This is a genomic window from Stenotrophomonas sp., assembly GCF_050737075.1.
Taxonomy (GTDB): Bacteria; Pseudomonadota; Gammaproteobacteria; order Xanthomonadales; family Xanthomonadaceae; genus Stenotrophomonas.
The window spans coordinates 57,672-103,302 of record NZ_JBOHXV010000002.1 but is presented as its reverse complement, the minus strand read 5'-3'; the positions used below and the strand labels follow the sequence as shown (position 1 = coordinate 103,302).

The following is a 45,631-nucleotide window of genomic DNA, read 5'->3' as shown; positions in this document are numbered from 1 at the left end:
GCCCCGTAGGGACGCTAGAAAACATGGATGTTTTCTAGCAGCCTACAAGGACGTACTTGCGGCGTGTCCCGGAGCGGGCATGCCCGTCGCCCGGCCCCAGCACGTATCAATGAAAACGCTGCAGTTGTTGTTGCCCTTGCCGATCAAGCCGCGAAAATATTCCCAGGCCCATTCGACGGCGGTACCGGCGGCGGCGTGGTGCGGCCGCGGTGGGCGAACATCTGTTCCCAGGCCGCGTAGACCGCGCCTACGTACAGTGGCATCACCACGGCCGTGTTGGTCAGCTGCATCACGAACGCGGCCGCACCTGGGCCACCAGCCATCATCGCCAGCTGCATCACGATGATCATCACGAAGTAGATGCACAGCGTGGCGATCAGGCCCAACACCATGAACACCGCCATCGCGCCGAAATTGTGCATGCAGCCCTGCAGGCTCATGCGCAGCGCATGCATGCCGCTCTGGTGATCGAACACCACCAGCGCCGGCTGCGTGAACATCGCCATGCTCATCGCCACGAACGTCGCAAACGAAAGCGCGATCCACAGCAGGATGCGTTTGACCGGCACGTTGTCCAGCACCGCCAGCATCTGCTCGCTGTTGGGCGGCGCGCCCGACTGCTGCAGGTCCTGCACCTTCAATGCCGCCTGGGCCATCGCCGTGAAGCCTTCGGTGCCGATCAGCACCACCAGCAGCGCACCCAGCCCGATGATCACCACCAGCTGGATGGCCAGCGGCACCAGCAGATGGCTCACCCGGCGGTCGCGGATCGGCTGCAGCAGGTGCACCGGCTGCGCGCGGTGGCCCTGGTTGATCTCGCCCACCGCCCACAGCATGCCGCCGAACACCACCGGGCCCACCGCCAGCGAGATCAGCTGCGCCAGCAGGCCCAGCCAGCTCGGCAACGCCTGTGCGATGACCAGGATCAGCGAACTGACCAGCATGCCGATCACGCCCAGCACCGCCAGCTGCATCGGCGCACGGCGATACAGGGAAAACGCGTCCAACAGCCATTGGGCGCCCGCCGAGGCGGGCAGCTTGCGAATGTCGCTCATACCATTCCGGAACAGGGGAGGAGGCGCATGCGCCCCGAATCGGATCGATTATCCCTGTTTTCCGTGCGCACCACCTGAAGGACAGGCCTCTTCGCGCCGTGCCTCAGTTGTTGCGCGCCTGGCGCACGAAGCGGCGCAGCAGCTGGCGGGCCAGCGGGGCGGCACTGACGTCGCGGGCCACCGTGCGGGCGCAGCCGCCGTGGCGGCCGATGCAGTCGGCGCGGGCACGCACGTAGCCGCGCATGTGGTGGGTGGCGAACTCCGGGTGGAACTGCACGCCCCAGGCCTGGCGGCCCCAGCGGAAGGCGTGGCAGTTGTCCTGCGCCGAGCGGGCCAGGATCGCGGCGCCGTCCGGCGCGCGCAGCACCGTCTGCAGGTGCGTGGCATGGGCGGCGAAGCGGGCCGGCAGGCCGGCGAACAGCGGGTCGTCGACCGCCGAGGGCTCCAGCGCCAGCTCGATCGTGCCCGATTCGCGACCGGCCGGGTTGTAGGCCACTTCACCGCCCAGCGCATGCGCCAGCAGCTGGTGGCCGTAGCAGATGCCGAACACCGGGCGGTCGTCGTGTGCGGCATCACGCAGCCACTGCGCGCTGCGCTCGCTCCAGTCGGCGCGGTCGGTCACGTAGGCGGCCGAGCCGCTGATGATCACCCCGGCAAACTGGCGGGGGTCGGGCAGCTGCCCGCCGTGTTCGACGTCAACTACCACCGTCTCGTCCGCATCCAGCCCCGCCGCCACCCGGATCCAGTGCGGAAAACGGCCGTAGCGGCGCAGCGAGGCGACCGGTTGGCCGGTTTCAAGAATCAGGAAGGGCGAGCGGTTCATCAGCAGGAGGCAGTACGGTCAGGACTTCCTCGATTGTAGTCAGCCCTGCGGCTACCTTTTCAAGTCCCGCGCGACGCAGGGTTCGCAACCCTTCAGCACGCGCGGCACGGCTGAAACCGGCCAGATCCATGTCCGCGCGGATCAGCCCGCGCAGCCGCGAACCCAATGGCAGCAACTCATACAGGCCTACCCGGCCCAGGTAACCGGTGCGCCGGCAGTCCAGGCAACCGGCCGGCGCATATGGCGTGGGCGCCTGAGGTAATGCTTCATCGGCATCAGCCAACACCGCCCATTGCGCCGCGCTGAGCGCCTTGGGCACCTTGCAGTGCGGGCAGAGCGTGCGCACCAGGCGCTGGGCCAGGATGCCGTTGAGCGTGGAGGCCAGCAGGTAGTGCGGCACGCCCAGGTCGAGCAGGCGGGTGATCGCCGAGGGGGCGTCGTTGGTATGCAGCGTGGACAGCACCAGGTGGCCGGTCAGCGAGGCCTGCACCGCCATCTGCGCGGTTTCCAGGTCGCGGATCTCGCCGATCATGATGATGTCCGGGTCCTGCCGCAGCAGGGTGCGCACGCCGGCGGCGAAGTCCAGGTCGATGTTGGTCTGCACCTGCATCTGGTTGAATTCCGGCGCGATCATTTCGATCGGGTCTTCCACCGTGCAGACGTTCACGTCCGGCGTGGCCAACCGCTTCAGCGTTGAATACAGGGTGGTGGTCTTGCCCGAGCCGGTGGGCCCGGTGACCAGCACGATGCCGTGCGGGCGCTCCACCAGCGCGGTCCAGCCGGCGGCCTCCTCCGGGCTGAAACCGAGCTGGTCGATGCTCTTGAACGCCGCGTCCGGGTCGAAGATGCGCATCACGCACTTCTCGCCGAAGGCGGTGGGCATGGTCGACAGGCGCATTTCCACCTCCCGCCCGCCCGGCGAACGGGTCTTGATGCGGCCGTCCTGCGGGCGCCGGCGCTCGGCCAGGTCCATGCGGCCCAGCACCTTGATCCGGCTGACCATGGCGGTCATCACCGGCGGCGGCACCTCGAACACCTTGTGCAGCACCCCGTCGATGCGGAAGCGCATGCGGCCCATGTCGCGGCGCGGCTCCAGGTGGATGTCCGAGGCGCGCTGCTCGAAGGCGTACTGCAGCAGCCAGTCCACGATGTGCACCACGTGCTGGTCGTCGGCGTTCACATCGCCGGCGCGGCCCAGTTCGACCAGCTGCTCGAAGCTGGGCAGGGTGCCGCTGGGCTCGCCGCGCACGTCGCCGCGCGCGCCGCGCACCGAGCGGGTCACCCCGTAGAACTCCATCGTGTAGCGGTGCAGGTCCAGCGGGTTGACCATGGCCAGCTCGATCCGGCGCCGGGTCAGGTGCTGCAGGTCGAGCAGCCATTCCTGGGCCAGTGGCTCGCTGGTGGCCACCAGCAGGCGTTCGCTGTCCACCGCCAGCGGCAGGAACCGGTGGCGGCGCGCATAGGCATGCGAGACCAGCGCGGTCACCGCCGCCACGTCCACGCGGGTGGGGTCGATGCGCAGGTAGCGGGTGCCGGTGCGGGTGGCCAGCCATTCGGTCAGCCGCTCCAGCCCCAGTTCACCGCCCGAGGTGGCGGCCAGCTTCAGGTTGGCCAGCAGCACCAGCGGGTGCACTTCGCTGGCGTTGCGCGCGCCGTGGCCGGAAAAACGGATGCGTTCCAGGTCGCTGGCGGCGACCAGGCCGTCGGCAACCATGGCGGCGGCGACCTGCTCGAAGACCAGCCGGCCCGGCGGCAGAGGCCCCGGAGCTGGAGCGGGGGCGAGCGTTGCCGGAGAGCGGTGTTCCATGGCGCCAGAATCCTCGGAGCGGGGGCTGCACGGCGTGATGGCGGCTTGCCTGGAATGCCGGCGGGCGGTCCGTCGCTATACTAGCGCACCCCCTGAGCAGGCAAGACTCCGCCGCATGTCCGCGACCCAGAACGTTCCGATCACTTTCCAGGGCCTGATCCAGACCCTCAACCAGTATTGGGCGCAGCAGGGCTGCGTGCTGATCCAGCCGCTGGACCTGGAGGTCGGTGCCGGCACCTTCCACCCGGCCACCTTCCTGCGCTCGATCGGCCCGGAAAGCTGGAATGCCGCGTACGTGCAGCCCTCGCGCCGCCCCACCGACGGCCGCTACGGCGAGAACCCCAACCGCCTGCAGCGCTACTACCAGTATCAGGTGGCGATGAAGCCCAGCCCGGACAACATCCAGCAGCTGTACCTGGATTCGCTCAAGGCGCTGGGCATCGACCCGCTGGTGCACGACCTGCGCTTTGTCGAGGACAACTGGGAATCGCCCACGCTGGGCGCCTGGGGCCTGGGCTGGGAAGTGTGGCTCAACGGCATGGAAGTGACCCAGTTCACCTACTTCCAGCAGGCCGGTGGCCTGGAGTGCAAGCCGGTGCTGGGCGAGATCACCTACGGTCTCGAGCGCCTGTGCATGTACCTGCAGAACTGCGACAACGTCTATGACCTGGTCTGGACCTACGGTCCGGACGGCACGCCGGTGACCTACGGCGATGTGTACCTGCAGAACGAAGTCGAGCAGAGCACCTACAACTTCGAGTACGCCGACGTGGAAGAACTCTTCCACCGCTTCGACGCGTGCGAAAAGGAAGCGCAGAAGCTGGTCGAGGTCGGGCTGCCGCTGCCGGCCTACGAGCAGGTGTGCAAGGCCAGCCACTCCTTCAACCTGCTGGACGCGCGCCGCGCGATCAGCGTCACCGAGCGCCAGCGCTACATCCTGCGCGTGCGCGCGCTGGCCCAGGCCGTGGCAAAACTGTATGAGGCCAAGCGCATCGAAGCGGTGGCTGCCAAGGAGGTGCAGGCATGAGCACGATGCTGCCGCTGCTGATCGAACTGGGTACCGAAGAACTGCCCGTCAAGGCGCTGCCGGGCCTGGCCCAGGCCTTCTTCGATGGCGTCATCGACGGCCTGACCAAGCGTGGCGTGGCCGTGGAACGCGGCGATGCCAAGCCGCTGTCCACCCCGCGCCGGCTGGCGGTGCTGCTGCCCGGCGTGGCCGTGGAGCAGCCCGAGCAGCACGGTGAAGTGCTGGGCCCGTACCTGAACATCGCACTGGACGCCGACGGCCAGCCGACCAAGGCGCTGCAGGGCTTCGCCGCCAAGGCCGGGATCGACTGGACCGCGCTGGAACGCACCAGCGACGCCAAGGGCGAGCGCTTCGTGCACCGTTCGGTGACCCCGGGCGCGCGCACTGCCGCGCTGTTGCCGGAGATCCTGCGCGAGGCGATCGCCGCCATGCCCATTCCCAAGCCGATGCGCTGGGGCAGCCACAGCTATGGCTTCGCGCGCCCGGTGCATTGGCTGGTGCTGCTGCATGGCAAGGACGTGATCGAGGCCGAGCTGCTGGGCCTGAGCTCCGACCGCATGAGCCGCGGCCATCGCTTCATGCACGACAAGACCGTGTGGCTGTCCTCGCCGGACGACTACGTCAGCTCGCTGCAGGCCGCCTACGTGCTGGTCGACGCCGACGCGCGCCGTACCCGCATCGTCGAGGCGGTCAACGCCGAAGCGGCCAAGGCCGGTGGCCAGGCGCGCATCACCGCCGACAACCTGGACCAGGTGGTGAACCTGGTCGAATGGCCGGCGCCGGTGCTGTGCAGTTTCGAACGCGAATTCCTGGCCGTGCCGCAGGAAGCGCTGATCGAGACCATGGAGGTCAACCAGAAGTTCTTCCCGGTGCTGGATGCCGGCGGCAAGCTGACCGAGAAGTTCATCGGCATTGCCAACATCGAATCGAAGAACGTGGCCGAAGTGTCCAAGGGCTACGAGCGGGTCATCCGCCCGCGCTTCGCCGATGCCAAGTTCTTCTTCGACGAAGACCTCAAGCAGGGCCTGGAGTCGATGGGCGATGGCCTGAAGACCGTGACCTACCAGGCCAAGCTGGGTTCGGTGGCCGACAAGGTGCAGCGCGTGGTCGCGCTGGCCGGCGCCATCGCCGCACAGGTCGACGTGGACCCGGTGCTGGCCAAGCGCGCCGCGCTGCTGGCCAAGAACGACCTGCAGTCGCGCATGGTCAACGAGTTCCCGGAACTACAGGGCATCGCAGGCCGCCACTACGCGGTGACCGGTGGCGAATCGCCCGAGGTGGCGCTGGCCATCGACGAGGCCTACCAGCCGCGCTTCGCCGGCGATGACATCGCGCTGTCGGCGCTGGGCAAGGTGCTGGCCATCGCCGAGCGGCTGGACACCCTGGCCGGCGGTTTCGCCGCAGGCCTGAAGCCGACCGGCAACAAGGACCCGTTCGCCCTGCGCCGCAACGCGCTGGGCCTGGCACGCACGATCATCGAGTCGGGCTTCGACCTGGACCTCCGCGCGCTGTTGGCCACGGCTCTGTCCGGTCTTCCGGCCGCCGTGCAGCCCAGCGCCGAGCGCAACACCGACGCACTGCCGCAGGAGCTGTACGACTTCATCCTCGACCGCCTGCGCGGCTACTACACCGACAAGGGCGTGCCGGCCACGCACTTCAATGCGGTGGCGGAACTGAAGCCGGCGTCGCTGTACGACTTCGACCGCCGCGTGGATGCCATCGGCATCTTCGCCGCGCTGCCGGAAGCCGAGGCGCTGGCTGCGGCCAACAAGCGCATCCGCAACATCCTGCGCAAGGCCGAGGGCGAGATCCCGGGCATGGTGGATCCGGCGCTGTTGGCAGAACCGGCCGAAAGCGAACTGGCCGAAGCCGTGGAAGCGGCCATCGATGACAGCAACGCCAGCCTGCACCAGAAGGATTACGTCAGCGTTCTGGCGCGTCTGGCACGTCTGCGCGCCCAGGTCGATGCGTTCTTCGACGGCGTGATGGTCAATGCCGACGACCCGGCCCTGCGCGGCAACCGCCTGGCACTGCTGAAGCGGCTGGGCGACCGGTTGGGCAGCGTGGCGGCGATCGAGCATCTGTCGAGCTGACGCAAGCGCACTCATCTGCGGTGCAACCCTTGAAGCGCCCGGCCTGTCCGGGCGCTTTTCATTTGCGCGCGCGCTGGCGTGACCATGCAACACATCCGAGTTCTGATTGAGCAATCGATACGTATCGAATGAAACGATAGGTTTTTGAAATCCCCAGGCATGGACAAGTCGTAAAGATGTCGGCGCGCCGCAGAACCGTGCGGTCCTCCTCCATCTGCACTCCCTGGAAGCACTCCCGACATGCCTCTCTCACGCCCTGCTGATGCGGCTCGCATGCCTGCGAGCCTCCGAATCGTTGCGCAACCATCCTGCAGCACACATCACGCCGAGCTGAACAGCGACCCGCTGGTGCTCGATCAGATCGCCAACAACTCGCTTGCAGTGCCACCGTGCGCGGAAAACGCGTTCGCCCCGATCCCGCTCAATGCGGAAGAAAACACGGTCATGCGTGCGATTCTGCGCAGTGGCGATCCCCGCGCAGGTGAGGTCGCCGCGTTGATGCAGCGCGAGCTGGACGCGGCGTCAGGCCCTGCCGATGACGATGCGCGCGCGCAGATCGCGGAGTTCTACAGAACGCTGCTTGCGCAACGCTCGGCCGATCCGGCGGCGTTGACGGCGTTCCTCTCCAGCGCCGCCAGCAGGGTGCTCAACCGCTTGCAGCTGATGTTGGTGACTACGGCGATGCCCAGCGTGGCGCCGCTGGCGACGGTGGGGCAGATGGTCCACTCGCTCTACCAGCGCAACTGGACCAGCGTGGCGGCGGCACTGCCGTCGCTGGCGGCGTTGCTGCCCTCGCTGCGGCACTGGGATGAGGTTGAGCAGCTGATCCAATCACTGCCGGCCGACATTCGTAGCGGCCTCGAGGCGCTGCACGGCTGGATCGAGTCCACCGACGAGGCGCTGCTGCCGCAGCTGGATATCCGCCAGGCCGGGCCCGCACTCGCGGTCGCCGTGCTGCTCTGGCAGATGCAGAAGGCACTGCCGCCGCCGTCGCAGGCGCTGCAGGGCGTGGGCCGGTTCGTTGCGGGCCTGCCTGGGTACTGGCAGACGCTGGTGGGGATGAACAGCCTGGGCGGTTCGCTGCTGGCACACGTGGTGAAGCCGGACGGACCCGATCTGTCGGCGGACAAGGTGCGGCCCACGCCGGAGCAGAAGAAGGCGTTGGTCGAGCACCAGAAGGCGGTCGACCGCCGCGACGCCATCGTGCCGGCGTGGCAGGACACGGACGTTGAACCCGCCGACTGGACGGTGCCCGGGCAACCGCAACGCGGTGGCGCGATTGCCGCCCCGCCCGCAGCGGGCGAGACGCAGCAACACCACGATGCGGCGACGTCGCCGGCGTCGCGCGCGGGGTTTGCCGCTTCGCTCATTGCCTGGGTGCCGTTGCTGAACCGAGCCGCGAACTTTGTGCAGGTACCGCAGGCGCCGCCATCGGTGGAGATGCGGCTCATGGGTGAGTCGGCGCTTCGTGAAGTGCTGCCCACCGACCCGCTGATCAAGCCGCCGCCGATGCTTGCCACCGCAGCTGGCGCGGGGGCCACCCGCGGCTTCGCCAGCCGTTATCCGCGAACGGTGACGGCTGCCATCGCTACCAGCGTTGCCGCCGCCGCAGGTGGCGTAGCCGCGCTTGCGTGGTACCTGTGGGGCAGAAACACCGATGCGCCCACCCTGGAAGCGCTGGTGGACCTGGCCGCGATGCGCATCGAAAAAGCACCGGACGGCGCATGGCGCTCCGAGCTGGATCGCCTGGAGCAGACGCTGGACGCGGACTCGGCGGAGGAGTCGGCGCTGGACGATGGTCTCCACGCTGGCCGTGTGCGCCGCGATGCATCGCAGTCGACCAGCACCGCCGCCCCGCCAGTCGCGCTGGCCCTGCACGAGCAGATCCACGTCATGCGGCTGTGGTCGCTGGCCGTGGCGCAGGACATTGCCCAACAGCCCGGTTGGGAATGGGTCGCCCAGGCGCCCGCGTCGGAGCAGGAACTGCTGGTCACCCATTGGCACGCGCTGCGCCGGGAGCAGGCCAAACTGGTGGCACTGGAGAGCGTACCGGGAACACTGCTGGCCACCGGCTTGGCGGCGCATGGCTGGGCGCGCGACTGGCAGGACATCGAGGTGCGCCTGCCGTCCACGCAGCGTGCCGGGGTCAATGTCGATGACCGCCTGCCGCTGCAGGAGTACTGCATGGCCCGCAGCGACTACGACGGTCCGGCGCCCACCTTCCTGCGCAACGGCCTGCCGGTAAGCGCGGCGGAGATGACGCAGCTGCGCCGTTTCGTGGCCAGCCGCGAGTGCCGCGACCTGCGCGCGCGGGTCAACGCCGAGGTGGAGACCCTGCGACCCGCACTCGAAGCAGCGGTGAAGGCCAAACTGGTGATCCACGCGCTGCGCGCCAAGGCGCACGGCAACCTCGGCAGCGGCGCCGCGCAGCCGTTGCGCGGGGCCGACATCGTGCTGGGGTTCCTGCAGGGCGCGCAGGACGTGGAATCCTCGCCACTCACCTATGTTGATCGATTGGCCGACGGCACCGACGTCTCCATCCCCGTATCCAACTACCTGATACTGCGAAGCGTCAGCACCGACCATGCACTCGAGGGCCAGGTGGTGCTGTACCGCTCGGACCTGTCCACGTTCCAGGCGTTCCGCGACGAATCCCGGTTCCGCCAGTTCCTGGACGAGAACCGGGCCAGGGCCGGACTGTTCGTCGACAACCACAGCGCCGACCAGACCCTGGCCGACGACATCGTGCGTGCCGCGCCGCCGGCCCGGCAGGCGGCCGTACGCGACCGGGTGCAGGCCTGGGAATCGCGCCTGGCAGTGTTCCAGACGCGGCCATCGTCGCCGGATGCCTGGAACCCGCAGAAGAGCTTCGTGCTGCGCTTTGCAGCCTCGCCGACCGCGCTGCAGGACTGGGCCTCGCGACTGGTGCACTACCAGCAGGCCCTGGAGCAGCAGCGCCTGGACCAGGGCGTGCTGCGCTGGTCCGCGCTGGGCATCGCCAACGTCGCCGCCGAAGCGGAATTCCAGCGGCGACTCAACAACGACCTGCAGTCGCTCAACACCCACGCCGCGCCTGCCGTGGCCGAGGCCATCCGCGGCGCCCTGCGCATGGCTGGGCTCCGCGGCTCACTGGAGGGCGTGGACCCCGACCGGATCCTGCTCGGCCACGAAGGCCAGCAGATGTCACTGACCGCCTGGGCCAGCAACGGCTGGCAGCGCGGCGGAACGCACCGCCCAACGCTGGTGGCCGACCCCGATACCGCCGCGCGCATGCCCAACGTCCGCGTGGCTTCCGAACCGTGGCCCAGCGCCGAGGTGCTGGCGGCGATGACCTTCACGGTCACGCCGTCGCCCGAGGATGGCGCGGCCCGCTCCGCTGCAACGCTGACCGACCTGCTGCAGGACGAGGACCTGCGACGCGCGATCTGTGGCGTGCTGGAAGACTTCGCCGACAGCAACCGCCTGGCCGACGCCTACAGCGATCACCTGCAGGCGCTGCTCGGCAGCAGCCGCCGCGATGACAGCGCGGCCGGCGCGCGCGTGGTCACGGCGATGGGCGACCAGATCCGCGTCCGCACCGCGTGGATGATCGAGAAGGCACACCTGGACGGCACGCTCAACGCCGCCCAGCATGCGGCACTGCGCCGTGCGCACACGCAGATCGAGGCCGGTGCCGGCGCGCGCGCGTCCTCGCTGATGGGGGTCACCCTGGCGGGCAAGCCGATTACCGGCCTGTGGGCGATGCAGGCCGGCAACGCAACCTGGGTGTTCCTGTCTGACACGCCGCGGGGCGACCTGCTGCTGGACGCGGGCGCGTTCAAGTCCTGGGTCGAACAGGGCGACGATGCGGAACGCTACATCCGCATGCGCACGCTCTACCGGCACCACCCGGCGCTGGCGCTGGCCTTCAGCAAGAAGGAGGCCGGCACGGGCATCGGCGTGGGCTTCAGCACCACACGCGGGCCGGAAGACGCGGCGCGGCGGCTGATCGAAGGCCGCATCTCCGATGTCGACGAGTTGACGGTCACCCAGTTGGAGCGCTTTGGCGAGACCCTGAAACTCATCGGCGCCGGCGCCGTGGCCGCCCTCTGTTCCGTGGCCACCGCCGGTACCTCCTTGGCCCTGTGCGTGGCGGGCACGTTGGCACTGGTGGCCGAGGGCATCTTCGAGGGCGCTGACCTGCTTGATAGGGGCGATGTCGATGGCGCCATCCAATCGATTGGCGGCAGTGTGCTCGACGGCGTAGATGTCCTTCAGATCAGCACTATTCCCGCACTGTTGTTCCAGTTGGGCCGGCGCACGCTGCACAACATGGAGGATGCGGTGGGTGCGCTCGCGCAGTGGCGGGCGCAAGGGCGTGCATTCGCTCCCAACGGCGTGGTCAATCACGGTTTCGCGCTGTCCCGCGAAGGACTCTCCGACCTGCCGATGCTGACCCGGCCGCTGTCAGGCGGCGGCACGCTGCACGAACAGGGGGGTAGGCACTTCCTCATGCAGGAGGGTGCCATGGTGGAGGTCTACACAGACAGCGAAGGCATCCGACGTCTGCGTGATCCGAACGCACCGGGCACCGTCGGCGCGCCGGTGGAATTCCGCGATGGCCAATGGCGGCAGAGGAAGGAGCGCTCCGCCGGGCGCGGCGCCACCACCCCGCACAACCGTCCGCCGTCGCCCGACTGGGCGGTCAATGACCTGAAGAAAGCAGAAGGCCTGCCACCCGAACGCCATGACGAACTGGAGGCGATGTTCGGCAGGCTTACGCTGGAAACCTCGGTCACGGCAGACGTGCGTGCGGTGGTGGACAGCGACCTGATGCGGTTGCGCATCCAGCAGATTCTCGCCGACCCCGGCGCGTTGGGCATGGCGGGCGATGAAGCCATGATGCTGCGTGCCTGGGCAGACAGCGCGGTGCTGGGCAATGGCAGGAGCGTGGAAACGTACACCGTTGAGGTGGGTGACTGGACCCGGGTCGCACGCTTCGGCCTTGGCCCGATCGGTCTGCACGTACAGGTGAAGGACGCCCGTTCATTGCCCACACTGGACGATCTGGTGGCAGCCGCCGATGTGGACGCGCTGCTGCTGCGGCTGGGTCTGTCGGCGAATACGGACGACGCGACGCTGCTCCAGGCAGTGCGCGCCGAACTGGTGGAAACCATCAAGCTCCGCCCGGATCAGAGTCTGCTCACCTGGCAGCGCTGGATCGCCACGCAGCATCGCCTGCCCACCGCGGCGGACAACCTGCTCAAGCACTTCCCCGCACTGACCAAGGCCGAAGCGGAGGAACTCGTCGGGCGCGCGGGCGTGCAGCTGAGGCAGGAGCTGGAATCGTGGGTGTTCCCGAGGGAGATCCAGGCGGCGGTGGCCGATGTGCTGGCCAGCCGTACGCAGCGCCAGCAGCGCGAGGCCGTGCTGCGCGGAAGCGTGCACACGATCGCGGAGGTGAACGAGCTGGGTATCCACCTGCAGCAGGTGTTGCCGAGCCGCAGGATCTCGGTGCAGGACGCTGGCAACGGCGGAGTCGCGCTGGTGCTCGGCGCATTGTCGCCGACGCAGGGCGAGACGCGGCTGGTGTTCGCCAACGGAGAGGGGAGTTGGCAGCAGCGCGTTTTCTATTACCTCACCGATTCGGAGAAGGCATCGCTGCGGGTACCCGGCGGTTCGCCCGCGGAACCTGCCGACCTGCGCAGGGCGGTCGTCGAGCGGATGAAGCACGCGCCGATTGCCACGACCTGCAGGTTGCCACGCCCCGTAGGAGGAAAGGCCAAACGTGCCGATGACTGTGCGCCACCCCCGGGCATTTCGCTGTCGCCCGACGAGATCGCCGCACGCGACGCCGTCAGTGCCAGCCTCGACCTCAGCCACCAGAAGGCGGAGCAGGCCTACCGGCGCATCCACGCGCTGCTGCTGGAGTCCGAGGCGCTGAAACTGCGCAAGCGTGAGCTGGCCGGGCAGGGGCTTACCCTCTCGCCGGCGGAGAGCGCCCGCCTGGCCGAGCTGGCCGGCATGGATCTCATGCACGAAAAGAACTTCCGTATGAAGAACTTCGTCGCCTACCGCATGGACGAGATCGTGCTCGACGGCACGCCGCTGGACCTGGGCCCGATGCTTCCTTCGCAAGGTGCCGCCTACAGCGGCCCACCGCTGAGCTGGTTCGGCAAGGGGGATTACATTGGCGACGTACCGATCCGCCGCGTCTTCATCTCCGACGAGCAGGTCGAGAAAAGCTACAAGGGCAAGGGCAAGCAGCGCACGGAAACGCCGATCGCACCCAACGACCGGTTCCGGACGGACTATGACATGGGTGCCGACCTGCTGATCACCAGCAGCGCCCGCGCCCGCACATCGGGCGCCGTCGCACTGGCCGACGAAGATCTGAAGGTGAAGGTGCCCGCTGCGGGCGAAGGGGCTGACCACTGGGTGCCGCTCAGCAGCCTTGACGACGCCGCGTTCGAGGCGCTGGACGCCGACCATCTCAGCGCAACGTTGAAGAGCCTGCTGGGTGATGCCAAGCTGCTTCCGTCCAATGCACGCGCGCTGACGCCGGGCACGTACCGGGTGTTCGAGATCCGTTCCTGCAGCGAAGGCAAGGTGCTCGATACCTGGTTCGATGCGATGGTGGGCGCCAACCCGGGCCTGGCCGGTGCGTTGCGCGCACCGGCAAACACACCGGTGCCGGGCCTGACCGGCGGGATCACGCTGGTCTCGGACATGCATCCCTGTGCCACCAGTTGCGACCGTCGTCTGACGGCGCTGATGAAGGTGCTGCCGAACGTGAACATCCGCGTGTACTACCACTTCCTTGACAACGCCGAACGCACCGACTGGCGCGTGGCGCTGATGGTGAAGCGCGAAATGGAGCGTACGCACGCGCAGTGGGACGCTGCGGGGCGCAGTGCCGACGAGGTCAGGGACGCCATCCGTGCAACGCTGCTGGACAAAACCAACCCCGCCAAACGCGAGGCAGCCGAGGAGCAGCTGCGCCGCCATCCCCCGCGCGCCGACGACCTGCCCGCCGCCAAGCTCTGGCAGCCGGAGCTGGACGACGAGCCGGGTTTGTAGGAGGCCTTCACGGAAACCTTCGCCTCCAACCACGACAATGCTGGGGCAAGCAGCTGCGCTTCAAGGACGTGGGATACAAACATGCACATCATGCCGGGCGTCGCCCCCGTCCCTGTCAGCCTGCACAACGCCGCAGCCCCGGTTCGCCCGGCTGCGGCAGACCCGGCAAGGCGGGAACTGCCGGGCGAGCAGGAGGCCGCGCTGAGCCAGCTTCGCGATGGGGACCTGAGCTTCGATGCCTCGCAGCGTGCCGGCTTTCTCGCTGACCTGACCGGCCCCCTGGGCTACCTGACCCATGGCTGGTTGCCTTCGGACAGTTTCCAGGGCGGTCCGGTGGTGATGTTGCGCGAGCAGGCCTGTTCGCGCGATGGCGTGGTGTTCGGCGAAGACAACCTTGGCCTGGAAGCGGGCGCACTGGTGCTGGGCATGCGCGATACCCAGGGCGGCGCGGACAGCTACTTTCTGTGCCAATGGCCCGAGGGAGCACCGTTCGAGGCGGCCCGCATCTTCACCGTGTGCATCGAATCGGGCCGCAGCACGGGCCGGTACGAAATCCATGTATCCGAACCCCTGGGATGGGAGGCTTTCCTCGACCGGTTGAGCTGAGCACGCGCGTGCTACACCTGCCTGAACGCCATCGTCCTACGCGGACCAAGGCACTCCTGCGGTTTCGCCGCCCTGACGTATCCCGCTATCCTGTGCCCATGCTGCCCAAGAAATACGCCCTGCCGCTGATGTTCCTCGCCCTTGTCGCCGCCTCGGCGGCGCATGCGCGCGGGACCATCGAAAAAGTAGACATCAACGGCCTGGACCGGGACGACGATGCCGAGATGATCGAGAACATCGAGGTCTCGCTGTCGCTGTACGACACCATCGGCAAGCCGCAGGGCGAGTCGCGCCTGGAATACCTGCTGTCCCAGGCCGAGCGCCAGACCCGTCAGGCCCTGGAGCCGTTCGGGTATTACAACCCCGTCATCACCGTGGAGAGTCCGCGCGACGGCGAGAACGTGCACGTGGTCATCCATGTCGACCGCGGTCCGCCGACCCTGGTGCGGCGGGAGAACATCGACATCACCGGCCCTGCGGAGCTGGACCAGTACCTGCAGCAGGACCTGGAGAATTTCAGGCCGCGCAAGGGCCAGCGCTTCGAGCACACCGTGTACGACGCCAGCCGGATCACCATCACCCGGCGCCTGGCCGAGCGTGGCTACTTCGATGCGGACTTCACCCAGCGCAGGGTGGAGATCACCCGCGCCGACAACGCCGCCGACATCAACCTCAGCTGGGACAGTGGCCGCCGCTACAACATGGGCGACATCCGCTTCCACGAAGACTACTTCGATCCCAAGCTGTTCGACCCGCTGGTGTACTGGGAAACCGGCAGCTACTTCCACGAAGGCAAGCTGGACCGCCTGCGTGAATCGCTGACCAAGCTCGATTACTTCAGCGTCATCGACATCCAGCCGCAGCCGGACCAGGCCGACGAGAACGGCAACGTGCCCGTGGACGTCACCCTGACCCGCGCCAAGCGCACCATCTACACCGCCGGTGTGAGCTACGGCAGCGAGAGTGGCGCCGGTGTGCGCGGCGGCCTGGAGCGGCGCTTCGTCAACAGCCGCGGCCACAAGATGAACACCCAGCTGGACTACGCGCAGAACCGCAAGAGCCTGGTCACCAGCTACCGCGTGCCCGCGTTCAAGTGGCTCGACGGCTGGTACGCGCTGACCGCCAGCGCCTATGACGAGCAGACCGACTACATCGACCTGCGCAACTTCAAGCTGATCGGCAGCCGCAGCGGCGAGATCAACGAAAACTGGACCGCCATCGCCTCGATCAACGCCCTGCGCGAGCGCTGGCGCTATGCGTCGGGCACCGAGTACACCAACGCGATCTACAACACCTCCACGCTGGTGTACCCGCAGCTGACGGCCGATTACGTCAATGTCGACGACCGGCTGGCCCCGCGCAGCGGCATCAGCGGCAGTGCCACCGTGCGCGGCGGCATCGAAGGCGCCGGCTCCGACACCAGCTTCGTACAGGCCAACGTGATGCTGCGCTGGTTCATTCCGGTCGGTGAGGCCGACCGCCTGATCCTGCGCGGCGAAGGCGGCACCACCTGGACCAGCGACCTGGTGGCGATGCCGCCCAGCCTGCGCTTCTTCGCCGGTGGTGACCGCAGCATCCGCGGCTACGCGTTCCGTGAAGTCGGCCCGCGCACGCCGGAGCCGGACAAGTTCGCGCTGGGTGCGAAGAATGTGGTGACTGCCTCGGCCGAGTACGAGCACTACTTCAAGGGTGGCCCGTGGGGCGGGGCGGTGTTTGTCGACACCGGCAGCGCCTTCGACAACACCATCGACCTGCACACTGGCGTGGGCTTCGGCGTGCGCTGGAAATCGCCGGTGGGCCCGGTGCGCGTGGATATCGCGCACGGCCTGAACAACCCCGACTCCAAGTTCCAGCTGTACCTGAGCATCGGAGCGGACCTGTGAGCACGCCCAGCCCGACCCCGACCCCCGCACCGCCGCCGCGCGTGCGCTTCTACCGCAAGCGCCGCTTCTGGGCGTGGTCGGGCTTCACCGTGCTTGGGCTGGTGCTGCTCGCGCTGCTGCTGGTGTACTGGCTGCTGCAGACCGTGGCCGGGCGCGATGTGCTGCTGGCCCAGGTGGTGGCACGCCTGCCTGCCGGCGCCACGCTGACCTGGAGCAAGGTGGATGGCCCGGTGGCCGGGCCGCTGGTGCTGCACGACCTGGACTTCCGCTTCAACGATATCCACTTCACCGCCGAGCGCGCCTACCTCGACCCCGACATCCGCCCGCTGCTCGGGCGCAAGCTGCAGCTCGATGCGCTGCAGATCAAGAACGCCACGCTGAACCTCGCCAAGAGCGACGAACCGTTCGAAATGCCGTCGTGGCCCGGTTCGCTGCCGCAGATCGAAATGCCGCTGGCGATCCAGGCCGACACCATCATCATCGACGGGTTCCGCATCACCCAGGCGCAGGAACCGGTGATCGACATCGCCAAGCTGCGCGGCGGGCTGGAGATCGCCAACGGCGAATTCCGCGCGCAGCAGCTCAAGATCGACAGCGACCGCGGCGACTTCCGCGTGGACGGCCGCTACGTACCGCGCAGCAACTACTCCACCGACCTCACCATCGGCGCCGTACTGCCGGCCCCGCGCGGGCGTACCCCGGCGCGGCTGGGCCTGGTGGCGCGTGGTGACCTGGACCGCATGGAAATTGCGCTGGCCGGGCATGCACCCGCGCCGCTGCAGGCCAGCCTGGTCTTTGAAGGCCGCGACGCGCCGGTGTGGAAGGCCAGTGCACGCAGCAAGGAACTGGACCTGGCGCTGCTGGTGCCGGGCATGGACGCCGGCACACCGCTGTCGCTGGACTTCACCGCCGATGGCAAGGGCGGGCAGGCCAACCTGCAGGGCCGCATCCAGCAGGGTGATCTGGCCGTGGAGCTGGCGCCGTCGCGGGTGGGCCTGGCCGACCAGGTACTCACCGTCTCGCCGTTGGTGGTGAAGGGCTTCGGGGGCCAGGCGCGCCTGCAGGGCACGGCCGACTTCCGTGACCGTGAAAACGCGAGCCTGCGCTTCGCGATCGTCGCCAACGACCTGACCTTCGTTCCCGAAGCCGACCCGACCACGACCAGCACGGCCAAGCCGGTACCGGTAACGCTCAAAGAAGCACGCCTGGGCCTGGCCGGTACGCTCAAGACCTGGGCCGCCGTGGGCACCGCAGCCGTCGAGCGCGAGCAGCAGACGGCCGACCTGCAGTTCGACATCCGCGGCAGCGACACCGCCGCGCAGATCAAGCAGCTGCAGGCAAAAACGCCGGGTGGCGCGCTGGATATGACCGGCCAGGTGGCCTGGGCACCGCAGCTGGACTGGGACGTGGCCGCCAAGTTGGCCGCGTTCGACCCGGGTTACTTCGTGCCCGGTTGGGACGGCCGCCTGTCCGGGTCGCTGGCGTCCAAGGGCCGGCAGCTGCCGCCGCCCGCGGGCAGCCCGGCCGGCACCGCCGGCTCTTACGAGGCCACGGTGGACGTGCCCGGCATCAACGGCACGCTGCGCAACCGCCGCGTGGACGCGCAGGGCCGCTTCGCGCTGCGCGGGCAACAGGGCGAGGGCAACGTGCGCCTGGCCGTGGGCAACAGCCGCCTGACCGCACGCGGCAGCGTGGGCGACCGGCTCGACGTACAGGCGCAGCTCGATCCGGTGCAGCTGGATGATCTGATGCCCGGCAGCACCGGCACCCTGCGTGGCCAGGTGCAGGTGCGTGGACCGCGCACCGCGCCGGACATCACCGCCGACCTGGTGGGCAGTGGCCTGCGCTACGCGGACTACAGCGCCGAAACGCTGAGCATTCGCGGCAACCTGCCGTGGCAGGGCACCAACGGCACGCTGGCACTGCAGGGCAGCAAGGTGCAGGTCGGCATGCTGCTGGACACGCTCACCGCCGACGCGCGCGGCAGTCTTTCCAACCTGCGGCTGGACGCACAGGCCAAGAACGAACTGGGCGCCGTGGCCCTGCAGGGCGGCGTACGCCAGCAGGGCAACGCCTGGCGCGGTGACCTTGCCGCGCTGCGCATCGCGCCGGTCAAGGGCGACGCGTGGGCGCTGCGCGCGCCATCCACCTTCGGCATTCAGGGCAGCAACTTCACCCTCAGCGATACCTGCCTGGGCGCGGCCACCGGCGGCGCGCTGTGCGCCAGCGCCAACTGGCCGCGCGATGGGCTGAAGATCCGTGGCGATGCGCTGCCGCTGGCACTGGTGCAGCCGTGGCTGCCGCCGCAGTCCGGGCGCCGCCTGCACCTGCGTGGCGAGATCACCCTGGACGGGCACATCCGCCCGCGCGGCAATGCGTGGGAAGGCAGCGCCAAGATCGCCTCGCTGGAAGGCGGCATCCGCCTCGGCGACAACGCGCGTGGCGAGCTGGTGCGCTATGACCAGTTCTCGGCCACGCTGGAAATGACCCCGGCGCAGATCAACGCCAAGCTGGGTGTCGGCTTCCAGGGCAACGGCTTCGTCGATGCCAAGGTGCAGACCGGCTGGGACGCCAGCGCGCCGCTCAACGGCGAGCTGTACCTCAACATGTCGCGGCTGTACTGGCTGGAGCTGTTCTCGCCGGACATCGTGCGCCCCACCGGCCTGATCGAAGGCCACGTGAGCCTGCGTGGCACCCGTGGCACGCCGTCGCTGGGTGGCGAGGCCAAGCTGAGCAACTTCAAGGGTGAGTTCCCCGCACTGGGCCTCACCTTCGACCAGGGCAGCGGCAGCTTCATCGCGCAGCCGGACGGTTCGGCAAAGATCACTGCGCAGGCCAACTCGGGCAAGGGCACCTTGTTTGTGGACGGTGGGCTTTCGTGGTTTGGCGATGCCCAGCCGCTGCAGCTGCATATCCACGGCGAGAACGTGCTGCTGTCCAATACACCGGAACTGCGCATCGTCGCCAACCCCAACCTCGACTTCACCCTGGCCAAGGCGGCCATGGAGCTGCGCGGTACCGTGCATGTGCCCGAGGCCGACCTGGACCTGGAGCGACTGGACCGTGGCACCTCGGTGTCTGAGGACGTGGTGGTGCTGGACCCGGCCGACCCGGAAGAAACGCCGAGCTCGCCGCTGGACATGGACCTGACCGTGAGCCTGGGCAACAACGTGCGCATGGCCGGCTTCGGCCTGAAGGGTGGGCTGAGCGGCAAGATGCAGGTGTGGTCGCGGCCGGGCCGCGAGATGACCGCCAACGGCGCGCTGGAAGTGAGCGGTCGCTACAAGGCGTATGGCCAGGACCTGACCATCACCCGCGGCAACCTCAATTGGAACTTCAACGCCGTTTCCGACCCGCGCATCAACATCCGCGCCGAACGCCGCGTGGGGGATGTCACCGCCGGTATCGACGTGACCGGGCGTGCGCAGTCGCCGCGCGTGGACGTCTGGTCGGACCCGACGATGTCGCAGTCCGAAGCGCTGGCGTTCCTGGTACTGGGCCGCAGCCTGACCGGTGCCAGCAGCGACCAGACCCAGCAGGTCAACGCGGCCTCGGCGGCGCTGTCGGCCGGCAGCGGCCTGCTCGCCTCGCAGCTGGGCGCCAAGCTCGGCCTGGACGACGCCGGCGTGAGCCAGTCGCGCGCGCTGGGCGGTTCGGTGATCGGCGTGGGCAAGTTCATCTCGCCCAAGCTGTACGTCGGCTACGGCGTCTCGCTGGTCGGCAGCGGTTCGGTGCTGACCCTGAAGTACCTGCTGCGCCGCGGCTTCGATATCGAAGTGGAATCGAGCACCGTGGAAAACCGCGGCTCGCTCAACTGGCGAAAGGAAAAATAACGCCGCGCCCTTCCCGGGCGCGCGGTCGCGCGCCGCATCGGTAGGGTCGCATCCCAATCGACTGCCGACCGTGCATCCGCATCCGGTGGTGGCATTGCAATGATCGGCATCGCGGCTCCACCGGTCGTGCGATTGCACGCCGCATTGGTAGGGTCGCATCCCAATCGACTGCCGACCATGCACCCGCATCCGGTGATGGCATTGCAATGATCGGCATCGCGGCTCCACCGGTCGTGCGATTGCAGATGTCCATGCGTCAAAGGGATCGCACACACGGTCGGCAGTTGTTTGGGAACCAACCCTACCGGAACGTGCACCCGCACCGGCGCGGTGCATGCCAAAAACGGCATTGAAAAATGGTGCATCAGAGCGTCTGCCAGCACCATTATTGCCCGGCCTGCGCGGCGCATCACATTCCGCGATCTGCTTGGTGCGCAATGACTTGCAGGCGCATGCAGCTCATTACCGACAGGTTGTTAGGCGCTGCCAGCCAAGCAGCGCACCTCAACAGATACAACCGATTTCCGCTATGGTTTCCGCGTGCGCATGGTAGGTCCTGAGTCTAATAGCTCAGCAATACAGCAGGCTTGATGTAATGCGTCGGGAGGGTGGCGAAATACAACACCCTCGTGGAAATACGTCGCACCGTTTCTTGCTAACGGCTATTAGCCTCCCGACTCCCTCGCCATTCCGGCGAGGGAGACATCCAGGAGAGGCCTACCATGCACGACCATGAAAGCGATCCATCCGCTGACACCCAGCCGCGTGTCATCTACCACTGGCGCACGCCACGCACCGTGTTGACCGGTGCATTGCGCGAACACGACCGTGCGCCACCACCCGACGAATTGTTGATACCGTCGCTGCACCTGCGCGGCATGTGGATGACCACGGCGGGCATCGAAGCAGGTACACGCCTGAGCGTGCAGATCGCCCCCGGCTGCCTGCTGCTGCGCACGCTCACCCCGGTGGTGCGTGTGGCATGTCGGCCGGGGTGGTACCAGGCCAGGCAGCGCACCGACCGCGTCCGCTGGTAGGGTCGCATCCCAATCGACTGCCGACGGTGTGCCCGCATCCGGTGATGGCATTGCAATCATCGGCATCGCGGTTCCACCGATCGTGCGATTGCAGGGGTCCCTGCGTTAAAGAGATCGCATTGATGGTCGGCAGTTGTTTGGGAACCAACCCTACCGGTACGTGCACAGGCACCAATGCGGTACACGCCCGGCCGGCGTTACCGCTGTTTGCGCGCGTGAGCCAGCGGCACCTGACCCGCTGCATCCACCACCCACAGCAGCAGCGCGGTGCCCACTGCGATTTCGCCTACCGCCATCACGTCAATGATGTATCTGAACATCGGCGCGGCGAAGAAGAACAGCCCGAACATCCACGGGCGGAATGCACTCTGGAACTTCCCGCGTGCCAACAAGCGCACGAATGCCAGCGCCGCAAGCAACCACGCGAGCACCACGCCGACCGGCCGCGCTTCCGCCGTCTGCAGCACCCACCACGCGACCAGTGCCAGCAGGGGAATGGCAAACAGCCGAACGATCCAGGCGCGCCTGCGCGGATGCTCGCTGCCCACTTGCCACAGCACGAACCCCCACAGGGGCATCAGCACGGTCCCGCACAGCAACAGGGTGATACCACCCGCCAACGCGGGTTCGTTGTAGCTCCAGTAGCCACGATTGCCGCCGGCCGCACCATCGGCCAGCCCCAGCATCAGCATGAATCCGGAAAATCCAACGGCCAGCACGACGCTCCGGAACAGCGCCAGCTGCATCTTCGGCCCGTTCACTTCGTTGCTGCGGCACAGCGCCTGCCAGAAGGCTATCTGGCGCGGCTGCAACGGGGGATTGCGCTCCTTCACGCGCAGCCGGGCGATGAACTCGCCCATGTCGTGCGCGCGGCCAGGAAGCGACGCCGACAACAGCGCACGCAGCCGATTCCACGGCCGGCGCAGCCTTTCCAGGTTTGGATCGTCCTCGGTCGGTTCACTGTATTGCCGGACGGGCTCGCGGAAAACGGTTGGATCGGCGGCGTCCTCGTGGTGGTACCTCCACAGCCCGTGCAGTCGTGACCGACATTCGTCCAATTCGAGCGGGTCAACGCCGCTGCCCAGCTCGTTCCAGCCGAAGCAGGCACTGAGCGCATCGAAGCTGTCTTCATGGATCGGCAGTTTGGTCCAGGCCAGGCACTCCAGTACGGCTTCACCGATGCGGGGCTTCTCGCTCAGCGACCACAACGCCGGGTGATCCAGAAGCCAGTGCGCCAGGACGTCGGGTGACGCTTCGGCCGCCGCGTCGACCATGTCGTGTGCGATCTGTTCGACATCCAGCGCAGGGTCAGGCAACGGGGCACGATCCGCGGGAGGCGTGTCCATCGCCGTTCGCTCATGCGGCATGCGCAGGGAAGCGGTGGCGTCGTGCAGTGGCGCCAGCGGTTCCTGACGTATCGGCGGGGCGTCGGTATTCGCAAGCGCATGCGGCTTGTCGCCGTCGCCAGCGCTTTCCTCAACGTCCCACTGCACGCGGTACTGCGCCCAATCAAGCGCGGCCTGATATGCCTCGTGCAACTGCTGGAAGCCCGCCGGATCCTCGTCCGGGCGGGTGCTGCGCAGGCGCTTGGCATATGCGCGCTTGATCGCGCGTTCGTCCGCATCCGGCTCCAGTTCCAGCCATTCCAGTCCCCAGCTCATGCGCCTCTCCGCCCTGCCTGCTTCACTGCATCAATGGCCCACAGCACCAGTGCGATGGCCAGCGAGATCTCCCCGATCATGATGGCCAGGCCACCCAGCTTCAGGACCGGCCACATGGCCAGCAGCAGCCAGCCGTTGAACCGCAGCTCGTAATTCCCGCGCCGCCACCAGCGCACCACTGCAATCAGCAGGGTGGGTACCGCCAGCAGGGTACCGGCCACGCGCTGATCGAAGCCGTGGATGATCACCAGTGAGACGATCACCAGCGCGGGAATGAGCAGCAGGCGTAGGTACTTCGCGCGCTGCTGCGGCGTTTCGGGGGCAGACTGCCAGTCCATCAGCCGCCGCAGCGGCAGGACCAACATGCCACCCACCAGGATCGTCAACGCGCCACCGAAAGCGATGTTGAGCATGTGGTGCGGACCCGTCGCTGGCCGCGGGGACGGGACGAACACGTCCAACCCGAATATAAGCATCCACCAGGCCAGCGCGCACACCAGGCTGCGCAGCGCAGCCACCTGCACCTTGGTCGTGTTGATCTGATCGCGTTGGGCGAGATCCAGCCAGAACCCTACCTGGGCGGGCTGCAGCGGCGGCGGGGCCTGACCCGCCTCTGTGATGCCCAGCTGGGCCAGCATGCGGCGCATGACAGGCACGCGCCCCGGTACGGATGCCGTCAACAGGCTGCGGAATCGATGCCACGGCCGGGTCAGCCATGCCAGTCGGACCTGTGCCTGCGCTTCACTGACGGCGGCGCCCGGACGATGCAGGAAGTACGCCAGCCAGGCCGTGTTGGCCGGCTGCACGACCCAGTACCGATGCAGCCGCTGGCGGCATTCATTGGCGAGATGCGGGTCCAGGCCGCTACCGATCTCATCCCAACTGAAGCACCGGCTCAACGCATCGAAGTTCTCCATGCGTATCGGCGCGTCGAGATTCAGGAGCAGCTCCAGAACGGTGTCGCCCACCCGCGGCTTGTCACGCAGTGACCAGAGCTCCGGGCGCAGGTGCAGCCAACGCTCGAACTCCAGCGGCGGCCCTTCCGCCGCGGCGGCGACCACCCGTTGCGCGAATGTGGCCACGTCCAGCGGCGGCTCGACCGTTTCGGTGAGCGGCGTCGCCGGCCGTTGCGGAGGCAGGCTCGGCGATGCCACGCCGCTGTCCACCTCCCGCACGGGGTCATGCTGTGTTTCTACCTGCGCGGGTGCGATATGGATGGCATCCTCGGCGCGGTCTTCGCCGCCGGGATGCCCTTCGTCCTCATCGCCCTCGTCGTCCCACTGCGCACGGTACTGCGCCCACGCCAGTGCTGCCTGGTAGGCCTCGTGGAGCTGCTGGAACGCGGCAGGATCTTCATCCGGGCGGGTGCTGCGCAGGCGCCTGGCGTACGCGCGCTTGATCGCGCGTTCGTCAGCATCCGGCTCCAGTTCCAGCGCGGCATGGCCCCAGCTCACGCGTCCTGTTCCAGCGCGTCCATCGCCGCCGAGAGCTCACTGCGGTGCTTTTCGATGCGGTCCAGGTCCTGGCTTTCCAGCACATGGCGGAACTGCTGCAGCCAGTGCTGCACCAGCTCACGCTGGTCGATGAATTCTTCGTACAGGCGCTCGGCGCGGGCCAGCATGGCCACATTCTGTTGCACATCACGCGGGTGGATCTTCAGCCCCTGCAGCGCCTGCAGGCGCGACTGGATCTCCTGCGGCGACAACAGGCCCGGGTTCTGCTCCAGCACCAGTTCATGGCGGGCGCCGGTGGCGTCCTGGATGACCTCCACCTGCAGCAGCCCGTTAACGTCGTAGGTGAAGCGGGTGGTCAAGCCTTTGTCGGCGGCCTTGCCGGGACCGAGCGGAACGCGCAGCTCGCCCAGTTTGATGTTCTTGTCCACGGTGGGGCTTTCGCCCTGGTAGACATCGATGATCACCTCGCGCTGGTCGTCGCGCACCGGGAAGAACCGATCCTCGCGGCTGACCGGCACCACGCTGTTGCGCTGGATGATGGGGTGGAAGTAACCCGCACGCTCGCTGCCATCGGGTCCACGGCGGGACACCTGGGTGCCCAGCGTGTAGGGGCACACGTCGGTGAGCACGATCTCTTCCAGCGTCTGGTCGCGGCTCTTCAAGCCGGCGGCCACCGTGGCACCCAGCGCGATGGCCTGGTCGGGGTGGATGTGGCGCAGCGGCAACCGCCCGAACATGCGCGTGACCAGCCGGCTGATCATCGGCATGCGCACGGCACCGCCGACCAGCACGATGTCATCCAGCGCCTCCGGCTTCAGCCGGGCATCACGGATGGCGCGTTCGATCGGCGCGCGCATGCGCTGCAGCAGCGGCTCGCACAGCTGCGCGTAGCGCGTTTCATCCAGCTGCCAGGTGAACTCCCGCCCGGCAAGCGCGATCTGCAGTTCGCAGGTGCCCTGCTGGCTCAGCTCCCGTTTGAACTGCTCCAGCCGGCGCTGCAGCTGGGCCTGCTCGACCGCTGCCAACGCATTGCGCTCCAACCCTTGGTCGGCGTGGAACGCATCCACCAGCACCTGCAGGAAGTCCTCGCCGCCCAGGAAATTGTCGCCGGCGCTGGCGTGTACTTCGATCACGCCTTCGAACAGCTCCAGGATCGACACGTCGAAGGTGCCGCCGCCCAGGTCCAGTACCAGCACCCGGCCTTCCTGGTCACGCTGCTGCAGGCCATAGGCCAGTGCGGCGGCGGTGGGTTCGTTGATCAGCCGCTCCACGCGGATGCCCGCAAGTTCACCGGCGGCGCGGGTGGCCTTGCGCTGTGCGTCGGAGAAGTAGGCCGGCACGCTGATCACGGCTTCCTCGATCTTCTGGCCGAGCGCGGCTTCGGCGTCGGCCACCAGCGAGCGCAGCACCAGCGCGGAAAGCTCTTCGGCGCGGAACGCGCGGCCGCCCAGGCGCACCTCACGGTCGCTGCCCATCCAGCGCTTGAAGTGCGCGACGGCCTGCTGCGGGTGACTGACCAGCCGCTCCTGCGCCGCCTTGCCGACCAGCACCGTATCGCCGTCCAGGCTGATCACCGACGGGGTCAACAGGTCGCCATGCGCGTTCGGGAACAGCTCCCCGCCCTGGCCTCGGTGCACGCCAATCAATGAATGCGTGGTACCAAGATCAATCCCTACGATCATCTGCACTCTCCTTTGCGAGGCCGCAATTCTAGCCAGCGCTGGCCACCCCTGACCATCGGGCGTTGCCCCACGCGCCCCCAGTGGCTAAGGTGCCCGCTCGTTCCGCCGTACTGGATGCACCCATGCCCGCACGCACCCCCCTCGTCGCCGCCCTGGCGCTCGGTCTCACCCTCGCCGCCGGCGCCCATGCCGACGAAGGCATGTGGATGCCGACCCAGCTGCCGGACCTGGCCAAGCCGCTCAAGGCCGCCGGCTTCAAGGGCAACCCGGCCGATCTGGCCAACGTGACGGCGCCGCCGCTGAGCGCGGTGGTGCGGGCCGGCGGCGGTACCGGTTCGTTCGTGTCCGACGATGGCCTGCTGCTGACCAACCACCATGTCGCAATGGGCGTGATCCAGTACAACAGCACCGCCGAGCACAATCTGATCGACGGCGGCTTCATCGCCCAGGGCCGGGCCGACGAGCGCCCGTCCAACCCGGACTTCCGGGTGCTGGTCACCACCGGCTTCGACAAGGTCACCGATGAAGTGCTGCGCGATGCGCGCGGCAAGACCGGCCGCGCCTACTTCGATGCGGTCGACCGCGCCAGCAAGCGCCTGGTGGCCGAATGCGAGCAGGAAGGCAACGTGCGCTGCAGCGTGGCCGACATGTACTACGGCACCGACTTCTACCGCATCCGCCAGCTGGAACTGAGCGATGTGCGCCTGGTGTACGCGCCGCCGCGTGCGATCGGCAACTACGGCGACGAGATCGACAACTTCATGTGGCCGCGCCACACCGGCGACTTCACCCTGCTGCGTGCCTACGTGGGCAAGGACGGCAAGCCGGCCGCGTACAGCCCGGACAACGTGCCCTACCACCCGCCGGCACACCTGAAGATGGCCATCGACGGCCCCAAGACCGGCGACTACGCGATGCTGGCCGGCTACCCCGGCATCACCTACCGCCACCGCACTGCGGCCGAGTTCGCCGGCCAGATCGATGCGGTGCTGCCGCGCCGGGTGGCGGTGTTCCAGCAGATGATCGACACCATCGAGGCGGCCACCGCCAAGGACGCGCAGGCGCGCACCCGCTACGCCGCGCAGCTGCAGTCGCTGAAGAACAACCGCAAGCGTGCTGCCGGTGAGCTCGAAGGCCTGCTGCGCAGCGATGCCAAGACCCAGCGCGCCGCCGACGAAGCGGCCATGCTGAAGGCCACCGATGCGGCCTGGCAGCCGGACATCCAGGCGCTGTTCGGCTCGCTGTCGCAGGGCGCTTCGATGGGCGAGCGCGATTTCGTGCTGGAGCAGGCCGCCACCCAGAGCCAGCTGCTGCGCTCGGCGTTGATGCTGGAGCGCCTGCGCATCGAGTCGGCCAAACCCGACGCCGAACGCGAAAGCGGCTACCAGCAGCGCGACCAGGCACTCATCGAAGGCACCCTCAAGCAGGTGCAGCGCCGCTATGCGCCGGAGGTGGAGAAGGCACTGCTGACCGACCTGTTCACCCGCTACCAGCAGCTGCCCGACGCGCAGCGCCTGCCCGAATTCGATGCCGCGTTCGGCCGCACCCCGGCCGCGCTGGCCAAGGCGCTGGACACGCTGTACGCCGGCACCCGGTTGGGCGAGGAAGCCGAGCGCCTGACCCGCTTCGCCGCGGCGAAGGACGGCAAGGCCTTGGCGCACGATCCGCTGATCGACCTGGCCGGCCCGCTGGTGGCCGCGCAGCTGCGCCTGGAAGACCAGCGCAAGGACCGCGAGGGCGAGCAGCTGCGCCTGCGCCCGGCCTACATGCAGGCGTTGTTCGCCTGGCGCGCCAAGCAGGGGCGGGCGGTATACCCCGATGCCAACCGCACGCTGCGCATCAGCTACGGCAAGGTCGAGGCGCTGTCGCCGCGCGATGCGGTGCATTTCGACCCGGTGACCACCGTGGCCGGCATCGTCGAGAAGAACACCAATGCCTTCCCGTTCGACGCGCCCAAGCCGCTGCTGGCGGCGATCGCCAAGGGCGATTTCGGCAGCACCGCCGACCCCGTGCTGAAGACCCAGACGGTCAATTTCCTGACCAATCTGGACACCACCGGCGGCAACTCCGGCTCGCCGGTGTTGAACGCGCGCGGTGAGCTGATCGGGCTCAACTTCGACAGCAACTGGGAATCGGTCAGCGCCAGCTGGTGGTTCGACCCGCGCTTCAAGCGCGCCGTGCACGTGGACATGCGCTACCTGCGCTGGCTGCTGGCCAAGGTCTACCCGGCGCCGGAACTGCTCAAGGAAATGGGCGTTCCGGCCAACTGACCCCGGTCAGAGGCGGCGCAGGCACTTCCAGCCGACCACCACCGGTGCGCGGAGCAGGTCCAGTGCGGCGTCGCCCGCGCCCAGCGGGTCGTTGGGGTCCCAACCCTCGCCCGACGCCGCAGCCTCCGCCCGCCGGGGCGGCGGCGCGTCGGCATGCCACGCGGCCGCCCTCAGCATGACGCCGCCCTGGTGCCTGCCGGCCACGGGCGCCACGCTGCGCGCATCGAATACGCGCACCTCGGTGATCTGTCGATGCGCCGCCGCGGCTGCCATGAGCAGCTTGCCAGCCAGGTTGTTGACGTAGCCATCGCGCCCCTGCGAGGGCAGGCAGCAGGGGGCGGGCAGCGTACCCAGCTCCCGCCGGACCTCGTTGAGCACTTGTGCATGCAGGGGGCTCCGCGACAGGTCGACATCGACCGAGGTGGGCAGGGAGAGCTCGACCTCATGCATGACGTGGGTGATGTCCAGCGTCTCGGTCTCCTCTTCCGACAGGGGGCCGGCCTGCGCGCCGGCGGCAGGGGCCTGCATCGCCAGGTACAGCGATCCCATCAGCCCGCATGCGGTGCCGCGGCCGCGCCCCGGCGGGGCGACGCAGGGCGCATTGCGCACCGTCACCAGCATGTCGTCGAGCGCGTCGATGATCGCCTCGCGGTCGTCTGGGGGCAGGGTCACTTCCAGCCGGTGGCGCAGCAGCGGGGTCAAGCCGAGACAAGGGGCAGGGGGTTGCATGGGCGCTCCGGGAGGCGGGCAGGGGCCTACTACGCTGCCTGCGGAACCCTTGCGGGAGAAGGGGCGGCGGCGACTTTCGGCTGTCGCAGGCAACCTTCGCTCTGTGCCCCCCACTTTTGTCGCATTTGGCTCGTTTCAGAACGAAGGCTAGACTGCGGACTGGTTTGGGGGATGCGACAGGCTACGTGACGGCAGGAAACGACGATGGTCACGGCGCAATGCCGATGACCCGCGCGGGGGAGCTTGCGGGGCTGCAGGTCTGGGTGGTCGAAGACGATCCGGAGCTGCGGGCGCTGCTGCTGGACGACCTTGCCTGGCGTGGCGCCACGGTGCGCGGGCTGGGCAGTGCCGAGGCGCTGTACCGGGCGCTGCTGAGCGACCGCTGCGACATCGTGGTGCTGGATGTGGGTCTCCCCGGCGAAGACGGCTACGCGGTGGCCAGCCACCTGCGCGCGTCGGCGTCGATCGGCATCGTGATGCTCACCGGGCGCGGCGACGCCCGTGACATGGCGCTGGGCCTGAACCAGGGCGCCGACCTCTACCTGGTCAAACCGCCGGACATGGACGTGCTGGCCGCCGGCCTGCACAGCCTGCGCCGTCGCCTGCCCACGGCTTCGCCTGCACCGGCGATCGCAGCGCCGGCACCGCGCTGGCGACTGGCCGACGACGACTGGACCCTGCACGCGCCGACGGCGGCGACGCTGGCACTGACGGTGATGGAGCGTGGCGTGCTGCAGCGGTTGTTCGAGGCGGCAGGGGCGGCGGTCACCCGCGAACAGCTCATCGCCAACCTTACCGATGCGCCGTGGGACTTCGACCCGCATCGCCTCGACGTGCTGGTGCACCGGCTGCGCACGCGTGTACGCAGCGCCACCGGCGTGGAGCTGCCGATCCGCGCGCTGCGCGGCCAGGGCTACCTGCTGACGGTCTGATCCGCTGCCCTGCAGGGCGGTGTGAGCCAGTGTGAGCGTGCGTGATCCGCCGGCACTGACTTGATTTCACGGCAACATCACAATTCGCCCCGCCCGGCACCACCGGCGACGTCTGTCGCCTGGCATTCGGGATTCATCTGACAGGGGACGTCTGGACCGGTTGCGGCAGGTACGCAGCCTGCGGCGTTCCCTGTGAACGCTGCAACGACCGGAACAGGGGAAAACACATGTCCAGCCATAGCGATCGCGCAGTCGTCTGCGCGGCGGTGTCGTCGTTCGAGCGCGCAAAAGCGCTGCCGTGGCGCACCCGTTGCCTGCGTGGCCTGGCCGCCGTGCTGCTGTGTTCGCCGCTGAGCGCGCTGGCGATCGACCTGCAGATCACCGACTTCTCCGATACCGGTTATGACCCGGTGCCCGCGGGCACTACGGTGATCTACAACGTCAAGGTGGAGAACGGCGCCAACGACACCGCCTCCGGCAGCGTGACCCTGTTCGACCTGCCCGCCGGCACCGCGCTGGGCGCGACCGCACCGGCCGGTTGCAGCAGCTCGGCCGGCGCCGCCGGCACCACCCGCGTGGTGTGTACCAACCCGGCGTTGAACGCCGCGACCGCGCCCTACGAATTCAAGCTGCCGGTGACCACGCTGGCCTCGCAGCCGGCCACGATCACCGTGCGCGCCGCGATCGGCTTCGCCACCGCGCTGCCGCCGGCGACCACGCCGATCAGCGCGCTGCAGAACAACGACGCCTTCTTCGGCAGCGACACCAACGTTGCCAACAACCGCACCAGCCAGAACACCACCATCCAGGCCGCGGCCGACCTGGAACTGAGCAAGAGCGCCACGCCCGATCCGGTGATGGGCGGCGCGGAAGTCACCTACACCCTGACCGTGCGCAACAACGGCCCGAGCGTGACCACCGGCTTCCGCGTGGTCGACACGCTGCCGCCGAACGTCACCCTGGTCGGTGCGCCGGCAGGCGCGGACTGGGCGTTCACCCAGCAGAACGGCACCTACAACGGCTCGCTCGCGGTCGGCGCCAGCACCAGCTACCAGTTCCGCGGCAAGGTCAATGTCGGCACCGGCAACATCGTCAATTCCGCGGTGGTCAACGCCGGCAACCTGCCCGATCCGGTGCCGGACAATAATTCGGCACAGGTGACCACGGCGGTCACCGCCGGTGCGGACCTGCTGCTGTCCAAGTCGGTCGCCCCGGCACCGGCCGCCGCCGGTTCGGTGGTCACCTACACGCTCACCGTGCGCAACGATGGCCCGAGCCCGGCCACCGGCGTGGTCGTCAGCGATCCCTTGCCCACCGGCTTCGTCATCACCGGCGGCACCGCGCCGGCCGGCTGGACCTGCACCAGTGACAGCGCCAACAGCGTGCGCACCTGCAACCTGGCCGGCAGCTTCACGCCCGGCGCGCAGGCCAGCATCACCATCACCGCCCAGGTGCCGTCCACCGGCACCAACAGCAGCGGCACGGTCAGCAACACCGCCACCGTCAGCGCCACCACGCCGGACCCGGTGCCGGCCAACAACGCCGGCACGGTCGGCCTGACCGTCATTCCCGACGGCGCCGACCTGAGCATCAGCAAGACCAAGACGCCGGCGCTGGTACCGGTGTGGAACAACACCGGCGTGCGCACCGACAGCAGGATGACCAGCGTGCTGCGCGCGCAGAACCTGGGCCCGCGCGCGGTCACCGGCAACCTGCAGCTGGTCGATACGCTCGCCGCCGGCGAAGAGTGGGTGGACGCCAACGGGCTGCCGTATGCGCCCGGCGTGCCGGTTACCGTGGGCGGCTTCAGCTGCAGCGTGGATCGCGCGTGGAGCGGCTCCCCGGCGCAGGTGGTCACCTGCACGCAGACCGGCAGCTACCCGGTGGCCGTCAGCGGCAACTCGGCCACGCTGACCCTGTACACGCTGGCGCGCCTGCAGGGCACGCTGGCCAACACCGCGTGTACCGGCGGCAGCGGCGGCTCGGCCGAACCGAGCACCGCCGGTGGCATCGACCTGGACCCGAACACCAGCAACGACTGCACCGGCGCGCAGAGCCGCGCCACCGATGCGCGCGCCGACCTGTCGATCACCAAGCGCACCAACGCCGCCGGTGACGCCGACAACATCATCCGCGAGACCGACACCGGCGTGAGCTACACGCTGCAGGTCAGCAACGGTGGCGCGGCCACCACCGGCGTGGTGGTCAACGATCCGATCCCGGGCTTCGTGACCGGCTCCACCACGGTGATTGCCACCAGCACCCCGGCCGGCTGGACCTGCGGCCTGTCCGGCAGCAGCTGGATCTGCCGCTCGGGCAGCACCGCGTTGGCGGCCAACGGCACGGTGACCATCGGCTTCACCGTCAACCGCGGGCTGTTCGACAGCCAGTCGCAGCCGGCCGGCAACTGCGTCGGCGTGGCGCAACCCGCCGGCCGCTTCTGCAACACCGCCGGGGTGAGCGTCGACCCGGCCATCAACGGCTCGATCGGCGAAGCCAACACCACCAACAACAGCGCCTCCGACTGGGTCCAGATCGACCCGGTGGCCAACGTGGCCACCACCGCGAAGAACATCACCTCCGGCAGCCCCGGCCGCGCGGGCGTGAACACCACCTACGTCATCACCTATCTCAACCGTGGCCCGTCCATGGCGCGCGGCGTAGTGTTCAGCGACACCTTCACCCTGCCGGCCAACGACGCGGGCTTCGTGCTGGTGTCGGCTGCGCGCACCGGCGGTGGCACCCAGGCCTGCACCGTCACCCGCTTTGACGCCAGCATCAGCTCGGCCGCCGGGCCGGGCGGCACCTCATGGTCCAACACCGGTGGTGCGCCCGCCACGCTGCAGCTGACCTGTGCGCCGCTGGACATGGCCAACAACTCCACCCAGGCCATGACGGTGGTGATCCGCCCGAACGTCAACAGCGGCAACACCGGCCGCCGGTTCACCAACGACGGTACCTTCTACTTCGACCCGGACAACACGGGCACCGCCGTGCCGGCCAGCGGCACCGACAGCAGCGGGCGCAGCTACAACTACAACAGCCGCACCGACGATGACAGCAAGTCGGCCGTGCTCGATTTCACCGCTGGTGAAGTGGACCTGATCGTCAACAAGATCGACCAGAACTTCGTCGGTGCGGTGGATCCGCTGGGCTTCGATTCGCGCGTCGGCCAGGAAGCCAACAACTACATCCTCTACCAGGTGAGCGTGCGCAATGACGGCCCGTCGCTGGCCACCCGCACGCTGATCGAAGACACCATCACCCCGGCCGCAGGCGCCAATGTCGCCTTCGTCGGCAGCCGCACCGGCACCGCCGCCACGCCGCAGGGTGCACTGGAAGCACCGGGTAACCGCTGTTCCGTGATGGCCGGCAGCAGCAACCCGACCACGGCGCCGCAGACGCTGTCGTGCAGCATGCCCAGCGTCGGCGTGAGCACCACCGAACAGGGCGTGATCGCCGCCGGCCAGACCAGCTACCTGTACCTGGTGTACCAGTACCTGAGCGCACCGCCGGCCACCGGCGCGACCCTCCTCAACGCGGTCACCGCACGTTCGGCAGAAACCGAGCGCGACACCAGCAACAACAGTGCCGAGCAGGAAACCAGCATCCGCACCCGCTCGGACCTGGCGATGACCAAGACCAGCGTGGTGCTGGCGCCCAACGCCAACCCGACCCAGCCGCTGCCCGCCGCGGCCACCACGATCAGCCTGCGCCAGCCGTTCTGGTACGTGCTGGACGTGGTGAACAACGGCCCTGGCCACAGCCTTTCGCGCGACCGTACGGGCGTCAACCCGCTGCGCGGCGATGGCGTGGTGGTCACCGATACGTTGCCGGCAGGCCTGGAAGTGATCGGCGGCGGCGAAGGCACCAGCTGGCAGAAGGTGGGCAACACCGCCGATGCCGGTGTGGTCACCAACGGCAGCGGCAACTGCGTGGTGAACGGCCGCGACCTGACCTGCCGCATGGGCGACCTGGCGCTGGACGGCCGCACCCGTGTGCTGGTGCCCGCGCGCTGGACCACGCTGCCGGCCAACGGCACCGGCATCAATACCGCGCGTGCCACCAGTGACCAGGTCGACCCGACCCCGGGCAATGACGAAGGCACCAGCACCCACACGGTGGTGCGCTCCTCGCTGGCCGGCGTGGTGTTCCAGGACCGCGACCGCGGCGGCGCCAACGGCGGCACGCCGCAGGCGGGCGAGCCGCTCATTTCCGGCGTCGAGGTCCGCCTGGCCGGGCAGGATGCCTATGGCAACGCGGTGGCACTCACCACCACCACCGACGGCAACGGCGCGTACCGCTTCGACAACCTCGCCCCGGCGGGTACCAGCGGCTACACCGTGACCCAGGTGCAGCCGGCGACCTACGTCAACGGCCCGGTCGCGCCGCCCACCACCGGTGGCCTGGCGCCGTCGGCCGGTGGCACCTTCGCGGTGGTCGATCCGGCCGCCACCGCCAACTCGGTGTACACCGCCATCGCGCTGGGCGCGGGCGTGGACGCGGTGCGCTACAACTTCCCCGAAGTGCGCCGCCCGGCGCTGTCCGGCTTCGTCTACGTGGACAGCAACTACAGCAACACCCGCAATGCGGGCGATGCGCCGATTGCCGGGGCCACGGTCGAGCTGCTCGATGCCGCCGGCACCGTGCTGGCCACCACCACCACCGGCAGCGATGGCAGCTACACCTTCACCGCGCTGGACCCGCTGCTGGTCTACACGCTGCGCGAAGTGCTGCCCACCGGCAGCTACCGCAACCGCCCGAGCGCGATCAATCCGGGCCAGGTCGGCACCGCTGCCTGCGTGGGCTGCACGGTGGCCACCGGCACGGCGGGCGACGCCGCCACCACCGACCGGATCGGCAACATCGATCTGTCGCGCGGCGAAGACGGCACCGCGTTCAACTTCGGCGAAGATGCGATCACCGCCATCTCCGGCCATGTGTACCTGGACCGCAATGGCAACGGCGACTTCGATGCCGGCGATGCCGGTACCCGCAACTCGCAGTCCAACGGCGGCCTGCAGGGCGTCACCGTCACCCTCACCGGTGCCGGCCCCGACGGCGTGTTCGGCAATGCAGATGACCTGGCACCGGTGGTGGTGCAGACCGATGCGCAGGGCCGTTACGACTTCGACAGCCTGGTCGTCGGGCAGAACTACCGCATCACCGAAACCCAGCCGCAGGGCTATGCCAACGCGGCCGAGAACGCGTCCAACGTCATCACGATCAACGCGCTGCCGTTGACCGGTTCGAGCGGCAACGACTTCGGCGAGAAGCTCGGTTCGCTCAGCGGCGCGGTCTATGAAGACTTCTCCAACGTCGCGGCCAACAACAACAACGGCAGCCGCGACGCCGGCGAAAACCCGATCGCCAACGTCACCGTGACGCTGTCCGGCACCGATCTGCTCGGCAACCCGGTCGCGCTGACCACCACCACCGATGCCACCGGCAGCTACCGCTTCAGCGACCTGCTGCCGCCGCAGGCGGGCACGGGCTACACCCTGACCGAAACCCAGCCGGCCGGTTACCTCGACGGCAAGCACACCGCCGGCAATGCCGCCACGCCCGGCAGCACGGCGGTGGCCAATGTGATTTCCGCCATCGCCATCACCACCGGCCAGGACGCCAGCGGCTACCTGTTCGGCGAACTGGCCAATGCGCCGATCAGCGGCACCGTGTACCTGGACCGCGACGATGACGGCGCCAACGGCACCGGCGACATCGGCATTGCGGGCGTACAGGTGACCATCGTCGGCGCCGGCCCGGATGGGGTGTTCGGCAGCTCCGACGACACCTCGGTGGATCTGGTCACCAACGCCGCGGGCCAGTACAGCTACCCCGGCGCGATTGCCGGCCAGGATTACCGCATCACCGAAACCCAGCCGACCGGGCTGGGCGAGGGCCGCGAGCAGCCGGGCAACGTCATCACCGTGACCAACCTGCCGGCGGCGGGCTCCAGCGGCAATGATTTCGGTGAGGTGGCGGCCTCGCTGTCGGGCACCGTCTATCTGGACCGCAACAACAACGGCGTGCAGGACGCCGGCGAACCGGGCCTGCCCGGCGTGCAGCTGCTGCTGCCGGCCGGTACGGTCGACGCGCTGGGCAATGCCGTGGCCGCAGCGGTCAGCGATGCCGATGGCCGTTACCGCTTCGACCACCTGCTGGCCGGCACCTACAGCGTGAGCGAGCAGACCGCGCAGCCGCTGTTCAACGGCACGCCGACGCTCAACGGCATCACCCGTGCGGGCACCGTGGATGGCGCCGCTGCCGGCGTGGCCACGCCTGTTGCCACCGTGCCCAGCGCGATCGGTTCGATCGTGCTGCCGGCCGGCAAGGCGGCCATTGAACAGAACTTCGGCGAGGTGCTGCCGGTGGCGATCTCCGGCACGGTGTTCTTCGACGTGGACAACGACGGCCTGCGCAATGGTGCGGCCGAGACCGGCATCGAAGCCGTGACCGTGCAGGTCACCGGCACCGACGACACCGGCGCCAGCGTCAACGTGAGCATGCAGACCGATGCCGATGGCCGTTTCGCGTTCGAGACCCTGCGCCCGGGCATCTACACCCTGACCGAACCGCAGCAGCCGGCCGGCACCAGCAACGGCATCACCACCGCCGGCACCGTCGGCGGCGTCAGCCGCGGCACCGCCACGCCGGTGACCACCGTGCCCAGCCGGATCAGCGCCATCGACCTGAGCACGCCGGGCAGCGCCTCGGTGGACAACCTGTTCGGCGAGATTCCGCTCAACAGCGGCATCAGCGGCAAGGTGTGGACCGACCGCAACAACGACGGCGTGGTCGATCCGGGTGAAACCGGGCTCGCCAACGTGCGCGTCACCCTGTCCGGTACCGACCTGGCCGGCAACCCGATCACCCGCGACACCGTGACCGATGCCGACGGCAGCTACAGCTTCGCCGAGCTGCCGCCGGGCACCTATGTGGTGACCGAGCCGGACCAGCCGACCGGCACCCGCGATGGCCGCACCGTGGCCGGCAGCACCGGTGGCAGCGTGACCGCGCCGGGCACCATGCCGTCGCAGATCAGCGCGCTGGTGCTGGGCGTCAACCAGCAGTCGATCAACAACAACTTCGGTGAGATTCCGGCGGCCAGCATTGCCGGCCGCGTCTACAACGACAGCAACGACAACGGCAGCGTCGATGCCGGCGAAGGCGGCATCGCGGGCGTCAGCGTCGTGCTCACCGGCACCGACGACCTCGGCCAGCCGGTGTCGCTCACGCTGACCACCGATACCGACGGCCGCTACCGTTTCGAGGGCCTGCGCCCGGGCACCTACACGGTGACCGAGCCGACCCAGCCGCCGCAGACGCTCAACGGCATCACCAGCGCCGGTACCGTCAACGGTGCCAGCGTGGGCGTGGCCAGCGACCGCGCCAGCGTGCCGTCCACGATCAGCCAGATCGTGCTGCCGCTCGGTGCCGATTCGGTGGACAACAACTTCGGTGAGATCGGCGACTCGCCCGACCTGATGGTCAGCAAGGCCTCCACCAGCACCCGCTTCACCGTCAACAACCTGGCCGGTTACACCATCCAGGTGCGCAATGCCGGCCAGCAGGTGTCGCGTGGCGAGTACACGGTGCACGACCGGCTGCCGGCCGGCCTGAGCTTGGACAGCGTGCCGGTGGGGACCGGCTGGACCTGCACCGGCGAACCCGGCGCGGTCCGCTTCAGCTGCGCCAGCCAGCGCGTGCTGGCAGCCGGTGCGGTATCGCCGGACAGCATCGCCGTGGTGGTGCGCGTTTCGGCTGCCGCCGCCGAGGCCGGCACGGTCAACAACGCCGTGCTGGTCGAAGGCGGCGGTGAGAACGCCTTCCGCGCCCCGACCCCGACCGAACGCGCGGCGTTCGACGGCGAGGTGGGCAACCTGCCGGTGTGCGTGGACAGCATCAGCCACAACGCCTGCCGCGTGCCCAACAGCGTGCAGCTGTCGGCGTCGGTTGGCGGCACCGTGTGGTTCGACGTGGGCAGCGATGACCAGCTGCTGGACGGGGGCGACAGCCGCCTGTCGGGCTGGACCGTTGAACTGGTTGATCCGACCACCGGCCAGGTAGTGAAGACCGCCGTGAGTGCGGCCGACGGCAGCTACCGCTTCGGCGACGTGGTGCCCGGCGTGAAGTGGAACATCCGCTTCCGCGACCCACGCTCGACCGTGCTGTGGCCGTTCCCGGTCACCCGCGAAACGGCCAACGGCGTGCAGGAAGCCTGCGACGCCGATGCGGCGATCGCACGCGGTGGCGTCAGCGCCTGCCGCACCAGCGACAACGGCACCAGCCAGCTGGAAGTGGTGCTGCGCGCCGGCGAACACCTGCCGCAGCAGAGCCTGCCGGTGGACCCGTCGGGCGTGGTGTACGACGCCACCACCCGCGACCCGGTGCCGGGTTCGGTGGTGACGCTGGCGCCGGTAGGCCTGTGCAGCGGCTACGACCCGCGCACCGGCGTGCTCAACGCGGCCGGTGGCGGTTACCGCATCGACGGCAACAACATTGCCATGACGGTGGGCAGCGAAGGCTTCTACCAGTTCGCCTTCGCCCCGACCGCGCCGGCCCGCTGCGAGTTCCAGCTCACGGTGACCCCGCCGGGCGGCTACACGTTCGTGTCGACGATGATCCCGCCGCAGGCCGACGCGTTGTCGCCGGCTGGTGGCGCCGGTGCCAACCACGTGGTGCAGGCCAACACCCAGGCGCCGACCGGTGCCGTGGGCCCGGCCACGCAGTACTACCTCACGCTGTTCGCCGGTTCGGCCACGGCGGCGATCGTGCACAACCACCTGCCGCTCGATACGGCGGTGGCCACGGGCCTTGCGATCACCAAGACCGGTGACCGCCAGACCGCCGAGATCGGCGACACCGTGCAGTACACCATCACCGTGCGGCAGACCGCCGGCAGTGCGCTGGCGGCGTTGAACGTGGTTGACCGCCTGCCGCGTGGCTTCACCTACATCAACGGCACCGCGCGTGCCGAGGGCCGCGCGGTTGCCGACCCGGCCGGCAAGCCGGGCCCGCTGCTCGGCTTCGCGCTGGGGCCGATCAGCGTCGGTGGCCAGGTGGTGCTGACCTACCGCGTCCGCGTGGGCGTGGGCGCGCAGCAGGGCGACGGCATCAACCGGGCGCAGGCCTTCGGCTGCTCCATCGCCGGTGGTTGCATCGATCCGGTCGCCATCGCGCCGCTGCCCGGTTCGCTGGCCTCCAACCACGCCGAGTACCGCGTGCGTGTTACCGGCGGCGTGTTCACCGACCAGGCCTGCGTACTCGGCAAGGTGTTCATGGACTGCAACAACAACCACGTGCAGAACCTGGAAGAGCTCGGCATCCCGGGCGTGCGCCTGTACTTCTCCGACGGCACCTGGGTGATCAGCGATTCGGAAGGCAAGTACAGCCACTGCGGGCTGCCGCCGCAGAGCCACACGCTGAAGGTGGACGCCAGCACGCTGCCGGTCGGTGCGCACCTGACCACCAGCAGCAACCGCAACCTCGGCGACGCCGACAGCCTGTTCCTGGACCTGAAGAACGGCGAGCTGCACCGCGCCGACTTCATCGAGGGCAGCTGTTCCAACCCGGTGCTGGAGCAGGTCAAGGCCCGCCGCACCCAGGGTGAGGTGCGCGCGCCGGAAACCGAACCGGGGCAGGCGCCGCTGCGCTTCGAGAGCAAACCCGCACGGGCACCGCAACAGGCGACCGATACGGCCAACCAGAGACCGATCGTGCACCCCAGAGCCAACCCGCCCGCCGCCGGCTCCGCCACGGAGGGCCAGCCATGAGCCGTGCTTCCGTAGTGCGCCGGCTGCCCCGCCTGAGCCTGCTGGCCTGTGCGCTGGCGACCCTGCCGGCGATGGCCCAGACCGTGGGCACCCCGGGCCGGTTTACCCCGGTGCTGGGCGATGCCAGCACGTTGTACCCGCGCAGCCCGGCCAGCACGGACGCGGTGCCGGTTGCGCTGCGCACGACCACGGCGGCCGGCACGCTGGACCGCATCGTGGTGGAGCTGGACCGCGACGGCGTACCCGCCGATGGCCCGAGCCCGGTGCACGTGCGCGTGCAGCTGCTCGATCCGAGTGGCCTGCCGCTGACCGGCACCACCTACGCCACGATCGAAAACAGCGGTGGGCGTATCCGCCTGCCGGGCTCGCGCACCGATGAGCTCGGCCCCGGCGCGCTGGATGCCGACAAGGTCACCCCCGGCGTGCAGCTGCAGGTCGTCGACGGCGTGGCCGAGTTCGACCTGATCGCGCCGCACGAGCCGCAGGACGTGCTGCTGCGCATCACCGCCGGCGCCGAGACCGCGCAGGGCAGCATCGGCTTCGTGCCGGAAATGCGCGAGATGATCGCCACCGGTTTGATCGAAGGCGTGGTCAACTTCCGTCGCCACGGCAACGGCGGGCTGATCTCGCCGGTGGAGAACAACGACGCCTTCGACCGCGACATCCGTCGCTGGGAGCGCCAGTTCAACAACGGCAAGGCGAATGCCGCCGCGCGCACCGCGTTCTTCGTGAAGGGCCGGATCAAGGGCGAGACGCTGCTGACCGCCGCCTACGATTCGGACAAGGACACCCGTGGCCGCCTGCTGCGCGACATCCAGCCCGAGGAGTTCTATCCGGTCTACGGCGACTCCTCGCTGCGCGGCTTCGACGCGCGCTCGGCCGAGCGCCTGTACGTGCGCCTCGACAACAAGCGCAGCTACCTGCTGTACGGCGACTTCCAGACCGGCGACGGCCTGGCCACGGCCACCGGGATCGGCGGCAGTGGTCCCATTCCGCAGCGCAGCCTGGGCACGTACAACCGCACCGCCACCGGCCTGGGCTGGCACTTCGAAAGCGAACGCGTGCGCAGCAATGTGTTCGCCATCGAAGACTCCCTGCGCCAGGTGATCGAGGAGTTCCGCAGCCAGGGCAGTGGCCCGTACGCGCTGCGCAACAACGCGGTGCTGGAAGGCAGCGAGCGCGTGGAAGTGATCGTGCGCGACCGCAACCAGCCCACCCGCATCGTTTCGGTGCGGCCGCTGGCGCGGCTGGTGGACTACAGCTTCGAGCCGTTCTCCGGGCGCATCCTGCTCAACCAGTTCCTGCCGGCGTTCGACAGCGACCTCAATGCGGTGTCGCTGCGCATCACCTACGAACTGGACCAGGACACCGAGAAGTTCTGGGTGGTGGGCGCCGATGCACAGGTCAAGCTGACCGGCCGCCTGGAAGTGGGCGCGGCGGCGGTGGACGACCGCAACCCGTATGCGGCCTTCCGCATGGGCAGCGCCAACGCCAGCTACCGCTTCGGCGACAACACCCTGCTGGTGGCCGAATTCGCGCGCACCGAGAGTGAGGTCAATACCAACAGCATCAACCAGATCACCTCGCAGGGGCTGAAGGACGTCACTGGCGAGGTGACCGGCGATGCCTGGCGGGTGGAGTTCGCCCACCAGACCGAAAAACTGGAAGCGCGCCTGTTCGCCGCCCGCACCGACCCCGCGTTCAACAACCCGGCGGCGCCGCTGTATGGCGGCCGTGGCGAGTACAACGCCCGTGTTGCCTACCAGCTCGGCCCGCGTCTGGAACTGTACGTGGAAGGCCTCCGCAGCGAAGACCGCAATCCTGACGGCGGCAAGCGCGACGCCGGGGGTGCCGGCGTGCGCATCGACGCCACCGAACGGCTGACCGTGGACCTCGGCGTGCGCAGCATCCGCGAGACCATCGGCATCACCTCGCCGTGGTCGTCCGGTGTGCCGTTCGGCAATGCCGGCGGCCTGACCGGCGGCTTCGCCACCGGCGCCGGTGGCGGCGCGCTCGGCTACGGCCAGCAGGCGCTGGACCCGGCCACCGGGCTGATGGTGATCAACGGCAGCAGCACCGGCAGCCCGATCACCAGCGACCTGCCGGTGGGCACGGAACTGGAATCGGACAGCGCCCGCTTCGGCCTGGGCTACCGCCTGAGCGACAAGCTCAGCAGCGGCGCCGAGATCGAACACAGCGTGAGCGGTGAAGACCGCCGGCGCCTGGCGGCAGGCCTGGATTACCAGGTATTCGAACGCAGCCGCCTGTACGGCCGCTACGAGAAGCAGACCGGCCTGACCAGCGCGTACGGCATCACCACCACCGACCGCGAGGCCGATGCGCTGGTGTTCGGTATCGACAGCAGCTACCTGCGCGATACCCAGACCTTCAGCGAGTACCGCCTGCGCGACGCGATCAGCGGCCGCGACGTGCAGGCCGCCTCGGGCATCCGCAACAACTGGGATATCGCCGAAGGCCTGCGCCTGTCCAGCTCGGCCGAGCACGTCAAGGTGATCGACGGCAGTACCGGCGACAGCACCGGCCTGGCGCTGGCGCTCGATTACGCCGCCAACCCGCTGTGGCGGGGCGCCATTCGTGCCGAGCACCGGATCTCCGAAGACGTGCCCGACACCGACACCAACGAGGCGTTCGACACCACGCTGCTGCAGTTCATGCTGGCGCGCAAGCTCAGCCGCGACTGGACACTGCTGGCCCGCAACTACCTGCTGAGCACGCGCTACGAGGCGCGTGGCGATGTGCTGCAGGACCGCTTCCAGGTGGGCGTGGCCTACCGCGACACCGACCGCAACCGCATCAATGCGCTGGCCCGCTACGAGTACAAGCTCGAACGCGACGAAAGCGGGTTGACGCTGGTGGATGGCGGCACGGTGGATGGCAGCAGCCAGGACGTGCGCACACGCGCCCATATCGTGTCGGCACATGCCGACTGGCATCCGTCGCGTCCGTGGTGGATCACCGGGCGCGTGGCCGGCAAGTGGCAGCAGGACCAGTTCGCCTACAGCGACGGTGCCCGTGTGGACAGCCGTTTCCGCGCGATGCTGTTCTCCGCGCGGGTGGTGTACGACGTTACCGAGAACTGGGATGTCGGCGTGCTCGGCTCCACCTTCCGCGGGCAGAACGGTGCAAACCAGTACGCCTACGGCATGGAGGTCGGCCGGTTGCTGCGGCAGAACCTGTGGTTGTCGGCCGGCTACAACTGGACCGGCTTCGCCGGTGACCGCGATCTCAATGGCTATGAATACACCCAGCAGGGCGTGTTCGTGCGCCTGCGCTTCAAGTTCGATGAAGACCTTTTCCGGCCGGACCCCGTCCGCTACCGCGACCCGGCACGCTGAGGATGCCCTGATGACCGTTACCCACACGACCCTCCGTTTCGCGCGCCCGCTGCTGACCGTGGCGCTGCTCGCCGCGCTTGCCGGTGCCGCGTCTGCCCAGCAGGCGCAACTGCTGCCGCAGCAACAGCGCATCACCGACGCCGCGATCCACGCCGACCACGCCACGTATGAGGCCACCCAGGGCCGCATCCAGGCGCTGAACGACGGTGGCCGGCCGATCCGCGATTACCACCTGTCCAAGGCGCAGTGCTGGCTGGACGTGTCCTTCCACGAATACAGCCGCAACGACCGCAGCGACTTCCCGCAGGCGGCGCTGGGCGAATCGGAGCGGCTGATCGTCGGCATGGAGCAGGGCGCAAGCCCGCTGCCGACCGACACCCCGCTGGTGAACAACGCCAAGTACCTGCGCGACGACCTGTGGCAGCGCCTGCGCGTGCTGCACGGCAGCCCGGGTTTTTCCTGCGCCGCGCAGCAGGTGGCCTGTGGTGAGGTCGAGCTGGTGCACGCCGGCAACGAGTTCAACCAGCAGCAGTGGCGGCATTCCAAGCCGTACATCCAGATCGCCGAGGAGCTGGTCAACGACGCCGAGGCGCAGGCGCGCCAGTGCGACGTGGCACCGGCCGTGGTGGCGGCGCCCGGCCCGCTGGTGGCCAATGTGCTGTTCGAGTTCGACCGCGACGGCTACCGCGACATCCGCACTTATTCGCTGGAGAGCGTGGACCGCGCGCTGGCCAGTATTGCCAGCGAGAAGCTGCAGCTGCAGGGCGTCACCCTGGTCGGCCATGCCGATCGCATGCAGGGGCGCGGCTTCGATGCCAACCAGTCGCTATCGGAACGGCGTGCGCGCACCGTGCGCGAGCTGCTGATCGGGCGCGGGCTGGACCCGGCGAAGATCCGTTACGAATACCGTGGCGACACCCAGCAGGTACAGCAGTGCGACGGCGTAACGCCGCGCGCGGCGCTGCTCGAATGCCTGCTGCCGAATCGCCGGGTGGAAGTGCGGTTCGACGTCACGCGCTGACGCGGCCCGCGCTCCAACGGATCGGGCGGCTGGCGCTCAACGTCACCCAGCCGGCGGCCATCGCGTCGTCCGGGTTGGCCAACACGGCGTGCAGCGGCGGCGCGCCGCTGCCGCGTTCGCCCCACACGCACGCCCACGCATTGCGTCCGCTCTGGCGGGCGCCCTGCAACGCCAGGTCGGCGGCGCGCAGGCTGTCTTCCAGCACAGCTGGCGCGTTGTCGAAGAACGGCAGCGGGGCCACCCCGATGCTCGCGCTGAGGGTCAGGTGCTGCCCCGGTCCGATCTCCACCACCAGCCGTTCGATCGCCAGGCGCAGGTGACCGGCCAGCGCCTGCGCGGCCTGTGCACTGGTGTCGTGGCGGGCAATCAGGAAACCGGCACCGTCGCGGCGTGACACCAGGTCATGGCGGTCGCAGGCCTTACGCAGGCAGCTGGCCACGGCATGCAGCACGCGGTCGCCGGCCGCCTGGCCATGGCGGTCGTTGAGCAGCTTGAAATGGTCCAGCTCCAGCAGCAGCAGCGCGCTGCGGCCGTGATGCGGCGTGGTCCCGGCGTCGAGCAGGCGCTCCGCTTCGCGGCGGTTGACCAGCCCGGTCACGCTGTCGGTACGGGTCAGCGCCGTGAGCTGGCGACGCTGGTGGCGCAGGCGCAGCACGACCACCGTGGCGATCACCCAGACCGCCAGCAGTGCCGCCACCGCGCTGTTGCGCAGCAGGCGTACCCGGCCGAGATCCTGCACGGCGTTGACCTGGGCCGGATCGATGCTGCGTTCGGCCGAGGCCTGCAGGCGCGCCAGCTCGGTCAGCGTTTCGCCCTTGCTGCGCGCCTGGTCCATCTCGCGCCCCAGCCGGCCATAGCGCAGCGCCTGCTCGCGGTTGCCCTGCAGCGTATGGATGTCGCCCAGCAGGTCCAGGCCGTTGCGCACCTCGTCGGTGAACCGGCCGCGCTCGGCCAGCGTCTGCGCCTGGGTCGCCAGTGCCAGCGCCGCAGCGTACGCATGCCGGTCGATGTCCAGCCGGGCCAGCCGCTGCAGGCTCACCACCTGGCCCTGCGGATCCTGCGCGGCCTGCCAGGCTAGCCCCGCGCGCAACCCGGCTTCGGCCTGCTGCAGTTGCCCTTCCCGGCGCTGGATCTCGGCCCGGTGGCTGGCGATGCGATGCAGGAACACCTCCTGCCCGCTCAGCCGTGCGCCGATCGATTCGGCGCGCTTGAAGGCCGCGGCGGCCTCCTGGTTCCGCTGCAGCAGCAGCAGCGCATAGCCATAGTTGTAGTACAGGATCAGGTCGTTCGGGTTGGGCGGCCGGTGCAGGTGTTCGCTGAGCACCGTGGCCTTGTGCAGGTAAGTAAGCGCGCCTTCCGCATCGCCCATCGCATCGCCGCGGATCATGGCGATCTGCAGCAGCGCGCCGATCTGGCCCTGCACGTCGCGCTGGCGGACTGCTTCGTCGAGGAAGCTGCGGGTCAATGCCAGCGCCTGCACGTGGTCGCCGCGCCACAGCAGCAGGTGCGAGGCCAACGAGCGTGCGC

The 45,631-nt window shown here is 68.7% G+C and carries 20 protein-coding genes (1 of these 20 running past the window's edge); 12 read left to right on the top strand and 8 right to left on the bottom strand.

Annotated features, from left to right (window positions below):
• Window positions 1-143: 143 nt before the first annotated feature.
• The 3 genes from ACREPD_RS01055 to ACREPD_RS01045 all read right to left on the bottom strand — a co-directional run bounded on the left by ACREPD_RS01055 (window position 144) and on the right by ACREPD_RS01045 (window position 3,685).
• Window positions 144-1,055 (bottom strand): BPSS1780 family membrane protein, encoded by a 912-nt coding sequence (locus ACREPD_RS01055; RefSeq protein ID WP_431597553.1) that lies wholly within the window; start codon window positions 1,053-1,055, stop codon window positions 144-146.
• Between the two features lie 103 nt (window positions 1,056-1,158).
• Entirely contained in the window at window positions 1,159-1,878 is a 720-nt protein-coding gene (locus tag ACREPD_RS01050; protein ID WP_421567646.1) for a glutamine amidotransferase, read from the bottom strand.
• Window positions 1,850-3,685 (bottom strand): GspE/PulE family protein, encoded by a 1,836-nt coding sequence (locus ACREPD_RS01045; RefSeq protein ID WP_431597552.1) that lies wholly within the window; start codon window positions 3,683-3,685, stop codon window positions 1,850-1,852. The genes ACREPD_RS01050 and ACREPD_RS01045 overlap by 29 nt, the downstream gene beginning before the upstream one ends.
• A gap of 115 nt (window positions 3,686-3,800) precedes the next feature.
• Here ACREPD_RS01045 and glyQ point away from each other — a divergent pair, with 115 nt between their 5' ends.
• The 7 genes from glyQ (at window position 3,801) to ACREPD_RS01010 (ending at window position 21,223) form a co-directional block, all read left to right on the top strand.
• The gene (gene glyQ, locus ACREPD_RS01040) at window positions 3,801-4,712 is read left to right on the top strand and encodes a glycine--tRNA ligase subunit alpha (RefSeq protein ID WP_431597551.1); all 912 of its coding nucleotides are present in this window, start codon (window positions 3,801-3,803) and stop codon (window positions 4,710-4,712) included.
• Complete coding sequence (gene glyS / locus ACREPD_RS01035; RefSeq protein ID WP_431597550.1) at window positions 4,709-6,805, top strand: glycine--tRNA ligase subunit beta; 2,097 nt, start codon at window positions 4,709-4,711, stop codon at window positions 6,803-6,805. Before glyQ ends, glyS begins: the two co-directional genes overlap by 4 nt.
• Before the next feature lie 444 nt (window positions 6,806-7,249).
• Window positions 7,250-13,864, top strand: coding sequence for a hypothetical protein (locus tag ACREPD_RS01030; protein ID WP_431597549.1), 6,615 nt, complete (start codon window positions 7,250-7,252; stop codon window positions 13,862-13,864).
• 81 nt (window positions 13,865-13,945) lie between these two features.
• Window positions 13,946-14,470 (top strand): hypothetical protein, encoded by a 525-nt coding sequence (locus tag ACREPD_RS01025; RefSeq protein WP_431597548.1) that lies wholly within the window; start codon window positions 13,946-13,948, stop codon window positions 14,468-14,470.
• A gap of 98 nt (window positions 14,471-14,568) precedes the next feature.
• Window positions 14,569-16,353, top strand: a complete 1,785-nt coding sequence (locus tag ACREPD_RS01020; protein ID WP_431597547.1) for an autotransporter assembly complex protein TamA — start codon at window positions 14,569-14,571, stop codon at window positions 16,351-16,353.
• Window positions 16,350-20,186, top strand: a complete 3,837-nt coding sequence (locus ACREPD_RS01015) for a translocation/assembly module TamB domain-containing protein (RefSeq protein WP_431597546.1) — start codon at window positions 16,350-16,352, stop codon at window positions 20,184-20,186. The genes ACREPD_RS01020 and ACREPD_RS01015 overlap by 4 nt, the downstream gene beginning before the upstream one ends.
• 722 nt (window positions 20,187-20,908) lie before the next feature.
• Window positions 20,909-21,223: a SymE family type I addiction module toxin gene (locus ACREPD_RS01010; RefSeq protein ID WP_431597545.1), complete on the top strand. Its 315-nt coding sequence runs from the start codon at window positions 20,909-20,911 to the stop codon at window positions 21,221-21,223.
• A 197-nt stretch (window positions 21,224-21,420) separates the two neighbouring features.
• Here the strand turns inward: ACREPD_RS01010 and ACREPD_RS01005 are convergent, their stop codons facing one another.
• From ACREPD_RS01005 to ACREPD_RS00995, 3 genes are read right to left on the bottom strand one after another with little or no spacing between them, the layout of a single operon-like run.
• A complete protein-coding gene (locus ACREPD_RS01005; RefSeq protein ID WP_431597544.1) occupies window positions 21,421-22,884 on the bottom strand; it encodes a J domain-containing protein in 1,464 nt (487 codons plus the stop codon).
• Complete coding sequence (locus ACREPD_RS01000) at window positions 22,881-24,338, bottom strand: heat-shock protein (protein ID WP_431597543.1); 1,458 nt, start codon at window positions 24,336-24,338, stop codon at window positions 22,881-22,883. The genes ACREPD_RS01005 and ACREPD_RS01000 overlap by 4 nt, the downstream gene beginning before the upstream one ends.
• Window positions 24,335-26,020, bottom strand: a complete 1,686-nt coding sequence (locus ACREPD_RS00995) for an Hsp70 family protein (RefSeq protein WP_431597542.1) — start codon at window positions 26,018-26,020, stop codon at window positions 24,335-24,337. Before ACREPD_RS00995 ends, ACREPD_RS01000 begins: the two co-directional genes overlap by 4 nt.
• A gap of 122 nt (window positions 26,021-26,142) precedes the next feature.
• Between ACREPD_RS00995 and ACREPD_RS00990 the strand changes: the two genes are divergently transcribed.
• Window positions 26,143-28,290 (top strand): S46 family peptidase, encoded by a 2,148-nt coding sequence (locus ACREPD_RS00990; RefSeq protein WP_431597541.1) that lies wholly within the window; start codon window positions 26,143-26,145, stop codon window positions 28,288-28,290.
• A gap of 6 nt (window positions 28,291-28,296) precedes the next feature.
• Here ACREPD_RS00990 and ACREPD_RS00985 read toward each other — a convergent pair whose 3' ends face one another.
• Window positions 28,297-29,019 (bottom strand): hypothetical protein, encoded by a 723-nt coding sequence (locus tag ACREPD_RS00985; protein ID WP_431597540.1) that lies wholly within the window; start codon window positions 29,017-29,019, stop codon window positions 28,297-28,299.
• Between the two features lie 218 nt (window positions 29,020-29,237).
• Between ACREPD_RS00985 and ACREPD_RS00980 the strand changes: the two genes are divergently transcribed.
• The 4 genes from ACREPD_RS00980 (at window position 29,238) to ACREPD_RS00965 (ending at window position 44,104) form a co-directional block, all read left to right on the top strand.
• A complete protein-coding gene (locus ACREPD_RS00980) occupies window positions 29,238-29,951 on the top strand; it encodes a response regulator transcription factor (RefSeq protein WP_431597539.1) in 714 nt (237 codons plus the stop codon).
• Between the two features lie 227 nt (window positions 29,952-30,178).
• The gene (locus ACREPD_RS00975; RefSeq protein WP_431597538.1) at window positions 30,179-39,727 is read left to right on the top strand and encodes an SdrD B-like domain-containing protein; all 9,549 of its coding nucleotides are present in this window, start codon (window positions 30,179-30,181) and stop codon (window positions 39,725-39,727) included.
• A complete protein-coding gene (locus ACREPD_RS00970; RefSeq protein ID WP_431597537.1) occupies window positions 39,724-43,083 on the top strand; it encodes a hypothetical protein in 3,360 nt (1,119 codons plus the stop codon). The genes ACREPD_RS00975 and ACREPD_RS00970 overlap by 4 nt, the downstream gene beginning before the upstream one ends.
• A gap of 10 nt (window positions 43,084-43,093) precedes the next feature.
• The gene (locus ACREPD_RS00965) at window positions 43,094-44,104 is read left to right on the top strand and encodes an OmpA family protein (protein ID WP_431597536.1); all 1,011 of its coding nucleotides are present in this window, start codon (window positions 43,094-43,096) and stop codon (window positions 44,102-44,104) included.
• Here ACREPD_RS00965 and ACREPD_RS00960 read toward each other — a convergent pair.
• A protein-coding gene (locus ACREPD_RS00960) for a diguanylate cyclase (RefSeq protein ID WP_431597535.1) crosses the window boundary here: on the bottom strand, window positions 44,094-45,631 show its 3' portion. Its footprint extends 343 nt past the window's final position; the window shows 1,538 of its 1,881 coding nt (coding positions 344-1,881); its start codon lies beyond the right edge, outside the window; the stop codon is at window positions 44,094-44,096. The two genes, ACREPD_RS00965 and ACREPD_RS00960, sit on opposite strands and share 11 nt — an antisense overlap.

Coding starts and splice junctions, on each gene's coding strand:
- ACREPD_RS01055 (WP_431597553.1), bottom strand. CDS start 1,055: ATGAGCGACATTCGCAAGCTGCCCGCCTCGGCGGGCGCCCAATGGCTG.
- ACREPD_RS01050 (WP_421567646.1), bottom strand. CDS start 1,878: ATGAACCGCTCGCCCTTCCTGATTCTTGAAACCGGCCAACCGGTCGCC.
- ACREPD_RS01045 (WP_431597552.1), bottom strand. CDS start 3,685: ATGGAACACCGCTCTCCGGCAACGCTCGCCCCCGCTCCAGCTCCGGGG.
- glyQ (WP_431597551.1), top strand. CDS start 3,801: ATGTCCGCGACCCAGAACGTTCCGATCACTTTCCAGGGCCTGATCCAG.
- glyS (WP_431597550.1), top strand. CDS start 4,709: ATGAGCACGATGCTGCCGCTGCTGATCGAACTGGGTACCGAAGAACTG.
- ACREPD_RS01030 (WP_431597549.1), top strand. CDS start 7,250: ATGCGTGCGATTCTGCGCAGTGGCGATCCCCGCGCAGGTGAGGTCGCC.
- ACREPD_RS01025 (WP_431597548.1), top strand. CDS start 13,946: ATGCACATCATGCCGGGCGTCGCCCCCGTCCCTGTCAGCCTGCACAAC.
- ACREPD_RS01020 (WP_431597547.1), top strand. CDS start 14,569: ATGCTGCCCAAGAAATACGCCCTGCCGCTGATGTTCCTCGCCCTTGTC.
- ACREPD_RS01010 (WP_431597545.1), top strand. CDS start 20,909: ATGCACGACCATGAAAGCGATCCATCCGCTGACACCCAGCCGCGTGTC.
- ACREPD_RS01005 (WP_431597544.1), bottom strand. CDS start 22,884: ATGAGCTGGGGACTGGAATGGCTGGAACTGGAGCCGGATGCGGACGAA.
- ACREPD_RS00995 (WP_431597542.1), bottom strand. CDS start 26,020: ATGATCGTAGGGATTGATCTTGGTACCACGCATTCATTGATTGGCGTG.
- ACREPD_RS00990 (WP_431597541.1), top strand. CDS start 26,143: ATGCCCGCACGCACCCCCCTCGTCGCCGCCCTGGCGCTCGGTCTCACC.
- ACREPD_RS00985 (WP_431597540.1), bottom strand. CDS start 29,019: ATGCAACCCCCTGCCCCTTGTCTCGGCTTGACCCCGCTGCTGCGCCAC.
- ACREPD_RS00980 (WP_431597539.1), top strand. CDS start 29,238: ATGCCGATGACCCGCGCGGGGGAGCTTGCGGGGCTGCAGGTCTGGGTG.
- ACREPD_RS00975 (WP_431597538.1), top strand. CDS start 30,179: ATGTCCAGCCATAGCGATCGCGCAGTCGTCTGCGCGGCGGTGTCGTCG.
- ACREPD_RS00970 (WP_431597537.1), top strand. CDS start 39,724: ATGAGCCGTGCTTCCGTAGTGCGCCGGCTGCCCCGCCTGAGCCTGCTG.
- ACREPD_RS00965 (WP_431597536.1), top strand. CDS start 43,094: ATGACCGTTACCCACACGACCCTCCGTTTCGCGCGCCCGCTGCTGACC.